Origin of the sequence: Thermoactinomyces mirandus (assembly GCF_013868055.1) — a bacterium.
Classification (GTDB): Bacteria; Bacillota; Bacilli; order Thermoactinomycetales; family Thermoactinomycetaceae; genus Thermoactinomyces; species Thermoactinomyces mirandus.
Genome location: NZ_JACEOL010000036.1, coordinates 1 through 57,671, shown reverse-complemented (window position 1 = coordinate 57,671; position 57,671 = coordinate 1). Strand labels below are relative to the sequence as shown.

The following is a 57,671-nucleotide window of genomic DNA, read 5'->3' as shown; positions in this document are numbered from 1 at the left end:
GGTTGTCTATCCCCGCTGATCCCTTGTTAGCCCGGACATTAAGCCATGCTTGCCACAGGAAATCCATACGATAAATTTTGTCATAGAGAACTCCAAACTTACGCTTCGGGTCTTCCTTAGCTGATCGGTATAACTTGCTTTGAAATACTCGAACCTTTTCTAATGGGATGTGTATAGCCTTCTTGGCAATCATCCAGTTCCTCTCCCATAGCAAGTAGGGTAGAGGTAAGGTTCCTTCCCTAGAATGAGTTTTGTTGTCTCATCCATCATAGGTACTATGAACCCCTCCGACTCCCCAGTCTTGCATTAGTTAGAATTTCGGCACTCAACCTTATATCTAACCTTACTAGGCAGGGAGTTCCTAGACAAAACGGGGTCTCCTCCGTTCCGCGTTTACCCTTCCCTACATCCCATCCCCTATATGCCGAGAGCCTTGGTTGCTTTCACGTGACCAGTTAATCCAGCAACCATGCCAGCCTTCGTCCCCGTTCTAAAGACTCGGCTCTATCCCAACTCTCCCAGTTATATCCGTTGGGTTGACCTTAACGACACTTATGGAGTTCACTTACGTTACGGGCTGTAGGTTTGCTCGCGTTCACTGACTGGGTCATGACAAGGCAAGAGCCTAGCCAACCGGAACCACGTTAGTCGGTGTTGCTTCCGTATGGTGGATTACTCCACCATACGTACACCATAGCTACCTAACCGAACTGGTCAATTGTTAGGGCGGGACTTTCGCCCGCTAGGATAAGCGCAGCTATGCGGAGCGATCAGAAAGGAAGATCATCATCAGAGATATCAATCGGTTGTCCGTCATCGGCAAAGGGGTCATCCATGGGCTTGTTGCGATTTCCGTTCCGGTTGCCGCTGCTGCCGCCATAACTACTGCCGGAAAAATTGCCCGACGATTCAGGATTACGGCTCTTCGGCTCCAGGAATCGGACATCTTCCGCTACGACATCGGTTGTGTAAACCATGCGTCCTTCCTGGTTTTCATACTTTCCAGTCTGCAAGCGGCCATCAATTCCCACCAATGATCCTTTGTGCAAATAATTGGCGCAGTTTTCGGCCAGATTCCTCCAGGTTACAATATTGATGAAATCTGCTTCACGCTCACCATGCTGGTTGGTGTAATTCCGGTTCACAGCGACATTAAATCTCGTTACGGCAATCCCGCTGGGGGTATAACGAAGTTCTGGATCGCGCGTCAAACGTCCGACCAGGATGACCCGATTTATCATGAAAAACCTCTCCCTTTATAATCCCTTTAAAATGATCAGCCTTGGATCTATCTTATTGCTTTGCATATTTTTCATCGACATTGATGATCATGTGACGCATGATGTGATCGTTGATGCCAATCACATAATCGAGTTCTTTCACAACATCCGCTTCCGCCTTGAAGTTCACAACGGTATAGATTCCTTCGCGATAACGGTCAATTTCGTACGCAAGGCGGCGTTTGCCCATATCATCCGTATCTACGATCTCGCCGTTTTTTTCGGTAATCGTTGCAGAAACTTTCTCGCGGGTAGCTGCCACGGTTTCTTCATCAACATCCGGACGAATGATAAACATCAATTCATAGTTGTGTTGCATCTCTTTACACCTCCTTCTGGACTTTCGGCCCTGCTTTCTTTGCAGAGCAAGGGGCATACACATTGATATATACATGTACGATAATTAATTCTAGCAAAGCCGCTGTCATAAATCAATCACTCGTCATGTTTCGCCACGAAATTTTTCATCTCTCCATATAATGGAAGAGATGGTTGAAAGGATAACCGCTCTGTCATAAACCCGGCAAGCCCTTTTTTTTCCGAATTTCCTGCAAAACCTGTTGCACTGTTTAGACATTGAAACGGAATGTAATGATATCTCCGTCCTGGACTATATAATCTTTTCCTTCCAGACGAAGCAATCCTTTTTCGCGGGCGCCCGCCACCGATCCAGCCGACATCAGATCGGCATAAGACATGACCTCAGCCCGGATAAACCCCCGTTCAAAATCGGTATGAATCACTCCGGCTGCCTGAGGAGCTTTTGTTCCCTCGCGAATCGTCCAGGCGCGCACTTCCTTTTCACCGGCAGTAAAATAAGTAATCAGCCCCAGCAAACGGTAGGCCGCAGCAACCAACCGGTCCAGCCCCGAAGACTTCAGCCCCAGCTCTTCGAAAAACATCTTTCGTTCTTCTCCTTCAAGTTCAACAATTTCAGCTTCCACCTGGGCGCTGATGGGGACAACTTCCGCTCCCTCTTCCGCGGCGATTTCCATCACCTGTTGCACATAAGGGTTTTCTTCAGGATGAGCTATATCCGATTCACTGACGTTGGCCGCATAAAGCATATTTTTCAGGGTGAGCAGGTTGAGGCTTTTGATGGTTTTTCTCTCGTCTGCATCCAGTTCCACTGATCTGGCCGGCTTTCCGTCTGCCAGCGCTTTTTGCAGGCGCACCAGAATGTCATACTCATGGATCGCCTCTTTATCGCCGCTTTTTCTGGTGCGGGCCACCCGGTCCAACCGCTTCTCCACCGTTTCCAGATCGGCAAGTACCAGTTCCAGGTTAATCGTTTCAATATCACCCGCCGGATTCATTTTCCCTGCCACATGGGTAATGTTCTCATCTTCGAAACACCGAACGACATGAATAATGGCGTCCACTTCACGAATATGGGACAAAAACTTGTTTCCCAGTCCTTCTCCCTGGCTTGCTCCCTTTACAAGCCCGGCAATATCCACAAAACGAAAGGAAGTAGGGGTAATCTTCTGCGGATGGACAATTTCCGCTATTTTTTCCAACCGTTCATCAGGTACATCCACGACTCCCACATTCGGGTCAATCGTACAAAATGGATAGTTTGCCGATTCGGCTCCTGCCTGGGTGATTGCATTGAATAAAGTAGATTTCCCTACATTGGGCAATCCGACAATTCCTGTTGCTAACGCCACATTGGCTCCTCCTTGCTCTTTATAAAATCATAACTGACTCAGTCACTGATTCTCATTAATCCCCGTTAATTATAACGAAAACCCTGATTTACTTCCATCCGGCATAAGAAAAACCTCTCTCATGAATGGCAAACAAGAGAGAGGTACCGTCCAACTCATTCCGGCTCGTTTGCTGAAACCAGGATCCGCTTCATTCTCTTTTCAAATCGACTTCGTGGCAATAAAACACTGTGTTCGCATCCTGTACATTTTATCCGGATATCCGCACCCATTCGAATTACTTTCCAGGCATTTGTTCCACATGGATGGGGCTTCTTCATTTCAACAATATCCCCTAAACCAAATGGTTTTTTCTGCAATAGGAATCACTCTCTTTACTATTTATTGCTTCATTATAGAAAGGAACTCATTAGAATTCAACCAGTTTTTTTAGTTGTGCCTGTTCTTTCAAGGCTAAAAGTGCCTGTTGAATCCGGCGGCTTAAGTCAGACTGATTTTCTTTGCTCTTTCCTTTTTCGGAGGGGAAAATCGGTCTGCCAATCCGGATTGAAACGGGTACCGGACGAATCCAGAAGCTGCCGGAAGGCAACGCTTTTTCGGTTCCATCGATAAAAACGGGAATAATCGGGCAACGAGCACGCACCGCCAAATAGGCAGCGCCCTGTTTCAATTCTTCAAACGAATTGTCCCCTTTGATTTTTCCTTCCGGAAAAATGCCAACCGCTTCCCCCTGTTTCAAATAGGACATTGCCGTCCGGATGGAATTCAAGTCCGTTTTTCCCCGACTCACAGGGAAAGCCTCCGCAAAGCGGAGAAACAGGCGAAAAAGCAAAGGACGAAACGCCTCTGCTTTAGCCATGAAATGAATTCTCCGTTCCAACATGGCAGAGATGTAAAACGGATCTAAATAACTGACATGGTTTCCAACCAATATGAAAGCCTTTTCTGTTGGGACCAGATCCTTTCCGGAAACCTGAATTCGATGGTACCCCTTTAAAAACATTCGCACCAACTGTTTTAACAATGTGTAAAGCACTTTGAACCTCCCCGTTCCTTCCAGTTTAGAAAAACGGCTGGCCGGGCAAACAAACGTCTTCCCCATTTCATTATAATCAAATTTTCCTGAACCGGAGCCTTTCTCACAATCTTTTAACCGATGTATATTTTCTCTTATTCAGCCGTATACTGATTAAGGAGTTTGGACGGAAGAAAGGGGTTGTCCCAATGCATGAATCGATTACTCCCCGATTGCCCAAAAAGAATTTTCAACTTTTTCGAGTGGAATACAATGATCCATATGGCATAAACCGCTTTTCAAACCAGTTGCAGAAATTGATGGATACTTTTCCTTCCTATGAAGAAGTAGTTTGCGTATCCATTGGCACGGATCGTTCAACGGGTGACGCCCTGGGTCCGTTGGTCGGCACTTTTCTGGAAAAGGACCTGCCCCCGTCCATGACGGTTTACGGAACTCTGGATGCTCCTGTCCATGCGCTAAACCTGGAACAAACCATTTCAAAGATAGCGTATACCCATCCCCGGGCGCTGATTATGGCGGTAGATGCATGCCTTGGAAAAATGAAAAGCGTCGGCTGGGTCCAGGCAGGATTGGGACCCATCCGTCCAGGAGCAGGTGTCAACAAAAAACTGCCCGAAGTGGGCCAGATTCACATTACAGGGATTGTAAATGTCGCTGGATTTATGGAATACTTTGTCCTGCAAAACACACGGCTTAACTTGGTCATAAAAATGGCCCAATTTATTTCAGCTTCCATCAGACAAGCTGTGCAGACGATCTCCCTCACAGACCGGAAAAACCGTATCCTTCCCCAATAAATCAGGGTTGCAGTGGATTATCCGCAACCCTGACAGTTCCTGTTTCCACATCACAGGAATTTTTTCTTGCGATCCGTACTTGCCGGTACAGACTATTCACCGCTTAAAGGGAGTACGCCCGGGAAATTTCCCTGATCGCACCAACAAACTGATCGATTTCATCCTCTGTATTAAAATACCCCGGACTCACCCGTACCGCTCCGGCGTCCGTTTTTAACCCGCGATGCCTTAATGCCGCGCAATGGAAGCCTGCCCGCACAGCCATCTGATAATGCTGATCCAGAATCACGGCGACTTCATTTGCATCGACACCGCGGATATTCAACGAAACAACAGGAAGTTGGGGCAGCTGATCCGTAACCAGTTGGACCTCCTCAATTTCACGTAAACCTTCCCACAGGCGTTTTGTCAATGCTTTCTCATGTTCATAGACAGAATCGATCCCGACTTTGAGCAAAAACTCGACTCCTTTCCCCAGGCCCGCAATTCCCGGAGTATTGGGAGTTCCGCTTTCAAAACCAGTCGGCCGGTTCAACGGCTGCTTTACATCTTCTGATTTTGTACCCGTCCCCCCCTGAAACAAAGGGCGAAGCGGAACATGGGGAGCAGTATACAACCCGCCCGTCCCCTGAGGCCCAAACAAACCTTTATGTCCCGGGAAAGCCAGCAGGTCAATCGGCATCCGGTCCAGTTGATAGGGATATAATCCCGCAGTCTGGGCGGCATCTACCAGATAATAGATTCCCCGTTGGCGGGCATATTCTCCAATCTCCAGCACCGGCAGGCATTCTCCCGTCACGTTGGACCCATGGATGGTCACAATTAAACGGGTATTGGAACGTACCTCTTTTTTAATTGCCGATACCCAGTCTTTTCCTGAGCCTACATCCACAATACTTACATCCACTCCGGAATTTTCCTGCAACCAGAAAGCAGGACGCGCAACGGCATTGTGCTCCCACCCCGTAATGATCAAGTGGTCTCCTTCATCCAGTAATCCTTTGATCGCCTGATTGATCGCATGAGTGGTATGAAAACAGAAAAATAAATGTTGCGCGTCCCGCACATCAAATAATTCAGCCAGCTGGCCCCTTGTCCGATCTATAATCCCTTCTGCTTTTCTGGCAAGCTGATGCCCTCCCCGCCCCGGATTGGCACCCGCATCCTCAATGGCCTGTTTTACCGCTTCAGCCACTTCGGGAGGCTTTGGCCAGCTTGAAGCAGCATTATCCAAATAAATCATGTCCATTCTCCTTTGACAGCTACTCAATTACCCGTTCCTGATTTAACATTTCGATCAAACGTTCCAATTCCCGTTCCGAATAATATTCAATTTCTATTTTACCTTTTTTCTTTCCATGTTTAATACGTACCGGTGTGCTGAAAACCTGCTGCAGCATATCTTCATAACGTTTGAAATAAGGATTTGCTTTCTCCTTCTTCTTCTCTTTCCGGGCAACCGGCTGTTGATTCAGCTTTTGCACCCATTCTTCCAGCTGCCGAACACTGGGTTTTTCCTTTTTCACCTTTTCCGCCAGTTTTTTTAACAATTCCCGATCTTTTACTCCCAGTAAGGCCCGCGCATGACCCATCGTCAATGTTCCACGTGAAACATCTTCCTGCACTTCCGGAGGCAATTGAAGCAAACGCAGGAAATTGGCAACATGAGGACGGCTTTTCCCCACGCGCGCTGCCAGTTCTTCCTGTTTGATGGACAAATGATTCATCAATTTTTGGTAGGCGTGGGCAATTTCCATCGGATTCAGGTCTTCACGCTGCAAATTTTCCACCAACGCGATTTCCATCATCTGTTCATCCGTAAATTCCCGTACCACAACAGGCACCCGCTCCAATCCGGCTTCCCTGGCAGCACGGAATCTACGTTCACCTGCAACAATCTCATACCCGCGAATGCTCTTTCGTACAATCAATGGTTGAACGACACCATGTTTTTTGATGGACTCGGCCAACTCTTTGAGCGATTCCGGATCAAACTCTTTTCGTGGCTGATAGGGATTGGTGCGTAACTCTGAAATCTCCGCTTCATTGATGTTTTCTTCCCCGCTTGTCATATTCACCTCAACCTGGCTGAACAATGCTCCCAATCCGCGACCCAGTCCTTTTTGGCTATTGCTCATTATGCATCACCACTTCTTTGGCCAGTTGTTTATAACACTCAGCTCCCCGGGAACGGGGATCATAACTGATGATGGGTTTTCCATGACTGGGCGCTTCACTGAGACGAACATTCCGGGGAATGACTGTCTCATAAACTTTCTGTTGGAAATATTTCTTCACTTCTTCCATGACCTGTACAGAAAGATTGGTGCGCCCGTCAAACATTGTCAACAAGACCCCTTCAATCTCCAGACCCTTATTCAGATGTTTTTGCACTATACGTATTGTATTAAGAAGCTGTCCCAGCCCTTCCAAAGCATAAAACTCGCATTGGATCGGAATCAGCACAGACCTGGCTGCCGTCAAGGCGTTCAAGGTAATAATTCCCAAGGATGGCGGGCAATCTACAAAAATATAGTCATAATCAAATTGTATGGTTTGCAAGGATCTTTTCAAACGCAATTCCCGGGAAATTGCCTGGGACAGTTCTATTTCTACGCCGGCCAGCTGGATCGTGGCAGGTATAATATGCAAACGATCCACTACGGTAGGCAAAACGACCTGTTCAGCCGGCACTTCATCAATCAGAACATTATAGACACACTGTTTCACATCAGCTTTATTGATTCCCAGACCACTGGTGGTGTTCCCCTGCGGATCAATATCAACCAGCAAAACCCCTTTCCCCATTGCTGCCATTGCTGCAGCCAGGTTAATGGATGTCGTGGTTTTACCTACGCCTCCTTTTTGGTTCGCAACTGCAATAATTCTACCCATCTTCCCACCTCATTTTTATCGAACTTTTTATCGTCCAAAGACCAGGCTACATCAACGAACTATGTACTCCCCGCCAAACGTAAAAGAAAAAGAGGCCAAAGTTGCCTCATGATCCAATTCTCTTCTCTTTTTATTTTAATGATAAAATAAGGAGAAAAAAAGATAAAAGAAAAACCAGGCACATCATGAAGAGAACAGATCTCATCAGACTATAGAAAGCCCCCTGGAAGAAGACGTTTTTTCGGATGCCGTTCCGGCTCCGCTCTGCAAGGAAAAATCAAACGTTTCAGCATTCGCTTTTATATGGGCTTGCCATTCACTTGCGCTCAACCAGTTTGGCCCGTTTTCCCCGAAAGTGTCCGCTTCTGCTCTGTGGCGACTGACATCCTTTCGCTTTCACAAGTCGCATCCTCAACTTGATCGACAAGCCTGGCCCTCATCACTACTTGGGAATACGAATGACGACTTCAAGGAAATCTTCATGATCCTTTTCATCCATCACAACGTCCATTCCCGTTTTTTTTACCAAATTCACTGATTGCCGAATGGTATTCATCGCAATCCGCAAATCGCGTGTTACCGACTTTCGTTTTCCCGTATTTTTTTTGGGTTTGCCTTCCAGCAATTTCTTGACCCGTTCCTCCGTCTGCTTCACATTCCAGTCCCGGGCCAGGATTTCATCCAACACTTGATTTTGTAAAGATTCCTCTTTCAATGCAAGGAGTGCCCGTGCATGACGTTCGGTGATTGTCCGTTTTTTCAATTCTGCCTGCACCTTTTCAGGCAGTTGCAAAAGCCTCAGTTTATTGGCAATGGTTGATTGTCCTTTGCCAAGACGCTGTGCCAGACTTTCCTGCGTTAACTGGTGAACCTCGATCAGCCGCTGATAGGCAAGCGCCTCTTCGATGGCGGTCAACCCCTCCCGCTGTAAATTTTCAATCAGTGAAGCAGCGGCTGCCTGGCTGTCACTCATTTTGCGTACCACCACAGGAATTTTGGACATTCCCAGTTTTTTCACAGCGCGCAGGCGGCGCTCACCAGCTATCAGTTCATAATATCGTCCCATGGGCCGCACCACTACTGGTTGAATTACTCCATGCATCCGTATGGTTTGGCACAGTTCATCAATTCTTTCATCATTAAATATGGTGCGGGGTTGATAGGGGCTGGGCTTGATTGCTTCGACCGAAATTTGCCTGACTTGATCGGTTTCCGCTTCCTGTTCCTTGTCGATCAAGCCAAACAACCTTGAAAAAGGTTCTTTCATGGATAGAGACACCACCTTACGGTCAACTCTGGTCGCTGGATCCTGTAATATACCATTTCGCTGTTTTAAAGCTTCTACCTGCCAATCCACAATATTATAGAAAAAGATTCACATGTTTCACGTGGAACATAAAACGATTCATTGTATGATATTAGAAGGAAATCATTCTCAAGGAGGAGTATAACGGATTATATTTTCTTCACAAAACTGTAAAAAAGAAAAACAAGCAGAAACCTGACCTTCGAACAAAATAGTTTTATAGATTGTCCGTTTTTCAGCCGTTTTTTTCAACCCAAAAAACGGGAGTTATTTTCCGAAAAACATGCTTTTCATATATTGATTTTAGATTTTAAAATGCAATCTTATTACACTTTGGAGATTCACTTTATTCTGTTGACCCTTTACCTTCACAATTGATAGAATCATGGGAAGAAGGGGATTTCATTCACTTGAGGAGGATATCTAAAAAATGAGCGTACCTGTGTACATAGGAAATGATCAAGGGTATTACGGAACCAAAGTTGTTACCAGAGCAAATGGAAAGTTCTATAAAATGTTTATCCGGAATATGGTTGTACCCAATCGAGTCGGGGAAATCACTTATAACAATGATCCCCACAATATTATGTATCGGGAACATGAAGGGGATCAGGAATGGTTCTGTGGAAAACTGGCAATCGAACAGGCAGCCGATGATGAACTTTTCGATTCGCATAAACGTCGCCTCTTTAGTCCCACCTGGTTTCGGGAAAAGGAATACTTAATCATGTTTCGTGTCAGCACAGGATTAATGTTACAGGGAAGTACGGAACCGATCGTTTCTGTCGCATTGCCCACGGACAGCTACATTGATTACAAAGAGGAACTGAAACGTCGCTTGAGCGGAAAGCACAGCTTTGAAGTAAAACAGGGCAATTTGCCATGGCGCAAAATCGAATTTGAAATCAAAAAGGAAAACCTGTTCGTCATCAGCCAGCCGATGGCCACCCTGTTTCACATCGCCCTGGACCGTGAAGGAAAACTGCTCAATGAAGACCTGTTTATCCAAAAAGTAAGCATTAACGATTTGGGCTTTGGCACATCAGACATTGAAACCCTTCACGGCGAAACCATCATCAAGCGGCAAAGCTTTTCATCCCGCCACGCCATGCTGAATGTATATCAGGCATTGATCAAACGTCTGCTTGAATTTACTCAGGCCAATGACCCTGAAGGAAACGGAAAGGAATACCCGCTTTGGATCCTGCCCCGGATTGTCCGCTCAGGTGAAATCAGTTTCAAGGGGAAAACGTATGACATCAGCTCCATAGTCCAGGAATCGATCAAGGAAGTGGGCGAAGCTTTGGTGGATGAAGTTTGGAACCGTCTCGATTACGGTGATGATATCACTTACATCATCCTTACCGGCGGTGCCTCCATTCCGTTTAAACCGTTCTACCGCGAACGCTTTGGCGATAAACTGATCTTTGCCGAAGATTATGGAATTGAAGCACAATTTGCCAATGGCTTTGGATTGTGCAAGTTTGCCCAGTCAAAGGCACGGACCGTTCCTTCAAAAGAAACTGTTGAAGCGGCAGCCTCCATTCACCAGGAATTCAACGTCCCGGACAAATATGGGGATAACAACAATAAAAAGCGCAAACCGATGAAAAAATAAGCATCTTGTAAAACCCCCAAGGGATTCCTTGGGGGAAAACTTTTCATGAATCATCCCATTGTGGAAATCTGTCAAATCACCGAAAATAATGGTAGCTATTGTTTCAAAAAAAAGAGATAATAGTTGAGAAAGAAGATTGAGAGGGATTCAGGTGACTGAGGTCTTAAGGAGGGGGAGTATATGTTAGAATTTGAATCCCAATTCGATTGCATTCTCATCGGAACGGGCAACTCAGGGAAAGCAACTGTGGAAGCACTCAGGGAAAAAGGAAAAAAGGCATATTATATCGAGTTAAAACCGGAAATGATTGCAACACTAATCAGTCAGCATGCCGTTCAGCAGTCCGCCGAAACTGGCGATCCCTCCTCGCAAACGGAAACGCATATCATCAGACAGGAAGACGGGGATATCATTCTCAGCAAACAGACATTACATACTGAAAACCTGGAAACAAACACATACACACTGCAAGTAAAAAAACAGGCAAAATCGGAACAAGTAACCGAACAGGATGAAATATCCTTTGATATGGGTTCCTTTTATCAAGAATCGTCTCATGAACAGCCGGGTCCAAATGAAAACGGACTGGAAATTATCGAGGCGCAACAGGTGGAATACGCCAAACCTCCATTTTCCTTCTTTGGAGAGCGCACCCCTTTTCGAAAAAAATCACTGCGTCGCAAACACAAGCTTAGTTATCAGGAGCACGCAGAACCGGATGAAGAATACCCGATTTACCAGTTGGAGCGAATCCACCTGGAAGATGAGGAAGATTCAAACTTCAACCCGGAAAACGACTGGAATTCGACTTTTTCGGGAAATAAGATTTTCCCGGATGAAGAAGAAAAGGAAACAAGCCAGGAGCCGGTCTATCGGGAAAGGGAGCGCAAATTGCGCAAAAAACTGTCTGGCAAAACAAAACGGCTGCAAGTAATCGATCCGGATCCGGATGAATCACCCGTCAACCATAAAATCAGCCATTCTTCTTCAACGGTTGATGATCCATCACAAGATGACCTGTTAAAATCATACCCGGATTTTTATCCGAATGATTTCGAGCCAAAAGCAGATTACCCCGAACCGGAAGCTGACTTACAAAATTATTCATACCATTCACTATACGAACAGACACCAGAAAACCGGCAACAGAATGAACTGGTTCCATTGGAACCCTTTTCTCCGCGTCGGCGGATCCGGTCATCAAAAAAAACCCGTTTCAAGCAAAGGCGTGAATCCCTGGTTGAAAAGGTAACCCGCCAGATCAAGGAAAAAAACCGGCAACAGTCAGGTTACTCCCTGTTCCCTGATGAACCTTCCGGTGAGAATAACCAAAATCCCTTATTTCCCAATGGGCAGCCAAGCATGCAACCATTCAGCCATGAAACAAACAACACTAAAAAAAACAATTATCCACTAAAAAAAACAGAACATGACGACCCGGAAACCGGTTTGAAACGAGATGACATTGAGTTGGAAGATGCATATGGCGGTTACAGTTCATGGGAAGAAATCATGACCCCATACTCACAAAACAACCGCAAGCGTCAGGAAATAGACAAAATCGAAAAGAGGAAAATTGCCTTGCGCGGATTGCATAACCTGATCAATAACCTGGGTTAACAAAAAAAGCCGAATCTCTCGGGACAAAGAGCTGTTCGGCTTTTTTTATATGGGAACTTTCAGGACAGCGGTTGTTTGGACGGGGTTCCCGCTTTGCGGGGATAGGCTTTGGGAGTCTGATTCCGCTTTTTCATCAGCAAGAGATTACGGCCCCCCCTGTTTTCCGGCAAAGCAAACGATGTCACTTCCAGAGTTGTTTTACCGAGAATATTCAGGGCCTGACCTGCTTCTTCCATTTCTTCGGATACATCAGTTCCTTTCATTGCGACAAAAATCCCGCCAACCTTGACAAACGGCAGGCAATATTCCGCCAGGACATTCAACCTGGCTACCGCGCGGGCCGTCGCCAGCTCAAAAGCCTGACGATACTTTGGGTGTTTCCCCAAGTCTTCCGCCCGGCCATGTATACATTCCACCTGCGTCAGTCCCAGTTCCTGAGCAACTTCCTGCAAAAAGGTTACCCGCTTTTTCAATGAATCCAGCAAGACCAGATGCAAATGGGGAAATGCTATTTTAACAGCTATTCCCGGGAATCCTGCCCCCGTTCCCACATCAATCCATGATTTTACGGCATGGAGGTCAACAACCCGGGCAAGTGTCAGGGAATCAAAAAAATGTTTTATGTAGACCTCTTTTTCTTCCGTAATCGCTGTCAGGTTCATTACTTTGTTTTTTTCCACCAGGAGCTCGTAATACCTGGCAAACCGGGCGAGTTGTTCCTCTGCCAGTTGAACCCCCAACCCGGCTGCTTCCCTTTGCAACCAACTCCCCCACATTTTCTTTTTCCTCCTTGAATAGGTTTGTTTATTTATTCTCATTATCCCTGGCAATCCTGTAAACTTTGCCGCCTTGTTCAATGTGAACCATCAGAATGGATATATCGGCAGGATTGACTCCGGAAATCCGTGATGCTTGCCCCAATGATATGGGTTGCACTTTTTTCAGTTTTTCCCGGGCTTCGGAAGAAATGCCCGCAATTTTATCATAATCGACCCATTCCGGAATGCGTTTCTTTTCCATCCGTTTCATTTTGTCAACCTGTTGCAGGGCTTTTTTGATATATCCTTCATATTTTAACTGGATCTCTACCTGTTCGGTCACTTCAGGAGGAAGCGGTTCCGGCGGGGGAGACATGACAGCGATCTCATCATATCCCAGTTCCGGCCGCTTGATCAGGTTAGCCAGCTCCACGACATTGTTGATCTCCGATGTTCCCATTTTTCTTAAAATCGCCTGAACTTCCGGTTTTGGCCTGATTTTTGTCTCATGCAGGCGCCTGATTTCCTTTTCAATCAAGCCCTTTTTCCGGGCAAACCGTTCATAACGCTCTTCCGAAATCAGACCGATCTTGTAGCCGGTCTCAGTTAAACGCAAATCAGCATTATCATGCCTGAGCAACAACCGGTACTCCGCACGCGAGGTGAGCAACCGATACGGTTCATTTGTCCCTTTGGTTACCAAATCGTCAATCAGCACACCGATATATGCTTCGGAACGGTCCAGAATGACCGGCTCTTTTCCCTGCACTCTCCGTGCCGCGTTAATTCCGGCCATGATCCCCTGGGCAGCCGCTTCCTCATAACCGGAAGTTCCATTCAGCTGCCCTGCGGTAAACAGGTTTTTTACCAGCTTCGTTTCAAGCGAAGGCCACAGTTGCGTCGGGACAATGGCGTCATATTCGATCGCATAGCCGGTCCGCAGCATCTCCGACTTTTCCAGCCCTTCAATCGTTTGCAGCATTTGCAACTGGACATCTTCCGGCAAACTGGTCGACAGTCCCTGGACATACATTTCCATCGTGTCCCGCCCTTCCGGCTCAATAAAAATCTGATGCCGTCCTTTATTCTCAAAGCGGACAACTTTATCTTCAATCGACGGACAATAACGCGGGCCCGTTCCCTCGATCACACCAGAATACAGAGGAGCACGATGCAAATTCTCGCGAATGTAACGGTGTGTCCTGGCATTGGTGTAAGTCAGCCAGCAAGGCAACTGATCCGTTTTATACGCGGTTGTTTCATACGAAAAAGCCCTGGGTTCGTCATCTCCCGGCTGAATGGTCATCTTATCCGTATCAATCGACTTTTTGTTGATGCGCGGAGGGGTTCCTGTCTTAAACCGAACCATTTCAAATCCCAGTTCCATCAAATGATGAGACAGTTCTACCGAGGGCTGCTGGTTATTGGGACCGCTCTCGTAAGTCAAATCCCCAATGATGATTTTGCCACGCAAATATGTCCCTGTCGTCACAACCACCGTTTTTGAATAGTACCTGGCTCCGGTCCGGGTAATGACTCCCTTGCAGACACCATCTTCCACAATCAGTTTTTTGACCATTGCCTGTTGCAAAGTCAGATTTGGAGTGGTTTCCAGGGTTTTTTTCATTTCCTGTTGGTAAGCAACCTTATCTGCTTGCGCCCTTAACGCATAGACGGCAGGTCCTTTCCCGGTATTCAGCATTCTCATCTGGATATGGGTTTTGTCGATATTTTTCCCCATTTCCCCGCCCAGGGCATCAATTTCACGAACCACATGCCCTTTGGCGGGTCCCCCAATGGAAGGATTGCAAGGCATGTAGGCAATGGTATCCAGACTCAAGGTCAAAAGCAATGTGGAACATCCCATCCGTGCTGCCGCCAAAGCAGCTTCACAGCCGGCATGTCCTGCTCCAATGACAATCACATCCACTTGTGCGGCGTTATATTCCATCCATTTCACCTCTTGTTATTTTCCCAGACAAAATTGTGAGAAAATCTGATCGATCAAATCTTCCGAAACAGCTTCACCGATCACTTCACCCAAGGATTCCCATGCATTCTTCAGGTCGATCTCCACCATATCCAGCGGCACGCCGGCATCGATTCCCCGGATTACTTCCCTGACACTCTCAAGGGCTTTTCTGATCAAATGAATATGGCGAACATTGCTGACATAGGTTTCATCCGCCAGCTCCACTTTTCCAAGTTGAAACAGGCTGACAAGGGTATCTTCCAGCTCGTCTATCCCTTGTTCTTTTTTTAAGGAAGTCATTATCATGGGAATCTCACCGATCAGCCGGCGCACTTCTTCCAGATTGATCCGGCGGGGCAAATCGGTCTTGTTGACAATGACAATCGATGTATATTTCCTTACCAGTGACAGCAGATCCCGGTCTGCATCGATGAGTGGTTCGGCATAATTAAGCAATAACAGCACCAGGTCTGCCTGGGCCAACGCCTGATGGGAGCGCTCTACACCAATCCTCTCAATAATGTCTTCCGTTTCGCGAATACCGGCCGTATCCAAAAGATGCAGCGGGATTCCCCGTACATTCACATATTCCTCAATGACATCCCGTGTCGTTCCCGGGATCTCTGTGACGATCGCCTTGTTTTCATGCGTCAGGGCATTCATCAGTGATGATTTGCCGACATTGGGCCGACCGACAATAACGGTTTTGATCCCTTCCCGATAAATTTTGCCCTGGCGGGCCGTCTCCAGCAACCGTTCAAGTTCACGGGCAATATGCCCGGAGCGTTCACGCAACAGTTGCGCCGTCATCTGTTCAGCATCATATTCCGGATAATCGACGTTAACGGCAAGATGAGCAAGGATCTCCAGAATCTCATTCCGCAACCTGTGAATTAAACGGGACAGTCTCCCTTCGTGTTGGGAAAGGGCTACCTTCGCCGCACTGTCCGTTTTTGCCCGAATCAGATCCATGACTGCTTCGGCCTGGGACAGGTCGATCCGTCCATTCAGGAAAGCCCGCTTCGTAAATTCTCCTGGTTCTGCCAACCGTGCTCCATGGTCGAGAAGAAGTTCCAATGTTTTCTGGACGGGAACAATGCCTCCATGACAACTGATTTCCACAACATCCTCCCGGGTGAAGGTGCGCGGTTTCCGCATCACGGTCACCAATACTTCATCAACCGGTTCATTGAAAGCCGGATCGACGATATGTCCGTAATGAACCGTGTGAGTGGGAACATCTTTTAACGATTTTTTTCCACGGTAAATCCGGTCTGCAACAGGAACCGCCTCCGGTCCGCTTATCCGGATCACCGAAATACCGCCTTCTCCAACCGGTGTTGAAATCGCTGCAATCGTATCAGTCTCCATTTCTTTACACCCCAAACGTTTCCTGATAATTAATCTTAGCATAGTCAAATATACCCATCAAAATTTATAAATAAAAAACCCCCGCCCGGGAGTTTATCCAAATCAGTCGTATTTATTGTTTGTTTTTTGGAGCGATGACTACACATCGTTTCGGTTCTTTTCCGACACTGTAGGTCGTAAGGTCCTCCTCCTGCTGAACGAACTGGTGGACGATTTTCCGTTCACTGGCCGGCATGGGCGCCAGGGTTATTTCCCGCTTCGTCTTGCGAACCTTGTCTCCCATCCTTTTTGCCAGTTCCCTGATGACTTTTTCCCGGCGCTTGCGATAGCCGTCTGCATCAACCGTTACCCTTGCCGCATATCCGTGTTTTTGAAAAACTACTGCCTGTACCAATGTCTGCAGAGCATCCAAAGTTCTCCCCTGTTTCCCGATCAGGGGAGCGAGTTCCTCCCCTTTCAGATTGAAACGGATTTCTGAGGTTCCCGAGTCTGTCTCGATCTGGCACGGGATTTTCATCCGTTCCAATACCCCCTCCAAAAAGGATTGCGCCAAGTGGGCAGGGCTTTCCTTTTCCATGACAGAAACCTCAATAATCGCATCCCGCTTCCCGAACAGCCCAAGAATTCCCTTCCTGGGCTGCTGGATCACCTGATACTGAATCTCTTCGGGGGAAACCTCCAAAGCCATACATGCTTTCTGAACAGCTAATTCAATTGATTGGGCCCGTTCTAATAGCTTGCTCAACGAGTCGCACCCTCTATCACTTTGTTTTTATCTTGCCTTGAAAAAAAAAACGATTGGCCGATTGAAAAGATGTTTCCAAATACCCAGTACAGGGACAGGGCTGACGGGAACTGGTATGCCAGGAAAAAGATCATGGCCGGCATGACCCATAACATCACTTTCATTTGCGGATTGCTTTGCGCACCGGTTACGATTAATTGAATATACGTGGTAACCGCGGCCAGAACCGGCAAAATAAAGTATGGATCAGGACTTCCCAGCTGCATGTACAGAAAACTGGATTGGGCAATATGTTCATTTCCCATGATTGCCTGATAAAATGCAAACAGGATTGGTATTTGAATCAAAAGCGGCAGGCATCCTGCCATCGGATTAATATTATGCTTCTGAAACAGCTTCATCGTTTCTTCCTGCATCTTTTCCGGATTCTTCTCGTATTTTTTACGAATTTTCATCATTTCAGGCTGAATCTCCTGCATCCGTCTGGTGCTTTTTTGCTGTTTCAGGTTGAGCGGGAAAATGATCAGCCGAATAATAAAGGTCAGTACCAAAATCGACCAGCCGTAATTTCCCAAAAAGTCTTTAAACCAGTCAAGCAAATTAACCATTGGAATGACCAGAATCTGTTGAAACAGACTGGGATTATTATAATCAATCTTGTACTGGTTTGGATTGGGGGCACATCCTGAAAGCATAGAAACAGCCATAATTACTAAAAAAAATAGTGCAATCCGGCGTTGCCGTTTTCGCAAGGGGAACTCCTCCTCATCTTGTCTTGAGTCTCTTTTTGCATCTATTTTGAGGTTTCTTTTTTTCCGGGACATAGTCGAAACCGCCAGGATGAAACGGATGGCACTTCAGCAGCCTGACCAGCGTATACCATCCTCCCAGCAGAAAGCCATGCCTGCGAAAAGCAGTCAGGGCATACTCGGAACAGGTAGGAACAAAGCGGCAGGTTGGCGGTTTGAGGGGCGATATGACATGTCGATAAAATTGAATGAGTCCAATAGCAATCCACTTCATCTGATCCCCTCCCCATTTCGGCATCAAAGTGAAGGCTTGGACACAAAGAACTTGCCTTTGTGGAACACATGAAACAGACTTGACTTTACCTGTTTGTAATTCATTTCTACAACCGAATTGCGGGCAATGATCACATAATCAGTCCCCGGCTTCAGGCAGGAAATCCAATGCCGGGTAATTTCCTTGACCAGCCGTTTGTATCGATTGCGCACGACAGCATTCCCTACTCTCTTACTCACTGATATGCCGATCCGAGGCGGCCCGGATGAAGAACGACCATAGGCTATAACCACAAACTGCCGATTCGCAAATGATTGTCCGGCCTGAAAAACCCTCCGGAAATCATTCCGCCTCTTCAGACGGTATTCCCGTTGCAAAGAAAGACTCCTTCCTTACCAAAATACACATTTTTATTTTACATTATTGGGCAAAAAGCACAAGGCTAAACCAGCCTGGATGCTGCCTTGAACAGGAAAAAAAGGCCACATTGTGTGGCCGACAATTAAGCAGATAATACTTTTCTTCCTTTTTTTCTACGTCTTGCAATTACCTTACGGCCATTTTTGGTGCTCATTCGTGCACGAAAACCATGGACATTTTTGCGTCTACGGTTGCTTGGTTGAAATGTGCGTTTCATTTAAAGCCACCCGGTCAACCTGGCTCCCATGTTGACAACCGGTCCGCTCATGATCCCAACAGTTGCCAGACAGACGGGAACCATGCCAGGAACCCTCCCTTCTTCAATCAAGTCCAATAATGAAACCGATGGACAATCTCTATCATTATATCGGCGATTTACATTACATGTCAAGAAAAGGAACCGCCGCGGACTGTTTATCCACATGTGGATAAATTTTTCCTTATCCACTTCTTATCCAAAACTTATCCACGGATTATCCACAACATCCACACTTGTGGAAAACAATCTGTCTTTTGCGTTACAAATTGTGGATAACTCATTATTTTTCATTGTAAACACAAGTATATTTTGATATTCTATTCTTGTTTTCTTGTGGATAAATACATGGATATTTATGCGTATATCCACAAGTGTGGATAACTGCGGATTGATTCACCCACAAGCTGTGGACAGTGTTTTCCACAGCTTGTGGATACTGTTGATAAATAAGGCCAATCTTGCTGGTTACAGAGTTTTACTTGTGGATAAGTTTGTTGATAACCTTGTCAGGAAGGGGGTCCTATGGGTGATTCACATCCAAGAATTATGGTCCAAAACCTTGAAAGCTATTCAGAACAAAATCAGCAAGCCCAGTTATGAAACGTGGCTAAAGGCAACCGAAGCCATTGATCTGGAAAGCGATATCCTGGTCGTCTGCGCTCCCAATGATTTTGCCCGTGACTGGTTGGAATCACGCTACGCCGATCTGGTTCGCGATACCCTGAAAGAAGTAACCGGAGGGTCCAGGCTGGGAGTCAAATTTGTCAGCCACACCGAAAAAAGTGCAGCCAAATCCGGAGCAGAACCGGAAAAAAAAGCAGATACCGCCCGGGAAATGGAAAAAGATCCGGGTTCCCAGCTAAATCCCCGCTATACTTTTGACACTTTTGTAATTGGTTCCGGCAACCGGTTTGCCCATGCTGCTTCGCTCGCGGTGGCTGAAGCGCCCGCCAAAGCATACAATCCCCTGTTCATTTATGGGGGTGTCGGATTGGGGAAAACCCATTTGATGCATGCAATCGGGCATTATGTCCTGAATCATTCCGCTGAAAGCAAGGTCGTTTACATTTCTTCCGAAAAATTTACCAATGATTTTATCAATTCCATCCGTGACAACAAAACGATCCAGTTCCGGAACAAATACCGGTCTGTGGATATTCTGTTAATTGACGATATCCAGTTTCTGGCGGGAAAAGAACAGACACAGGAAGAGTTTTTCCACACCTTTAATGCCTTACATGAAGCAAACAAACAAATTATCATTTCCAGTGACCGGCCTCCCAAGGAAATCCCCACTCTGGAGGACCGGCTTCGCTCCCGGTTCGAATGGGGCCTGATTACCGATGTACAGCCCCCGGATCTGGAAACGAGAATCGCAATCTTGCGCAAGAAAGCAATAGCTGATAATTTGGAAGTTCCAAATGAAGTGCTTGTCTTTATCGCCAACCGTGTCGACACCAACATTCGCGAACTGGAAGGAGCGTTGATCCGGGTTGTTGCCTATTCAGCCCTTCTCAAGCAACCGGTCACCACGGAATTGGCACTGGAAGCACTGAAAGACATCATGCCGGATTCAAAACCGAAAATGATCAGTATTCAGGACATACAGCAGACGGTATGCAACTATTACCAGCTCCGCATAGAGGATTTTAAAAGCAAAAAGCGAACCAAGTCGGTAGCTTTCCCGAGACAGGTTGCCATGTATTTGTGCCGGGAATTGACGGAGTTTTCTTTGCCCAAAATCGGGGAAGACTTTGGCGGGCGTGACCATACGACTGTAATTCACGCTCATGAAAAAATCAGCCGGCTGCTCAAAGAGGATCATCAATTGGAGGAAGTTGTCAATCAGTTAAAGAAACGGATCCAGTACGGATCCTGATGCCACTGTGAATATTGTGGATAAACGGTACAGGCATATGCACATGTTTTCCACAGGTGCCAACTGGCGCCATTTCATGCCCAAACATACTTATCCACATTATCCACAGGCCCTACTATTACTATTACTGCATTTATTAAAATATATATATGAATCACGGCTCCGATTTATTCATCCCTGTATCCAATTTCCCGAAAGAGGAGTTCCTATTACACAAGGAGGATCATTATGAAGTTTCGCGTAACGAAATCAGCTCTGGTAGATGCAGTGTCACAGGTTTCAAAAGCTGTTTCTTCCAAGACTACCATTCCGATACTGACCGGAATCAAAATTTCCGTGGATGAAGAAGGATTAACCCTTACCGGAAGCAATTCGGATATCTCCATCCAAGTACATGTTCCCGCCAAAAAAGACGACTTGGAACAGGTATTTATGGAAAAAATAGGTAGTGTCGTGCTTCCCGGACGAATTTTCGGAGATCTGGTTCGGAAGTTGCCTGGAAATGAAGTAAAATGGGAAGTAAGTGACAAGTTCCAGACAACGATTCGTTCAGAAACGGCCGAATTCCAGCTGAATGGGCTGGACCCTATCGAATTTCCCCGTTTGCCTCATTTATCCACAGATAAAATGTTCAGCATGTCGGCAGATACATTGAAATCACTTATCCGGCAAACGGGATTCGCAGTGGCGACCAATGAGGCACGTGGAGTCTTGACCGGTGTTCTGATGCAATTGGAAGCGGGCGAACTCGTATGTGTGGCTACAGACAGCCATCGTCTCTCCAGACAGCAGGCCCAGGTGGAAAGTTCGGAAGAAATTACGCTCAAAAACGTGATTATTCCGGGAAAAAGCTTGTCGGAACTGGCCAAGACATTGAGTGACTACTCCGGATATGTGGACATCCTGGTTGCAGAAAATCAAATTCTTATCAAAACGGAAGAACTGTCATTTTATTCACGCTTGTTACAAGGAACTTATCCGGATACAAACCGGGTTATTCCCAAACACGGCGATACGGAGCTTGTTTCTTCCACCAGGGAATTATTACAATCCGTTGATCGAGCATCCCTGATTAGCCGGGATGGTCGGGATAATGTGATAAAATGGACTTTAAGAGACGGAAAACTGGAGGTAAACTCCACAGCCCAGGATATCGGGAGTGTATCTGAAGAAGTTAATGCAAAGGTGAACGGTCCCGAACTGAGCATTTCCTTTAATGCCCGCTACATGATGGAAGCCCTTCGCTCCATCGAAAGTGACGAAATACGCATTCAATTTACCGGAGCGATGACCCCGTTCCTGATCCAGCCGACCGATCGGGAAGATTCACTCCATCTGATTGTTCCGATTCGCACCCGCTAGAAGGAACCCGGTATCAAGGAGAATTTATTGTTGGAATTGATTAAAATTGATACGCCCTACATTACATTGGGTCAGTTCCTGAAGCGCCTGAATGTAATTTCAAGCGGGGGCCAGGCCAAATTCTTTCTGCAGGAGGAAATCGTCAGGATCAATGGCGAAGTGGAAACAAGAAGAGGAAGAAAAGTCTATCCCCAGGATCAGGTGGAGATTTCCGGACTCGGGATTGTGATGGTGGTCAGCGAGTAAGGGAGGATCTCATTTTGCGAGTGCAAACGCTGGAATTGAAGCATTATCGGAATATCGGCGAGCTTCATCTGCAATGCCCGGAAGAGCTTCATTTTTTTGTTGGCCCCAACGGCCAGGGGAAAACGAACATTCTCGAGTCCCTTTATGTCCTTGCACTCGGTAAATCACACCGTACGCGTTCTCATAAAGAACTGATCCGTTTTGGCCAGACAAGATCATTGATTAAGGCAAGAGTAAAAAAAGGAGATGAGATCCAGCGTCTGGAAATTATTTTATCGGAAAAAGGAAAAAAAGTGAGCCGAAACGGAATTGAAAAAAAGAAGTTAAGTCAGTACATCGGCTCACTGCCTGCTGTCCTCTTTGCGCCGGAGGACCTTGCTCTGGTTAAAGGGAGCCCGCAGGTCCGACGGCGTTTTTTGGATATGGAGATCGGCCAGGTAAGTCCCCAATATGTGCATCATCTGTCGCAATTTAACAAGTTGTTGATCCAGAGAAACAGCTTATTAAAACAGCTTGCACAGACAAAACTGGGGGATTTTCCTTTTTTAGACGTACTGGATGAACAGTTTGTGGCATTATCCATCTCTTTGCTTAAAAAGAGATACCAATTCCTGAACTCCCTGACAAAATGGGCACAGGAAATTCATCAGGCGATTACGCAACAGCAGGAAAAGCTGGTCATTAAATATCTTCCTTCCTTTCCTTTGCCGGAAGGAGCCGGGCCTGATCAGTGGGCGGCCATCCTGCAGTCGGAACTGAAAAAAAACCGGCAAAAGGAAATCATGCGCGGCAATACGACCGTCGGGCCCCAACGTGATGATCTCCGGTTATTTGCCGGGGAAATTGATTTGCATCTTTACGGTTCCCAGGGACAGCAGCGTACCGCCGCCCTGTCGTTGAAACTTGCTGAAATCGAATTGATTTACCAAGAGATTGGCTATTATCCCATTTTATTATTGGACGATGTGTTGTCCGAATTGGATGACGCGCGCAAGACACACTTGCTGAAGGCGATTCGGGGACGTGTGCAAACTTTCATAACGACAACAGGTTTGGACGGAGTTGATTCCGATATTTTATCGCGGGCGAAGATTTACCAGGTAAGGCAAGGACATATTGTAGAATCGGGGTGATCGAGTGTTTATCCATCTGGGTGGCAGTCAAATGATTCGCATTCGGGAAGTAATAGCGATTTTGGATGCCGATGTGACAAAAAATCCTGCCAATTCATTGAGTAATCTGCAAAAATGGAAAGATGAATCAGAAAACATATCTGAACACCAAATCAAATCTTATGTTGTTACCCCAAATCGCGTTTATGCTTCGCCCATTTCTTCAACAACGCTGAAAAAACGGGCGGACCAAAGTCAAAAAATGTGGAAGTAGAGTTCATCAGTTTTGGTAGAAGGAAGCAGGTGACTGAAGAGTGTCGATACAAGAAACAAATTATGATGAATCACAAATTCAGGTGTTGGAAGGACTGGAAGCCGTTCGCAGACGGCCCGGGATGTATATTGGTTCCACTTCCAGCCGTGGACTTCACCATCTGGTGTGGGAAGTTGTGGATAACAGTATCGATGAAGCGATGTCCGGGAACTGTGATACGATTCAGGTCATTGTGAATGAGGATAACAGTGTGACGGTCACTGACAATGGACGGGGAATCCCGGTTGGCATCCATCCCAAGATCGGACGCCCGGCGGTGGAAGTTGTCATGACCATTCTCCACGCTGGCGGAAAATTTGGCGGAAACGGTTATAAATTTTCAGGCGGATTGCACGGCGTGGGTGTATCGGTCGTCAATGCATTGTCGGAATGGCTTGTGGTAGAAGTAAAACGCGATGGAAAAATCTATCACCAGCGTTACCGGAAAGGCGTTCCGGAGGCTGACCTGGCAGTGGTTGGTGAGGCCAGGGATACAGGAACCAAAACCACTTTCAAGCCGGACCCGGAAATTTTTACGGAAACGACAGAATTTGATTTTGACATCTTGCAGAACCGTTTGCGGGAACTTGCCTTTTTAAACGGCGGCGTCAAAATTATTTTAAAAGATTTGCGTGGCGAAAAGGAAAAAGAGGTTGTTTTCCAGTATCATGGCGGAATTCAGTCATTCGTCGAGCATTTGAACCGAAACCGGGAAGTGTTGCACAAGCCGCCGATCTACATCCAGGGAGAGCGTGATTCGATTCCCGTGGAGATTGCCCTGCAATACAACGATTCCTATACATCGAACATTTATTCCTATGCAAACAATATTCATACTCACGAAGGTGGAACCCATGAGGCCGGATTCAAATCCGCCTTGACCCGTGTCATTAACGATTACGCCCGCCGCAATAATCTGTTGAAAGAAAATGACAGCAATTTGACCGGTGATGATGTGAGGGAGGGATTGACGGCCATTGTCAGCGTGAAAATTGCCGATCCCCAGTTTGAAGGGCAGACCAAAACGAAATTGGGAAACAGTGAGGCCCGTTCGGCAACGGAACAGCTTTTTGCCGATCAATTCTCAGCTTATCTGGATGAAAATCCAAGCGTGGCCAAAAGTGTGATCAACAAGGCGGTCATGGCCTGCCGCGCCCGTGATGCCGCCCGGAAAGCCCGGGAATTGACCCGCCGCAAAAGCGCACTGGAAGTAAGCTCATTGCCCGGGAAATTGGCCGACTGTACTTCAAAAAGTGCTCCGGACAGTGAACTGTTCATTGTGGAGGGGGATTCCGCAGGCGGTACGGCCAAACAGGGGCGGGACCGCATGTTTCAGGCCATATTGCCACTTAAAGGAAAAATTCTCAACGTGGAAAAAGCGCGTTTGGACAAAGCGTTGTCCAATGATGAAATCCGGACGATCATTACCGCACTTGGAACGGGAATCGGCGATGATTTCAATATTGAAAAGGCACGTTACCACAAGATTATCATCATGACCGACGCGGATGTTGACGGAGCCCATATCCGCACTTTGCTGCTCACTTTCTTTTACCGCTACATGCGTCCATTGATTGAAAACGGCTATGTATATATTGCCCAGCCGCCGTTGTACAAAATCACCCAGGGGAAAACGATCCGTTATGCCTACAACGACCGGATGAAAGAGAAGATCGTGTCCGAATTAACGGGAAAAGGCAAAATTGAAATCCAGCGCTACAAAGGTTTGGGAGAAATGAACGCGGTCCAGTTATGGGAAACGACCATGGACCCGGAAAGCCGTACCATGCTCCAGGTTTCACTGCAGGATGCAATTGACGCGGATGAGGTTTTTGAAATGCTGATGGGAGACCGGGTAGAACCGCGCCGGGAATTTATCCAGGAGTATGCCAGACAGGCCAACCTGGATATCTAGGCGAAAAAGCGGTCAGGCAAGTGTAGAACGGGAGATGAAACAATGGCAGATACAGAGCGTATTCAGGAAGTAAATATCAGTAAGGAAATGAAGTCCTCTTTTTTGGACTATGCGATGAGCGTCATTGTCAGCCGGGCATTGCCGGACGTCCGTGATGGCTTAAAACCGGTTCATCGCCGTATTTTATATACCTTGTATGAGTTGGGGATGACTCCGGACAAACCTTATAAAAAGTCGTCGCGTTTAGTCGGTAACGTTTGTGCCAATTACCATCCTCACGGGGATGTGGCTGTTTACGAAGCGATGGTCCGGATGGCACAGGATTTCTCTTATCGTTATCCATTGGTGGATGGCCATGGAAACTTTGGGTCCGTTGACGGAGACCCCCCAGCCGCCATGCGTTATACGGAAGCAAGAATGGCACCGATCAATCTGGAATTGCTGCGGGATATCCAAAAAGATACAATCGATTATATTCCTAACTACGATGAGCAGCAGGAAGAACCGGTTGTCCTTCCTTCCCGCTTCCCCAATCTTCTTGTCAACGGAGCCTCTGGAATCGCGGTGGGGATGGCGACAAACATTCCGCCTCATAATTTGCGGGAAGTGATTGATGGTATCCTCTTGATGCTGGACAATCCGGATGTGACAATTGAAGAACTGATGAAGATAGTGAAAGGGCCAGACTTCCCGACCGGCGGCATTATTCTGGGGGTTGAAGGGATACGCAAAGCGTATCGAACAGGGCGTGGAAGCATTCACATCAGAGCCAAAACGCGAATTGAAGAGGCCAGCAACGGGAAGATGCGCATTGTTGTTGAAGAACTCCCATATCAGGTCAACAAATCGAAATTGGTGGAAAAGATTGCCCACCTGGTACGTGACAAAAAAGTTGACGGGATTACCGATCTGCGCGATGAATCAGACCGGAGAGGAATGCGTGTGGTTATAGAGCTTCGCAGAGACGTCAATCCGCGCATTGTCTTGAATAATCTGTACAAACATACAAACATGCAAACCAGTTTTGGCATGAACATGCTGGCTCTGGTTAATGATCAACCCCGTATCCTGAACCTGCAACAGGCGATTTATTATTATATTGAACATCAGATGGAGGTAATCCGGCGCCGCACGCAATTTGATCTGAACAAGGCCGAGGAACGTGTGCACATTTTGGAAGGTCTCCGGATTGCACTGGACTATATCGATGAAGTAATCAGCCTGATTCGGGCTTCAAAAACAGCCCAGGAAGCACGAACCGGATTAATGGAGCGGTTCAACCTTTCCGAAAGGCAGGCGCAGGCAATTCTCGACATGCGGCTGCATCGCTTAACCGGTTTGGAACGCGAAAAAATCGAGGCTGAGTATGATGAGTTGCAAAAATTGATCGCCAAATTGCGGGACATCCTTGCCGATGAAGCGAAAATCCGCGGTATTTTGCGTGAAGAAATCATGGAGATCAGGGAAAAATATGGCGATGACCGGCGCACCATGATCAAGATTGAAGCGGACAGCATTGAAGCCGAAGATCTGATCCCGGATGAAGAAGTATCCATCATGCTCACACAAAGAGGCTATATCAAGCGGATGCCCCTGTCCACTTACCGTGCGCAGAAAAGAGGCGGAAAAGGGATTACGGGCATGGGAACCCGCGAAGATGATTTGGTACAGCACATGTTTGTCACCAATTCGCACAGCCGGCTTCTGATCTTCTCAAACAAAGGGAAAGTCTACCGCCTGAAAGCATATGAAGTTCCGGAACTGGGAAGGACAGCCAAGGGAACACCCATCATCAACCTGATTCAAATAGATCAGGATGAACGGATTGAAGCAGTCATTCCGGTAAAAGAGTTCCGTCCGGATCAATATCTTTTTTTTGCAACAGCCGACGGTGTCGTGAAAAAGACTGCTTTGAGCGAGTTTGAAAATATCCGCCGCAATGGCCTGTTTGCGATTAACCTGCGGGATGGCGACGATTTGGTCGGTGTCCGTCTGACTGATGGGAATCAGGAAGTGATCATGGGTACACAGCACGGAATGTCGATTCGTTTCCATGAGATGGACGTAAGGGAGATGGGACGTTCGGCAACCGGGGTAAAAGGAATTACCCTGGGCGACGGGGATCGTGTCATTGACATGGATATTGTTGTCCCCGGAAACCATGTGATGATTGTGACCAAAAACGGTTACGGCAAACGGACCCCGATTGAAGAGTACCGTGTACAGTCACGCGGCGGCAAGGGAATTAAAACCCTCAGTTTAACCGAGAAAAAAGGTGAAGTTGTCGCCCACAAGGTCGTTTCTGAACAGGAAGATCTCATGCTGGTAACCCAGGCGGGCGTCGTGATCCGGCTGAATGTGGCAGACATCTCTGTAATGGGCCGGTATGCACAGGGAGTTCGCCTGATCCGTGTTGATGACGATGAGGTCTCGACAGTCGCCATTGTTCATATCGACGATGAAGAAACCGAAACGGAAAAGAAAATATAATCCCGATCGCTAACTTTCTCCGGAAGAAAGAAACAGCGAGGCCATGGAATCCGGAAACCCGCGGGCAATCAGGTTAATCAGTTGCTCCAGCATTAATTGCTCCTGATGGACAGGCTGTAACATGATTTCCTCCCATAAGGGAGGATCATAGCGGCAAAGCATGCTCATGGAAAAACAGAGCATGAAGAGGCACATGACTTCCGGAACCGGCTCCGGGCGGTTATTACCTGCATAAAGGTAATAATCGCCTTTTTTGTTGACAAGCAGCCATGGATGTCTTACCAGTTCCGGGGCGGGCAGGGAACAGGCCAGATAAAGTTTTCCCTTCCTGATGGAGGGGGTTGCCAATGAAAAAAGAGTTTGCTTAACCTGTTGGTTTAATTTTTCCACAAATGCGGAAGAGGTAAGATAGCATTCATCGAGGATTTTTTCACTGACAATCAGGCATGGGGACGACGGAGTGGAAAGATTCCAGCGGACAGGAAATAAAGTGCATTGATCAAATATCAACTGGTAAACCGGCTGCAAGTCAGGCAGCAAACCCAATAATTCTCTGACAGACAATGTATCCCCCGCCTGGACCGGAACGCCCATCTGCGCAGCCAAAAGAGGAAACAGTCCTTCTTTCTGGATGCGTATTTCATCCTCACTGAAGCGAAACTGTCCCTTTTTTCGTTTGCGTGTGGAAAGACCGTGGCGCAAAACCGTTGTACTTTCCGGATAGCAGGGTTTTTTTGTCAGGATCCAGGCCTTGATAAAGTTCATCATGCCATAGTAGAGCAACAGGGGTTGACTCCACCTCTCACCAAGAAGGGCCGTATGAAACAGGGACAGAGCCTGCCGGATATAGGCTGTAAACGATTGGACATTTTTGTAGGAAAGCCGCTCCGGTTCCTGAAAGTTGGCCTGCTTGTATTTCCGCAACAGAAACTTGCGGGCCAATTCCTCGTTTTTAAGGCAGACAAAAAGTGAAGGTGGATTCGGAAAACGGGTTTGCAGGTTTGCATCGAAATGGATCTCCACACTTGTCACCTCAATTGTCTCCAAATTCCTTCTTATTGTTTGACAAAATCAATTTGCCTATTACAGGAGAGATCGTGGAAAGAGGCAGGGAGAGATGAATAGGAGACTGATATTTCTATTTTTGCTGCTGGTATTGGTTTACGGGACGCTGCCAACCCCGGATTCCAGTTCAGTCCATCCCCAGAAAAAGTATGATCTGGTGTTGATTCATGGATTTAACAACCGGCATCAGTGGGGATACGAATTTTTGTACCGTCTGGCCGAGCATTGGGGATCGGGAAACGTATATGTCATCTACGCCAATCCTTCCAAAAAAGTATGGACCATGTACCTTCACCGAAATCAGGTTGTTCTCATTGGGGATAATGATCATCAGGCGGGAAATGATTCTATTGATAAACAGGCAAGACTGGTTTCAGAAAAAATTTCCATTCTGCAAAAATACCATGGATTAAGCAATCCCTTTCATATCGCAGCACACAGCATGGGCGGGCTCGTCGCACGTGAAGTGGCCTACCTGCGCCCCGGACAGGTAGCCAATATAGTGACACTGGCCACACCGCACCACGGCACGCAGCTGGCAAACGAATACAATTGGCTGGGAATGTTTGTACACGGCGAAGAAGCATTAAAAGATATCACGCCGCAGGCGGTTTCACGGTTTAACCGGAGGTTCCCCGTGGAATCCAGTCCTTTTTACGGGGATGGCAAATTGTATACCATTGCCGGAGATGCTGACGGCTGGGGAGACCGGGGCTGGAACGGGGAACTGGCGGCAGGCTGGACACTGATTGCCCTCAAGTATCACAAGGATAGCGACGGGGTTGTGGAGGAAGGAAAAGCAACCCTTCCCGGAGCCAAACATGTAAAAACCTTTATGGAGCTGAATCATCTGGAGCTGGTTGAAAGTCCCCATGTTGCCGATCTGGTATCCAGGCTGTTGCCCTGATTTATACTTATCCACAGGTTTTACGGAGTTATTCACAGAATTCTGTGGATAACTTGTGGGTCGCTGTGGACAGATGACGGGATGGAAAATCAAATCTTGACAGTGATGCAAGAGATTGTTAAACTGCTTTAAAATCAGGGTCAAAGGGGAAAACAACATGTGGGAACAGAAGTTTGCCAAAGAAGGACTAACATTTGACGATGTCTTGTTGCTGCCGGCAAAGTCGGAAGTGTTGCCCCGGGATGTGAATGTGGGCACAAGGCTTGCCGAAGGGATTCAGTTGAATATTCCATTGATCAGTGCGGGAATGGATACCGTTACGGAATCCGCACTGGCGATTGCGATTGCGAGACAAGGTGGAATCGGGGTTATCCACAAGAACATGAAAGTGGAAGAACAGGCAGAAGAGGTGGACCGTGTCAAACGTTCAGAAAGTGGCGTTATTACCAACCCGTTTTATCTGACCCCTGACCATAAAGTACATGATGCGGAAGAACTGATGGCCAAATATCGCATTTCCGGCGTTCCGATTGTTGATGAACACCGCAAGCTGGTCGGCATTCTTACCAATCGCGATCTCCGGTTTGTGAGAGATTACTCAATCCCTATCCATGAAGTGATGACCAAGGAACATTTGATCACTGCTCCAGTAGGCACCACTCTCCAGGAAGCTGAGGATATTCTGCAGAAACACAAGATTGAGAAGTTGCCGCTGGTTGATGAGAATGGAATTCTTAAAGGGTTGATTACCATCAAGGATATAGAAAAAGCCACCCAATTTCCTGACGCTGCCAAGGATGCCCAGGGACGTCTGCTGGCTGGTGCGGCGGTGGGGGTATCCAAGGATACCAAGCGCCGTGTTCAGGCTTTGATTGAAGCCGAAGTGGACATGATTGTCGTCGATACGGCACATGGTCACTCCAGGGGAGTACTGGAAGCAGTCCGTGAAATTCGCAAAAACTATCCGGATCTGGTCATCGTGGCAGGAAACGTGGCTACGGGCAAAGCAACCTGTGACCTGATCGAAGCCGGTGCCAGTGTGGTAAAAGTAGGAATTGGGCCAGGGTCCATTTGTACCACCCGGATCATTGCCGGAATCGGCGTGCCGCAAATCACAGCCATTTACGACTGTGCCACGGTAGCCCGCCAATATGGTGTGCCCATCATTGCCGACGGAGGAATCCGCTATTCCGGGGATATTGTAAAAGCTTTGGCTGCCGGGGCCGATGCCGTCATGCTGGGAAGCCTGTTTGCCGGCACAGAAGAGGCACCTGGGGAATCGGAAATATTCCAGGGGCGTCGCTTTAAGGTATATCGCGGAATGGGTTCGATCGGTGCCATGCAGCAAGGCAGCAGCGACCGCTATTTTCAGGAGAATGTGCAAAAACTGGTTCCGGAAGGAATCGAAGGTCGTGTTCCCTATAAAGGACCTTTGGCCGACACCGTCTATCAACTGATAGGCGGATTGCGATCAGGTATGGGATATTGCGGTGCCGGCAATTTGCGCGAGCTGAAAGAAAACAGTCGCTTTATACGCATCACCAGTGCATCATTGCGCGAAAGCCATCCCCATGACGTACAGATTACCAAAGAAGCACCCAATTATAACTTGTAACAAGCATAAAACACCGATTTCTTCAAATGAACAAGGAAGAATTTTCTTCGCTTGTTCATTTCTTTTTTTTATCTCTTTATGTAAAATGATTTTGTTCTTCCCTTCATTACGAATAATCATATATCGGCAATTTTTTGATAAGGAATGAAACGTATGATGAACCATTTCAGCTTTCGAAAAGTAATGCTTGCAGTCGTTTGTGTGTGTCTGTCTGTTTCACTGCTTATGCCTTTATCTGCATCGGCCGAAAAAAACAGATTGCCGGATGTTGAGGCGCGATCCTATTTTTTGATGGATTTACAGTCGGGAGTGGTATTGGCAAAGAAAAATGCAGACCAGTCTTTTCCTCCTGCCAGTATGACCAAAATGATGTCTGCTTTAGTTGTTTTAGATCACATACATAATGGAAAATTGAACTGGAATGATAACGTTACCGTCAGTGAACGGGCCCAGCGTGTGGACGAGGCGCAAATTTTCCTGGTTGCCGGAGAAAAGATAACCGTCAGGGAGTTATTTAGGGCGATGCTGGTTTACTCGGCCAATGACGCCACCGTGGCATTGGCTGAACATGTCGCCGGAACGGAAGAAAATTTTGTACAGCTGATGAATGAAAAGGCAAGGGAACTGGGACTTGAAAATACCCATTACCGCACAGCGACAGGGCTGGATCTTCACCTGTATGCTGATCCGCCTGCAGTCCCGGGTAAACATGTGATGTCAGCGCATGACACGGCTGTCCTGACGTCTCACTTGATCCAAACCTATCCGGAAGTGCTGGAAACAACCTCTATCCCCAAATATACCTTCCGGCAGGGAACCGCGCGGGAACAACAGGTAAATAACTGGAACCGGATGCTGCCAGGCTTTAACCATGAATACCCGGGGATAGACGGAATGAAAACGGGACATACCAACTCTGCGGGATACTGTTTTACCGGTACTGCCAACCGCCAGGGATTCCGCTTGGTCTCCGTCGTGATGGGAACAAAAAACGATGACAAACGGTTTTCGGAAACAAAAAAACTGCTGGATTACGGGTACGGGGAATTTGTACCGTTTACGCTGACGGCAAAAGGTGGAAAGATCCCGGGGCAGGAAAATTTGCCGCTTCCCAACGGCGTTGAGCGAAGTGTTCCGGTTGTTGCAAGCAAACCGGTAATTGTTCCCATTCCCCGGGGTGAACAGAGTAAATATGCTGTCAAAGTGGAATTTGACTCCAATTTGCGGGCCCCTCTCTCAAAAGGAACAGTTGTCGGAAAAGCGTTCCTGTTTTATGATGGAGTGAAAGTGGAAGGATTCCAACCGGTAAAAGTGGTAACAGCTCAATCAATCGAGGAAGGAAGTTGGGTTCGACTCTTTTTCCGATCTGTGGGTGATGAGATAAGCAGTTGGTTTGATTAATTTTATTTTTTAGACACATTTAATTATAATATTGGGGGGAGGATTTTACGGAATTAACAATCTCCAATATGAAACACCTTCCATCTTCACAATCATTAAATAACATCCAATTCATCGAGGGGGAAGCAGGATGAGTGAAGCACGTAAAACAGGAACGGATCGTGTAAAACGCGGGATGGCCGAAATGCAAAAAGGCGGCGTCATCATGGATGTAGTGAATGCCGAACAGGCAAAAATTGCGGAACAGGCCGGTGCAGTGGCGGTTATGGCACTGGAGCGGGTTCCGTCTGATATTCGTGCGGCTGGTGGCGTTGCCCGCATGGCAGATCCTCGTGTGATTGAAGAAGTAATGAATGCTGTATCGATTCCGGTAATGGCAAAAGCACGGATTGGTCACTTTGTAGAAGCACGTTTGCTGGAATCAATGGGTGTGGATTATATTGACGAGAGCGAGGTCTTGACCCCGGCAGATGATATGTTCCACATCGACAAATCCCGGTTTACCGTTCCTTTCGTCTGCGGGGCACGGGATTTGGGAGAAGCCTTGCGTCGCATTGGTGAGGGAGCATCCATGATTCGGACCAAAGGGGAACCCGGCACCGGAAACATTGTCGAAGCGGTTCGCCATATGCGGAAGATGCAAGCCCAAATCAATCAGGTAAAAAGCATGTCCCGTGATGAATTGATGGCAGAAGCCAAAAAACTTGGCGCTCCGTATGAGTTGTTGCTTCAAGTGCATGAAACGGGTAAATTGCCTGTGGTAAATTTTGCCGCTGGCGGAGTGGCGACTCCGGCCGATGCTGCATTGATGATGCATTTGGGTTCTGATGGGGTATTTGTTGGTTCCGGAATCTTCAAATCGGAAAACCCGGAAAAATTTGCACGTGCCATTGTACAAGCCACCATACACTATGAAGACTTTGCCTTAATTGCGGAAGTATCGAAAAATCTGGGGACGGCAATGCCCGGAATTGAAATTTCCAAACTTCGTGCCGAAGACCGGATGCAGGAACGCGGCTGGTAGGATTGGGAGGAACGAAGGCGATGAAGATTGGTGTTTTGGCTTTACAGGGAGCGGTCCGTGAGCACGTTCGCCAGTTGGAAGCGGCAGGGGCGACGGCAGTGACCGTGAAACACGCAAAAGAATTCGCGGACCTTGATGGTCTGGTGATCCCGGGTGGAGAATCAACAACCATCAGCAAACTGATGCGGGAGTATCAGTTAACGGAACCTGTCCTTGAAATGCATCGGGCGGGAAAACCCGTTTTCGGCACTTGTGCAGGATTGATTATGATTGCCAAACAGATCGATGGACAGGAAGACGCCCATTTGGGATTGATGGATGTTTCTGTGAAAAGAAACGCTTTTGGACGGCAGCGGGAAAGCTTTGAAGTGGAAATTCCGGTGAAAAAGGTAGCTGACGATTTCCAGGCAGTCTTTATCCGTGCTCCTTACATTGAGAAAGCAGGCGAGGGAGTAGATGTTCTTGCAGAAGTAGACGGGAAAATCGTCGCTGCCCAGCAAGGTACTTTACTGGGAGTTGCCTTCCATCCGGAGTTGACAGAGGATATCCGCTTCCATGCCTATTTTGTTGAACTGGTTCGTCAATCGCTTGCTGTCAGTGTGAGGTAAAAATCAAATCAATTCTTTGACAATTCCATTTGATGGTTACAAAAGCCGAACAATCGGATATAATAAGTAATAAATTTGAAATGGCAAACGCGAGGAAAAGGCAAGTAGCTGGTAATTTTGTTGCAGAGAGGCGATGGCTGGTGTGAATCGCCCGAAATTATCAGTGAATCCCCCTTGGAGCGGAACACGAAGGCGAAATGATCCGCATAAGTGTCCTTTCGGTAAACGAGCCGTTATCTCGTCAGAGTGGATCTGTGGACTTGTCTACGGGTCAACAAGGGTGGCAACGCGGAACCTTCCGTCCCTTTAGTGGGAGGAAGGTTTTATTTTTTTCAGGAGGTGTGATTGCATTGTTAGATATCAAAAAACTTCGTACACAAATGGATGAAGTCAGGCAGAGATTGTCGACACGGCACGATGCCCTGGATGGACTCAGCGTTTTTGACGACCTGGACCAGCGCCGCCGTACATTGATTCAGGAGACGGAGCATTTGAAGAACAGGCGTAACATGGTATCCAGGGAAATCGCACAAATGATAAAGAATAAGGAAGATGCGGAAGAAAAGATTCTGGAAATGAGGAAAGTCGGAGAGGAAATCAAGCGGCTGGATGAAGAATTGCGCCAGTGTGACGAAGAAATGAAACAGACTTTGCTAACTTTTCCCAATATCCCTCATGAAAGCGTACCCATTGGATCTTCTGAAGAGGAAAATGTGGTGGTCAGGAAATGGGGAGAAGTCCCGCAGCCTTCTTTTGAAATAAAACCGCACTGGGAACTGGCCGAGGAACTCGATTTGCTTGACTTTGACCGTGCTGCTAAAGTGACAGGTTCCCGGTTTGTCTTTTACAAAGGATTGGGTGCGCGTCTGGAACGGGCCCTGATCAGCTTTATGCTGGATCTGCATGTAAATGAACATGGATATACAGAAATGATCCCGCCTTATATCGTCAACCGGCAATCGATGACAGGGACAGGCCAGTTGCCGAAATTTGAGGAAGATGCTTTCAAACTGGCGGATAACCTGGACTATTTCCTGATTCCTACTTCCGAGGTGCCTGTGACCAATTATCATGCCGGAGAGATTCTGTCGGCCGATGATCTTCCTAAATACTACACGGCGTACAGCAGCTGTTTCCGTTCGGAAGCCGGATCGGCCGGACGGGATACCCGCGGCCTGATTCGTCTGCATCAGTTTAACAAGGTGGAAATGCTGAAAATCGTCCATCCGGAAACTTCTTACGAAGAACTGGAAAAAATGGTCATAAACGCCGAAAAGGTATTGCAGCTGTTGGAACTTCCCTATCAGGTCGTTGCCCTTTGCACAGGGGATCTTGGTTTTTCTGCAGCCAAAACGTATGACCTGGAAGTATGGATGCCCAGCAACCAGACTTACCGGGAGATTTCCTCCTGCAGCAATTGCGAAGACTTCCAGGCGCGCCGTGCACAAATTCGTTTCCGTCCAACTCCTGACAGCAAACCGGAGTTTGTGCATACGCTTAATGGATCAGGGCTTGCCGTCGGACGCACCGTTGCGGCGATCCTGGAAAACCATCAGCGGGATGATGGAACGGTTCGGATTCCCAAAGTGTTGCAACCCTATATGGGAGGAATCGATACCATCAAATAATAGGAATCCCTGCTTTTTGCAGGGTATTCTTTTGTTTGAAAGGTTGACATTGGCCAGAAAATCTGTATAATGTAGTTTTGTAACTTGCATATTAATCATGGAGAGGTGGTCGAGTGGTTTAAGGCAGCGGTCTTGAAAACCGCCGTAGTCGTGAGGCTACCGTGGGTTCGAATCCCACCCTCTCCGCCAATAAAATCAAGGGTTTTCGGAGTTTTTGCACCCGGCAAAAGTGATATCAAAAACCCCGAACTTCTATTGGGCATACTAACTTCCAAATAAGAAGACGTCGAGTTTATCGGCGGCTTTTTTTGCATATTTGGCATTACATGAGAATAAATGTCCATCGCAATAGCGATGGTCGAATGACACCCAGACGTTCAAAATTACAATACAACTTTAGGGTGCTCCCCTTGTTGTAAGAGTGATGTTACGTAATTGTACTGGAGATCCTTAAAACAAAACGTGAGATCTTAATCCTTTAAATAGATGTGAAACTCCTTGTTTGATAATCCATTTGGGTTAATAGGTTCCCACTAGAGGTTACAAATACTAAATCATAGTCTTGATAAAGTGAACCAGCAAGGAGCTTATTTTTAGCTTGGTGGGTTTTAATTGTTTTAAACATATCAAGATTATATATCGACAATTACCGTCGTTTTCGTTGTGTCGAAATTCTAAACCCTTGCCCTTGATGCGCTGCAATGTCTGGTGAATACTGATAGTTCGTTATTGAAAGTCGATATCTTGCCATCTCAGTCCTAATATTTCTCCCCTGCGCATGCCTATATTTTGATACCGAGGAAGATCGGGTGATAATACCTTTGCCGCTCGAAACAGTATATGAATTTGTTCTCTTTTAACAGGATTATGCAAGATCATTTGCCATTTAACAGCGTGTTCAAGTGTTTCATGTAAGAGGCGATGATGGTGATGGACAGATCGGGCCAACAACCCGCCTCCCCCCTTTGTAATTTGAGTTTTATCCATGCTAGACTGAGCTGCAGTCAAATGGCATAACCATCCACCTGCTGGAGAGACGTGTATGGAAAGAACATCATGAGATTGAGCTGACTACTGCTGAGTATCGTCTTTTATGCCTGTTTATGCGAAATCCCAATGTGGTGTTGAAAAGAGAAGTGATATTGGATAAGCTTTGGGACGGCAGTGGCAACTTCATTAATGACAATACCCTGTCTGTATATGTGCGCCGCTTAAGAAGCATATTGGAAGACGATGCTGAAAATCCGGAGTTTTTGCTGACTTGTACGGAGATTGGGTTATAAATGGAATGTGGTGAAGTGAGGGACTGCCAATGAATATTCTTGCCATAGAGAAATGAAATGACTATTTATGATGATTGCAGCAGTTCTTGTTATATTTATGATGGTCGGGCAAATTTTTGTAAAATTGATTGCCGATGACTATAAACAAAACATGATCGAACACGATTACGCGGTTGCGGGATATTTAGATCGTAACGGCGTCGATTCCTTTCAGATAACACGTGCTTTTATTCATGAAAAGATCCTTGCTGATCGAAAGGCCGGGCAAGAGTTGCTGCAAGTCGCAGCATACCACGTTGGCACCCAAAATAACCTAATCCCTGAAGTTGATCGTTTTCATCAAAAATATGCGTTATTATTTGTGATGCTGTCAGGTCTTTTTTCTATAGCCATTCTGGGCGGATTATGGTTGTTTGCTGTCCGGCAGAACAAACGGCTTCAAAAAGTGAATATGGATATTTCAAGTTTTATGGACGGGCATATTTATATGCGTTTGGAAGATGTTGGAGAAGGAAGTTTATCGAAGCTGTTTGCTTCCGTGAATAAGATGGCAACCTCATTAACTTCTCATATCATAAAAGAAAAGCGGAGCAAAGAGTTTTTAAAAGATACGATTTCAGATATATCCCACCAATTGAAAACACCCCTTGCCGCATTGCAGATGTACAATGAGATTATGCAGGATGAAAAAACGGGAAATGAGGTGGTTGATGACTTTATCTTAAAAAGTGAACGTGAACTGAAGCGGATTGAAAACTTGATACAAAACTTACTAAAGCTGGCAAGACTGGATGCCGGGGCGATTGAACTGGAGAAAAACACTCACATTTTAAAGAAGTTCCTCGAAGAAGTCATTGGAAGATTTAGTACTTGCGCTGAACTGGAAGGCAAAATGATTACTTTGGATTGTGATGATCGCCTTGTTTTAGCTTTTGATGAAGAATGGCTATTGGAAGCAGTTAGCAATATTATCAAAAATGCTTTGGATCATACGAATTCGGGAGATCGTATTGATCTACAATGTGAGGCAACTCCTGTTACCACGGAAATCACGATTAAAGACACTGGAACGGGAATCCATCCTGAGGATATCCATCATATTTTTAAGAGGTTTTACAGAAGCCGTTATTCAAAGGATAAACATGGAATCGGGATTGGGCTTACTCTCTCCAAAGCCATCGTTGAAAAACATGGTGGGTTGATCATCGTTGAGAGTAAATTAGGAGAGGGAACAGCCTTTCATCTGTTTTTTCCAAAGCTTTCAAATCTGTAAGCTTCCATTCACCTGAGAGTAAGGTGGGCGTGGTATCATCTCTTTCAAATAAGAGAGAAAAGAGAGGGCGTTACTGTGGATATATTAACCACGAAAAACCTGTGCAAAACTTATGGAAAAGGTGAAATCAAGGTAGAAGCTGTAAAGAATGTGTCTTTTTCTGTTGCAAAAGGCCAATTTGTGGCGATCGTGGGACCGTCAGGATCCGGAAAAAGCACGCTCCTCCATTTGTTGGGCGCATTGGATACACCGACATCAGGAAAGGTTTTTTTAGACGGCAAGGATATTTTCATAATGAAGGAAAAGGAATTGTCAGTCTTTCGCAGACGTAATATCGGTTTTATCTTCCAGGCATAAGGAAAACGCAAGGCGGGAAGTGATGCTGTTTTGTTCCGCCACGAATCATGCCAGTTAGAGGAGAGGCTCCTCATTCCTTCCCGATGATTGGTCTTATCCCTGTCAAGTTAGCTTCCCATTCCCTTTTCAAAATAAAGACGAACAGCTTTTTCTTTAATTTCTTTGGAATAGGTCGTACGCAGTTTTCCCATAGAAAAAACCCCTCCAAGTTAACAGTAAGGGACTTGCTTTTTTCTGTCTACTTAAAGGGAATAATATCATGATTACAAGGGACCTTTAAATTAAGGACGGTCGCGTGACGGAAAAGACAAGGATCGACAGAATGAGAAAAAGCACTGAGCCAATAATTTCAATAATTCCCACCTTGATCGGAGATAGCGGTTTGCCTCCCCATACGAAGGTTCTTACCGCTGAAAAGGCGTAGGGAAGCACGAAAAGCGGCTCCCGGAAGGCAAGAATAACCACGAGCAGGATGTGATAGCCTTTGGAAGCCTTCTGCCAGTTTGCGTTTTTTCGTTCCCGGAACACCGATTTCACAAAAAAGACGCTTCCCGTAAAGTATAAGACACATGAGACCGCGACCCACAAAGCAGCATCATCCAATTGACCTTTCCCCACCAAACAGGAGGCTGCACCGCCAACCGAAAAGGCGAGAATGGCAACAATATCGTTGATGAAGGATCGTTCGTCACGCCGGTAGGCATACCATCCGTTGACAGCCAGCAGCCCGGCCAGTACAGGACCGGCCCACAGGAGCGATGGCCGGACAATGAGCGGAGGCAGCAGAAAAACAATTCCCAGCCCACAGTAGGACAGTGACCAGCGCACATAGTTCCGGCGCCCTTTCCGCCGCATCAATGCCAGCCGGAAAAGATAGGCCGCCAGATAAAACAGCATCCAGCTGATGAACAGCGGAAGATGCAGCCATGTTGGACCTTCCACGGCCATGCCGAGAAAAAAGGGAACAGACACCATTGCCCAGCCGCCATGTTCCCGCGGGAGAATCGGTTTCATCGTAACATCCCCATTCTCCAATCAACCTCCATTTTCCCTGATGAGGGATCTTTTCTCATCGTAACCCAAGCTCCCCCCTGCAAGTGTGACAAATATCACAGTTTGCAAAACCTTCACCAGATTTGAATTGGAACTTTCTGGATGGGAACTTTGTGATCCATCCTTGGTAGTAAGGGACAGGTCTGCTTTTTTTGCGATCAGTCGAAATGTATTATTATTTTTAAGCACAATAATTATATAATTATGGATAATGTACAAATTTTCAAGAAAAATTTTCAATGATCACAATAGAAAAAATGGGGTTGATTACAGCCAATTTTTCTTTAGGGGGAAAAACAGTGAATAAAGCATCGCAAATATATTGGGATGAATTTTGGAAGTCCCAAGGTCAAGAGAAGCCAAAATCGGTAAGTTCGTGGCAATTTGGAGATCATCCGGACTATTTGGCCAAGTTGGTAATAGATGGCATTAAAACAGCTACTTGTTCCGGATTGGTTTTTTATGAAATTGAAAATGAGCCATTACCTTCTGCTGGAAATTACAGCATTATCTTAAACAGCAGAGACGAACCTGTGGCCATTATTAAAACAGTAGATGTTAAAATAATGCCCATGAATGAGGTTACAGAGGATTTTGCTATTGCTGAAGGTGAAGGGGACAGAACTTATCAATATTGGAAAGAAACTCATAAAAAATTCTTTACAAAAGAATTGAGTAGGGTAGGACTTGAATTTTCGGAAGATATGTTGTTGGTATGTGAGCGGTTCAAATTAGTTGATGTAAGAAACAAATGAAAAAAACGCCTGGAAATTTTCCAAGCGTTTTTTGTGCTGGAATATTTTTGTGATCCAGCTTAATTCATATAGTATATGGGTTTGATGTTTTTTGATAATTTTTTTGCTTCTGGACTTGGGAACTAATCCCAGAAATCCACATGTGCTGTTTCGCCAACATTTTTGGCTACATAAAATTCAGCTTTCTTGTTTTTGCCATCGACATATTTGCCAATATTGCGGAAAACTCCGCATTGACCAGCCTTCAGGTACACATATCCAACATATTCATCCGCATTGTCCGGGTCGTATTCATACAGGTAATAATAGGTGGAAGGACCGGGATTCAGACAAAACATAAAGTCTCCGCCTCCCGACCTGGCATAGGCACTTGAAGAGACAAAGGTGGAAGAACCAACATAATCCCATTCTCCAGGCCCCATGGGCAATATGCCGGTTGGAGCGAAAACTACTGTTTCAGCCATTCCTTCATTACTGGCAAGTCCGGTTGAGAAAGGAAGCATCAACACACATATCCACACAAGAATGGCAATGCTGAGTTTCTTCAGTTTCACAAGAGATTCCCCTTGATCAGTGGTGTTATTATTTGCATTCGTAATAAACAAAATAATGAATGGTATTGCATTAGATAAAATATTAAGTATATTAATAAAACATTTTTGATTAAAGGAATAAATATTGCAAAAAGTAAAAAAATAATTTTAAAATTTTAATTTTATGTTAATACTTTGAAGAGGAAAAGCAGAACCAATCGGGAAATGTGGACTTGGAGCAGATAGTGGGGAAAATCCCCCTGTTACTTTGCTTTGCGACGGTTGCGGTATTGTACCCAGGCAAGCACGATGAAAGAAATGGAGGTGAGGGCAATCAACCCGATCCGGACAGGGATACTCAACGCCGATTCCTCCTTTCTCATCAAAACTGGAGTTATTGTTTGTGGATTGCAACCGGTTCATTCATCAAATAAAAACAGCCTGTTTTTCGGTGTGATGTTGTGGATAATGTGAATAAAATTGTGGATATCTTGATAAATTTTATGTTGATTCCGACAGGAATAAAAAAGGGGAGTCGCATCAATTGAGGCGACTCCTTTTACGTGAAAGCTTTCCCGATATTTCAATCCCATTGCACTAACCTTCCCGTTAATCCCTTTTCAAAAGTAAGGAATAACAAAACAGTTAGTGTCATAATTATCATAACGAATCATCGGTTAATTCGAAATATTAAACCTGAAAAGGTCACAAAAAAGTCAAATGAAAAGCAGTTCGTATTTATTATTTGTATAAAAATTATTCTTTTTAGATTGATTTGATTTAATCGGATAATCATGGGGGATTCTGCGGTTTTTCAAGGATATCGTTTTTTTGTCCTCGTTTTGTGAGGAAAAAAAGGGAACAAACTTTTATGATGCATGATGAATAATTTTATATAATTGTTAACCACAAGATATTGTGGATAATGTGGATAAGATTGTGGATATGTTGATATGTGAAAAAGGGGAAATGGAGAAAACCATGAATTTACCTGGATTTTTATCGTTTGTTTATTCAGCGCTTCAATCTGTTTACAAGTAATTATTCCAGGTTAAAACTGTCTGATTTCAATCTGCATCTCCAGGGATTGTTTTTCAGAGTGTTTTCCGGACAATCCCTGGAAAGTTTTTTAACACGGACTTGACTGTCCATTTGCGGGGAAGTCGATGGTAAACAGGACACCGTTTTTTTCATTGGTCAGTTGATAAGGGAATGAATGGATTTCCAAAATTTTTTTTACAATAAAAAGTCCCAGTCCGCTTCCGCCTGTACTTCGGTTTCTCGATTTTTCCAGGCGATAAAAAGGATCGAAGATCTTGTCCAGTTCGGACTCAGGAATGAAAGTGCCGGTGTTAAAGACGCTGAGTTGTACATGGGTCAAACGCTTCAGTTTGACTTCAACCAGTGCCTGCGGAGGTGAATAGTTCATTGCGTTATGAATGACATTGCTGATTGCTTTTTGCAAAAGATCCGGATCAGCATGAATAATTATTTCCGGTTCCAATTGTACTTTTAACTGCAATTGCTTGTCCTGACAAAAAAAGTCCAGCCTCTTTACGACAGCCTCGATCATGGAAGTTAAATGAACCGGTTTTTTTGAGGGGATAAATGTACAGGATTCCAATTTGGAAACTTCCAGAATCTCTTTTACCAGTTGCTGCATGTTTTGCATCACCATATAGGATCTGTACAAGTATTTGTCCCGGTCTTTGTAAACGCCAATTTGGTGGATCATGCCTTCCAGCTGGCCCATTACGGCTGTGATGGGCGATTTCAGTTCGTGGGAAATGGTGGCCATAAATTCCCTGCGTCTTGTTTCCTGTTCCCGTTCACGCTGAATATCGTCTTTTAATCTATTGTTGGCCTGTTTCAGTTCAGTCATGGTTCGTTTCAGATTTTGCGACAGTTCATTCAGGCTTTGGGACAGTTCCCCGATTTCGTCATCGGAATGGGCCGGGCAAGTCTGGCTGAAATCCAGTTTGGCCATACGTTTGGCTACCTCGTTGATTTTCAGCAGTGGCTGGGCGATCAATTTTGCATAAAGGAACGCGCCACCCACAGAAATGAGCAGGACAAATATCGCCATATAGGGCATGAACATCAAAATGGCGCTGGATGCTTCATCAATTGGTTGCATGGTTGCGATAAAGGTGGCGGTAAATCGGCCACTTTGGAAAACAATCGGTTTTTCCAGGACCTGGATGGGTGGGGTATTTTTATCTGTCCCGGATGATAATCCGCTTTTTGATGCAGACGGAATTTTGTAAAGTTGTGAATCAACCGCCGGAATGATCATCATGTTTCCCTGCTGGTCACGGATTGCCAAATCAACGTTGTAATCATGGGTGAATTTATAAAGAATATCCTGTGACTGTGAAATGGTCAGCGGTCGGACCGTATTTAATAATTGCTGGATGCCATGGTTCAGGTTATTAATTTTATATTGATAATAAAATGAAGGCAGTAAAAAATAAAAAGAGGCAAATATAACCGTTGTCGACAGTGCCAGTAAAGCACTGGTAATCAGAAAGATTTTACGGGTGATGCCTTGTCTTTGCGGTATCAAGTTTATAACCAACTCCCTTTACGGTGTGGATATAGGGAACTCCCAGTTTCTTGCGCAAATTTTTTATATGGGTGTCCACCACACGGGGATCCCCATAAAAATCCATGCCCCAGACCTTGTTTAATAACAGATCCCTTGAACATACCCTTCCCTGATTTTCCACAAGTGTTTTCAAAATGTCAAACTCTTTGTTCGTCAAACTCTTTTTCTGCTGATTGACGTAAACGGAATAACCGTCCAAATCAACTGTAATTTCATGATACGTTAACTTGCGATTCGTTTCGGCCGGATATGCTCTTCGCAAAACGGCTTCTACGCGTTTGTTCAGAATGTGAAATGAAAAAGGCTTGGTTATATAATCATCTACGCCCAGTTCAAATCCCTTGATCTGGTCGGCTTCCTCATCCAGGGCCGTCAACATGATGACGGGAACAGAAGAGATTTTTCGAATCGTTCTTAATACCTGGTAGCCGTCCATTTGTGGCAACATGATATCCAAAATCAATAAATCCGGTCTGTTTTCCATAAATTTGCGGATACCTTCGTCTCCGTCATTGGCTGTATCGACATCATAATGTTGAACTATTAAAAATTCCCGGATCAATTCCTGGATGTCGGTATCGTCTTCAATGACAAGAATCTTGTGAGACATAGTGAACCTCCTTTTTTATTGATTCTGATGTCATGATAGCAAGATCCTAAAAAAAGGAAAAACACTGTTTAAGAATAAATTTTGTACTTATAATGATATTTTATGATTGAAAAAGAAAAGAAGGTTGGATTCAAAAGGAAAGTTTTAAAAAATGGCATAAACAGACGGGGGAAGCAGCGAAATAAGCGGATGAACAAAACAAAAAGGGCGATGTTGACCGCAAATGGTGCATCACCCTGACCTTTACCCAGGTTTTCGGCTTAAGACATCTTTTAATTTTTTTGTGGGATCTGATAAAGTTTCTCTCCCATTGATATAAATACGGCTGGATTCATCAGGATTCCACGCAAAAGTTGTATAGAACGACTGGTTTGCTCGCACCATTTCCAGATCCATGATAATTTTAACTTTCGACAGATGAAAAACGAGATTTAGCTGATCAATAAACCCATGATAGCGTCCTGTCGGGCGAAATTGGAAAACTTGCTGGAAAGGGTGTGCCTTGGAGCCGGAATCATACTGATTGTAGATTTGATATAAAATAAACTCGGACTCCTCGACCTGCTTGAGACATTTTTGGACGACGGGATGGGGATGCACTTCAATCATGTCCTGATCACTGGGATCAATGGCCATTTTGATATCCAATCCGGTTTTTAAATAGACCGGGTAGCTTCCCGTTGACATGGGCGTCACGAGAGGTAATTCAATTTGAAAAGGGATTTCTTTCGTTTCATTCTTATGAATGGTAAAGGCCCTGGACAGTTGATAATTATGAAGAATGAAAGAGGTTTTTTTATGGTTTTTCAGATAATGAACAACCAGATACAGATAAATATCGTCAATCTGTTGGTCCGCTTGTCCGCCGCGAATGAAAACGACTCCCTCAACCGGTGAACCCGCATAATAAGGTTTCTGGTTTAAGCGTGTATCGACAGATGCCGCCCCAATCCCCAGACTGGTCAAAGATTTGTATAACAAATGCCTTCCCTCCTTCACTGGAAAACGATTATAAAGAAGGGAATTCTATCATACCATAAAATGTTGAGAATTCCTAATTCGGTATTTTCGGATTATATTGAATTTATTCGAAAAATTGTTTAAATAGGCACTTATTGTTTGTTTTTTTCATAAGATGTAAAGGAATTGCTGATTTAGACAATGGAAAAAAGTCCAGGAAAGGATGGGGATAGTCTGTGTGCGGAATTACGGGATGGATTGATTTTACGAAAGATTTGACCCGGGAGAGGGGAATCCTCCAACAGATGAATCGTACCCTTGTAAGCCGGGGCCCCGATGCAGGAGGCACCTGGTTTTCGCCACATGCGGCTTTTGGGCATCGGCGCCTGATCGTGATTGACCCGGAAGGCGGCATACAACCGATGGTCAGGACAGTGGAGGGCCGCAAATTTGTCATTACCTATAACGGTGAAATCTACAACATGGGTGAACTTCGGCTAAAACTGCTGTCACTTGGCCATTCCCTTTCCACCCGCTCAGATACGGAACTGATTCTTACCGCATATATCGAATGGGGAGAAGATTGCCTAAAATACCTTAACGGGATTTTCGCCTTTGCCATCTGGGATGAATGCAGGCAAACCTGTTTTATGGCAAGAGACCGGATCGGTGTAAAGCCTTTATTTTATACAAAGATCGGGGATTCATTCCTGTTTGGGTCTGAACTGAAATCATTATTGGCCCATCCTTTCGTGGAACCGGTAATTGATGACGAGGGCCTGGCTGAACTTTTGGTCATGGGGCCGGCCAGAACACCGGGATGTGGTGTGTTCAAGGATATTTACGAACTGCGTCCGGGCCAATTCCTGCGTTATGGCCGTGACGGGATCAAAACAGGCACCTACTGGGAATTGACCAGCCGTCATCATGAAGATAATCTGGAGACAACAGCCCACAAGATACGGGAACTTTTTCAGGATGCGATAAAAAGGCAACTGGTGTCTGATGTTCCGATTGGAACGATGCTTTCTGGCGGGCTTGATTCCAGCGCAATTTCTGCTTGTGCAGCCAAAGTGTTTCAAGAGGAAAAGCGGGGGATTTTGCATACTTTTTCAGTCGATTATATCGACAACGACAAATATTTTCATGTGAATGAATTTCAGCCCAATTCTGATGCTCCTTGGGCGGAATTGATGGCAGACCGGATCGGTTCTGAACACCATACCGTTTTACTGGACAACTTCGAATTGTTTGACAGCCTGATTCAGGCGATGGAAGCCCGTGACCTGCCGGGAATGGCTGATGTAGATGCGTCGCTGTTCCTCTTTTCGAGGGAAATCAGGAAAGAGATGACGGTGGTTTTGTCCGGAGAGTGTGCGGACGAGGTCTTTGGGGGATACCCCTGGTTTCACCGGGAAGAAATGGTGAATGCCGATACCTTCCCCTGGGCCCACTTGGTTACCAAACGGATTCCTTTTATTTCCCCGGAAATAAAAGCGCGAATCCGCCCTATGGAGTATGCAGAAGCACGTTATCAGGAGGCATTGTCGGAAGTTCCCCGTTTATCCGAGGACAATGCCGGGGAAGCACGTATGCGGGAGATGTTCTACCTCAATCTGACGCGCTGGATGCCGACACTTCTTGACCGGAAAGACCGGATGAGCATGGCCTTCGGGCTTGAAGTGCGCGTTCCGTTTTGTGATCATCATCTGGTGGAATATGTTTGGAATATCCCCTGGGCACTCAAAAAATACGGGAATCGGGAGAAAGGTCTGCTGCGTTATGCCTTCAGGGATTTGCTGCCAAAGGAGATTGTTGAACGCAAAAAAAGCCCTTATCCAAAAACACACCATCCCGATTATTTACGGCTGATGAAAAAACAGATTCGACAATTGCTGGATACTCCTTCGGCTCCACTGTTTCAAGTGTTGGACCGCAAGGAAGTGGAGAATTTTATGAACCAGGATTTAACCCAGCTGCATCTGCCCTGGTTTGGCCAGTTGATGAATGTTCCCGCTTTGCTGGCCTACTGGTGGCAACTGAATGAGTGGATGAAAAAATATAAAGTTGTAATTAAGTAGAAAACCCTGACACGGGTTTTTCTTTTACATAAAATAACATTATTCTTTTTTTAATTAATAATTTACTTAATTAAAGCATTAGAGTTATAATGTGAAAGGTATTTATTCGTGGAAAATAGAATGGTGGTAAAAATGCTGAATCAAGAACAAAACTTAAAGAGGGATTTGGGCTTTTGGCCGGCTATTTCACTGGTAGTTGGCGTTGTCATTGGTTCCGGTGTATTTGTCAAGCCGGGGACGGTTCTCGATTATGTCGGAGGCAATACGTCGATGGCTTTATTGGCCTGGTTATTGACAGGATTGCTGACGTTAGCGGCAGGGCTCACCATTGCAGAGCTTTGCGCTCGCATTCCCAAAACAGGCGGATTGTACATCTATTTGGAAGAAGTGTATGGCAGGTTCTCCGGCTTTATCAGCGGCTGGGTGCAAAATGTGATCTATCAGCCGGCATTAATCGGCGCGATGGGGCTTTACTTTGGCATACTGGTTGCCAGCTATTTCAAATTGGGGGGTTCCTGGCATTTGTATATTGGAATGGGCACCGTCATCTTTCTGGCTGTCGTGAACAGTTTGGGTGTAAAATACGGGGGAATGATCCAGGTTGTTACCACGGCTGCCAAATTGATCCCTATTGTCCTGATTGCTGTTTTTGGTCTGATGTATGGTTCGGGTGACATTTTTTCCGCCTCCACCGCGGGAGGAAGCAAAGAAGGACTGGGAGCGGCTATGCTTGCCGCCATGTTCGCTTATGATGGCTGGATTGCCTCTGCTTCGGCAGCGGGTGAGATGCGGAATCCGGCAAAAATTCTTCCCAAAGCAATCAGTATTGGCCTGCTGGTGATCATTGTCTCCTATCTGGCCGTGAACATGGCACTGATTCATATCATGCCTGCCAGCCAGATTCAGGCATTGGGAGAAAATGCAGCGGGGACGGCAGCCGGAATTTTATTTGGCGAAGCCGGCCACCAGCTTATCGATATCGGGATAATTATTTCGATCTTTGGCGGTTTGAATGGAAAAATATTAAGCTATCCCCGGATTTCATTTGCCATGGCCAATGACCGTCTGCTGCCGGGAGCCCGCTTTTTGTCCTGCGTTCACGCGAAGTTCGGCACTCCCGTCTGGGCGATCGCGTTTCAGATTGTGCTGGCCATTTTGTTTATGGTATTGAGTAATCCTGATCGTTTGTCGGAAATCGCGATTTTTGCCATTTTTATCTTTTATATCCAGGCATTTGTTGCGATTTTCCTTCTACGCAAACGGAAACCGGAGTGGATCAAACAGAAAGAAAACTATCGTGTTCCTTTTTATCCGGTTACTCCAATTCTGGCTATTATCGGTTCTGTATTTGTTGTCCTGAGCATGCTGACACATGACCTTGAAGGGGCTGTCATTACCATTATCATTACCCTTGCCGGCTTGCCCATCTATTGGTGGATGAATCGCAAACAAGAAGTTTCTGCTTGATATTTTCTCTTTGATAAGCTCATGAACCGCTGTTCTCTCGTGGTATAGGGAAGCAGCGGTATTTTCATGGAATGAGCCAAGTACCTCCCAGGAGTGTTCCGGTGGAAACGAATGAATTATGATGAAGATATGTCCCTATAAAGAGAAAAAAGTACTGGTTTCCAATATGTAGTCGCAATAATCAAAAAATAAAAAACAGGTGGATTAGATTTGGAGCCACTTTAAGTAAACCATCAAGACTTGATAAAACAAATCCCATAAAAAGGAGAGATCAATTGTGGCAAGAAGATTTATTGATCTGAGTGTGCCAATCAGCCCCGGGCTAAAGGAGCCAATCCCGGCATCAATCAGGTATTTCAGCCATGCCGAGGGAGCAAAGCAGGCCTCCCGAATGCTGGATATACCCGCTTCCGCCTTTCCTGACAGCAAGGCATGGGCAACCGAAGAGGTAGCCCTGAATACCCATACGGGCACCCATGTGGATGCACCATGGCATTATGGCGAATGGACAGATGGAAAACCGGCCCGGACCATTGATGAGATGCCGCTGGAATGGTTTTATGGGGATGGTGTGCTGTTTGATTTTACAGACAAGCCGCCAGGTTATGAATTTACTGTTGGAGATTTGACAGAGAAGTTGCAGGAAATGAACTATACCTTCAAACCGTATGATATTGTCCTGATTCGCTGTGATGCAGACAAGAAAATATATAAAAAAAAATTATGCCTTCATCCACGTCGGGGCATCTGCCGAGGCAACCAGATGGTTGATTGAACAGGGAATCAAAGTGGTCGGCACGGATGGATGGAATCCTCCTCTTGATGCGCAGGTCCAAGCATATGGTTCCGACGGTAAACCCATTTGAGCAGCACATTTCGTAGTCAAAAAAAAAGGAATATTGTCAATTAGAAAAATTGGCAAACTTGGAGCAAATCCCTGTTCCTTTCGGCTTTAAAGTCGTCTGCTATCCGGTAAAAATTGAAAAAGCCAGCGCCGGTTGGGCTCGTCCGGTTGCCATTATTGAGGAAGATTAGCTGGTGATATGGTCTCGGCAGTGAAAATATTTCCTGAAAAATACTGGACTGTGCCTCTGGATCCATTATGATTTTATATTGAGATTTTAAGTCGGGCAACTGTTTACCTGTTGGAACAATCATAAAAAACCGACTAATTCGTTTTTATATTGCAAATTGTGCTATAATCAAATTCAAAGATTCAGCAATTATTCTAAAAGGGGATAAATCCATGAAACACCAGGAAATGTCCGAGCGAACTATTCAGAAACTGGTTGATTCTGGAATCACTCTGTTTGCGAAATATGGTTACAGCAATACAAGCGTTGACCAGATTGTAAAAGAAGCGGGAATGTCAAAAGGCGCTTTCTATTGAATGACTTTGTCAAGTATTCCACACATATGGTGGCCAACACATATGAAAAGGGTTTTTCCGCCGTCCTTCTTCATTCTTGCATGAGATGCCAATATCTGCCCCGGATACAAACAGCTGGTCAGTCGGATGGAAGAATGGAGACAGGACCTGACACGTCTGTTTGAAGTCATGAAAAAGGAAGGAATTATTGGCAGCCCGTTGGATGCAAGAACATTGGCAACAGCAGCCATGGCCCTGTTTAACGGGTATAACATGCAGCATTATATTGATAAAGGGATAGGTCTGATGGGAATGATCGGAGTGTTCTATGAGTTGTTGCAGGTCAAGCAGCCTGAATGAAAGCAATAGTTAAATTGGGGTTTGCCGTAAAGATAGAACATGATTGGGGTTACTCTTTCAATTGAATTTTGTATAAAACGAAAATCATTAAATTAAATTATACAATTATAAATTATGATATAAGGACTGGTTCATGGGCAACCAGTCCTTTTTAAAATCGGTGGTTTCGGAGGTGAATCATACGGAGAACGAATGAAAAAAACTGTTTTTCGTATCAGTTACTCCAAAGGTGCAGGCCGAAGAAAGCCGAATCAGGGATAAAAGGAAGCGTTAAGCCTCCTGTTTTCGTTTAAGCTTTTTAATTCCGGAGCAATTCCGATTCTGAAAATTGAATGTTCCCGTTTTCACATACATGGTACTTTTCAAGTTCTTTTAGTGCCGCTTCAGATACAACAGTGCCACAGCCTTCACACTCGTATAAATCAACATATTCGTCACTCTTTTTTATCCATTCCGCACAATCAGAACAAACAAAGGACCTTATTTCTTCCTTGCCAACAATACGCTTTTCCATTTTGCACACCCCCTTTAATTGTTTTCCTGCATTCTTCAGCAGTAAAACGCCTTTTGCCAGGTATGCCGTCACCTTTTCGTTTTTGTTCAACTTTTCCCGGATGGATTGGACCAATAGTTTATAGTCTTGCGGTTTTATCGGTATGTCTCACGACTTCTGATTATTGCAACGTTTTTCCATTCTGGTCAATGGATTTTCAGCCATAAAAATAACCGCCTTTCCCTGTCGTATGTCACACGGTTCAGGTGGCGGTTATGATGCGGTCTGACGGTTTCGCGGTTAAAATACCGGATAAAGATAAAAATCGGTAAAACCCTTGCGTTTATTACGTTGGTGCGCCCGAGAGGATTCGAACCTCCGACACACGGTTTAGGAAACCGTTGCTCTATCCTGCTGAGCTACGGGCGCATAATCATAGCCAAACATCATTATAACTTTTTTACGGGAAAATGTCCATATGCTGAAGCAGACTCCCCACGAAACGAAAGAGTGCAGGGACAAAGAGGGTAGCGAGATTGGCAACAGTGGTATTCCCTTCTTTTGCCGATTGTCTGGTTTTTTTGAATCGGATTATGCTTGCATTAAAATATTATCAGATATTGCTATTTTTAATAAAAAATTCAAGAATTTATAGATTGATTCCTTAAAAAACTTATTTTTAGTGTTAAAATAAATATTGGTTGTTGGAAGTTTGTTCCTCTTTTATAAGAAACCATGTATGAGCGAAATGGTTTTGGGAAAAATAGGGACAACAAACCGCACAGAAAAGAGGGAGATTTATGTCGTTGGACTTGAACACAGTACTAAATCGGCAATTGGCTAACTGGAGTGTCCTCTATTTTAAGATGCATCATTTTCATTGGTTTGTAAAGGGAGACCGGTTTTTTGAACTCCATCAGAAATTCGAGGAATTTTACAATGAAGCCGCTTCAAACCTTGACCAGATCGCGGAACTTCTGCTGGCTAAAGGGGGTAGCCCGATCAGCACCATGAGGGAGTTTGTGGATCAGGCAACCGTCAAGGAAGCAACAGGCAATGAAACGACAGAGCAGATGGTACAACAGGTGATCCAGGATTTCAAAACCATCCTGAAGGAATCCGAAGCAGCAATCAAGGAAGCTGAAAATGCGGGCGATGCTGTTACGGCGGATTTGTTTACCGACCTTGCGGCAAATCTGGAAAAGCATATCTGGATGTTAACGGCATATTTGGCAAAATAGATTCAGAGTAAATCGGGCACCTTTTCCTTACAGGGAAAGGTGCCTTTTTTCGATACAGATCGATTATAATGAGAAGACGGAATTGACATTACAGAATATGGGGGATGCAGATGGAACCGGAAAAGTCTAAGAAACAAGCCCCTTCCTTGTCAAGGATGAATGTCCGACCTCTCCTGAAATTTGTCCAGGAAGCGGAATTGCCAAAAAAAATCATTGTGCTGGTGCTGTTTTTCAGCATCGTGGAAGCGGTGGCCGGGTTAATGGTTCCCTGGTTTACCAAAGGGACCGTCGACATGTTGACTTTGGGGAATTTGAGTGCTTCCGTCTTGATCCTGCTGTTTGCAGCCTTTGTCCTGCAAGCGGTCACCGGTGGTATCTCTACCTATTTTCTGGGTTTTTTGGGAGAAAAAGTAGTAGTCAGTCTGCGGAAAAAATTGTGGAACAAAGCGCTCCGGTTGCCTATTTCTTACTTCGACGAAAACGATACGGGGGATTTGGTCAGCCGCATCAATAACGATACGGTTATTTTAAAGACGCTCGTTTCCCAACAGATGGTGCAGTTATTTACCGGAATCATTAATGTGATTGGTGCCCTTTTTCTTCTTTTTTATCTGGACTGGTCGATGACCCTGCTCATGTTTGTCGCATTTCCGCTGATGTTTGCGATCATGCGGCCAATGGGAAAACGGATGTACCGGATCTCCAAAAATCTCCAAAAACAGATTGCCGACTTTACCAGCTTGCTGACACAGGCGATCAGTGAAATTCGGCTGGTCAAATCCTATACGGCGGAACCGGTCGAAAAGAAACAAGGGGAACAAACGATTGACCACATGTTCCGGTACGGCTTGAAAGAGGCGAAAGTTTATGCCTACCTGCAGCCGCTCGTTTCTTTTGTCATGATGCTGATGCTGGTGGTCGTGATCGGTTACGGGGGATACCGCGTGGCGACAGGAGCGCTCACTGCCGGAGAACTGGTTGCCTTCCTGCTTTATCTTTTTCAGGCGGTGATGCCGCTGGTGCAAATGTCCCAATTTTTTACCAGCCTGCAAAAAGCGTTGGGGGCAACTGAACGGCTGCAGCAAATTTTGCTGGATGTGGAAGAAGACGATCCCGGGTCAGAGACGGAGATTGACTGCAGGCAGCCAATTGTGGTGGATGGAGTTTCGTTTCATTATGTAACGGGAGACATGGTTTTACAAGATGTGAGTTTTACTGTGGAACCGGGTAAAGTGACGGCCATTGTCGGGCCGAGCGGGAGCGGGAAAACCACGTTATTTTCCTTATTGGAACGTTTTTATCAGCCAACGTCCGGAGAAATCCGGTTGGGGGAAACCCCGATTTCATGCTTTTCCCTGCGGAAATGGCGGCAGCAGTTCGGGTATGTTTCCCAGGAAAGCCCACTGATCAATGGAACAATTCGGGAAAATATCTGTTACGGGCTGGAGCGGACGGTAACGGATGAGGAAATGATAAATGCCGCCAAATCGGCCAATGCCTGCACATTTATTCAGGAATTGCCGCAAGGGTTTGAAACCCATGTGGGTGAACGGGGAACGAAACTGTCGGGAGGACAGCGTCAGCGAATCGCCATTGCCCGTGCCCTTTTGCGTGATCCCAGAATTCTTATGCTGGATGAGGCGACTTCCAGTCTGGATTCGACGTCAGAACGGGTGGTGCAGGAGGCATTAAACCTTCTGATGAGAGACCGGACAACCCTGGTGATTGCTCACCGCCTGTCAACCGTAGTAGAAGCGGACAAAATTATTGTTCTGGAACAAGGGCGCATCACCGGCCAGGGAACCCATCAGGAACTGTTTGAAACTCATCCGCTTTACCGAACATTGGTCAAACAACAATTCCGATGGGACAAATCCATTCACCAGTAACAGATCGATGATAAAAGCGTTCCTCTTGCGGGAGCGCTTTTGATTTGAAAGCCGACGGATTTCGATAAACACTGATCTGAAAATATTCCAATCCATCCCTGTAAGTATGACAAAAATCACTTTCATCGTATAGTTACTTGGCGTATACTGATTTTAAATAAGTTTGTATCGGAATGAATAACATCGGAGGGCAAAGAATAATGCGTCATGAAAAGGTGGATGTGATCTTTCAGGCAGCGATCAAAGTGTTTGCGGATAGCGGTTTTGACCAGGCCAGGATGGATGAGATTGCAAAGGAAGCCGGCGTTGCAAAAGGAACGATTTACTATCATTTCAAGAGCAAGGAAGATTTGTTTGTTGGATTGATGAATGAAGGCGTACAGAAACTGATCGATTTTGCCAAACGGAGTATCAAGCGGTATGATTCCCCAACCGAGCAGATGCAGGCATTGGTGAAAAGCCATGTTCTTTTTTATGTGGAAAATGGCATGCTGGCCAAATTGCTATTGAGTGAAGCATTCGGGACAAAATCCCGGCAGCACCAGTTTCGGATGAAAATCCATGAATATTTGCGGTTAATCGAAACAATTTTGCGAAGAGGAGCAGAAACCGGCGAATTTAAAGTGAAGCATGTGCCGGAAGCAGCCAGTGCCTTTTTTGGAGCAGCCAGCGTCGTTGTTCTGCAAAAGCTGTACAGCCTGGAAGAAAGTGAACTCCGGCAAATTGATGAAGCGGTTCCGCAGATGATTGAGAGTTTACAGCACATTGTAATGTGCAGCATTAAGAATTCCCCGTATTTATAATACTCTTTCCTTGAATTTGTACAAAAAAAGAGTATAATATGTTTTGTGCTGACCAGTCAGTACAAACCGGGTTGGATGGGAACACCTTCATTTTAAGGAGGGGGGAAAGATTTTGAAACAGAAACGCTGGAACCCTGTCTTCCTGTCCGGCTTGGGAGATCTTCAGCGATTATGGGCAAACAAGCCGATGCGATTGGGAATGATCGGGCTTTTATTGATTCCTCTTATGTACAGTGCTATTTACCTGTCTGCTTTTTATGACCCTTATGAGAACCTCCAGTATTTGCCTGTTGCCCTTGTGAATGAAGATTTGGGCGCCGTACAGAATGGAGAGCGGATTAACGCCGGGAATGAACTGGTCAAGGAACTTCAGGAGGATTCCCAGGTGAAATGGGAATTTGTTTCCCGGGCGCAGATGAATGAAGGATTGAATCACGGCATTTATTATATAGGGATCGTTGTTCCTGAAAATTTCTCCAAAGCAATCGTATCGGTTGATGAATCAAATCCTTCCAAAGGAAAAATAGAATATCATGTTGATGAAAGTAATAACTATTTATCGGGCACAATTGGCAAATCGATCAGAAGAGAATTGGAAATAAAACTGGATCAAAAGCTGACCAGAATCTATGTTGAAAAAATTTTTGTCGGAATATCAAAGTCGGCGGATGATTTGCAAAAGGCAGCAGATGGCGCCGGTCTCCTGACTGAAAAGATCGGGGAAGCTGCCGGCGGATCGAAAACGGTTCATGAAAGTATACGTAAGCTGGAAACCGGAGCGGGAACGATCGAACAGAATCTCGTCCTGTTAAATCAGAAATTGGCACAGGCCAGAGCAGAGATAGACAAGATTCCGTTTGCGGAGATTGAAAAAGCACAGAAAATCATCCACCAGGCAAATGATGAGATTCAAAGGATTGCCAATATCCCGTTGCCAGATACGCCTCCCGATTTAGGCAGCTTTTTGCGGGACAGCCAAAATTCATTGGAAGAAGCCGGCAAACAAATTCATGGAACGGAAACGGATTTAAACCGGCTGGTCAAAGAACATCCCGAATTGGCAAACGATGCAGCAGTGCTCTCCATGAAAAATTCCTTAAACAAGGCACAGAAAATCCACCGGTCGGAAACTGCCCGATTTAACCAGATTCGCTCCAAATTGCCGGATTGGGAACGGGCCTGGAAGGTTTTTATCAATACCCGGGCCAAAATTGCCGCAGATGCAAACCGGTTGACCGGGCGTATGGATCAGTTGACGGTAAAAGCCAATGAATTAAAGGGGGCGGCGAATCAACTGGTTGAGGCTACTTCCCGTTTGGCGGACGGGCAGCATCAGTTGGCAAGCGGACTGGGCCAATTGGAAACAGGAACCGGCAAGTTGCATCAGGGGCTGGATAAAATCCGGGCAGGAGAAGCAGAGTTACAGCAAGGGTTAAGCGAAGGAGTGCAAAAAGCCAAGGAACAGCTTCAGGGAACTGCCGAAAAGGAAAAAGCTATTGCCGATCCGGTAGACATAAATGAAAATATCCACCATGCAGTTCCCAATTACGCCACCGGTTTTGCGCCATACTTTATTTCCCTGTCCCTCTGGGTTGGCGCAATGCTGCTGTTTACGGTTGTTGATTTGTACCAGGTGCTTGATGATCGTAAACAACCGTTATCCATGGCCGCCAGTGGATTGATTGGCATCGGACAGGCAGTGCTTCTGGTTTCCACGATCGTGTTTATCCTTAAAATAGAGCCCATCCTGCCGGTATGGCTTTACCTGTTCAGTTTCTTGATGGCACTTACCTTTATCGCACTGAACCAGACACTGATCGTTTATCTGGGCAATGTTGGACGTTTTCTATCCATCGCCATATTGATGCTGCAATTGGCATCAAGCGCAGGGACGTATCCGAAGGAACTGTTGCCGCCGTTTTTCCAGGCAATTGGTGATTATTTGCCAATGACCTATACCGTACAGGGGCTTCGTGCGGTTCTTTCCAATGGAAATATGAACACCATTACCCATTGTATGTATATTTTGCTCGGTTTTATGACGATTTCCCTCTTGCTGACCCGATTGCATCTCCAGCTGGGGAAACCGTTGGTAAAAAGAACTGTGAAGGTCCTCAAAACAAAATTGAATCATGCCTGAAAAGAAGTGTCCGGCATCAGCCGGACGGAGGCTGTTGACAAAAGAAGGTCAACAGCCT

At 45.8% G+C, this 57,671-nt stretch carries 56 protein-coding genes, 2 tRNA genes, 1 pseudogene and 1 other annotated feature (1 of these 60 running past the window's edge); of the genes and pseudogenes, 31 read left to right on the top strand and 28 right to left on the bottom strand.

The window, feature by feature from the left end; all coding sequences use genetic code 11:
* From H2C83_RS17400 to H2C83_RS11490, 6 genes are all read right to left on the bottom strand, one after another.
* A protein-coding gene (locus tag H2C83_RS17400) for a reverse transcriptase domain-containing protein (RefSeq protein ID WP_220184125.1) crosses the window boundary here: on the bottom strand, positions 1-193 show its 5' portion. 437 nt of this gene lie to the left of the window's left edge; 193 of the gene's 630 nt are visible here — the first part of the coding sequence; the start codon lies at positions 191-193; its stop codon lies off the left edge, out of view.
* Between the two features lie 577 nt (positions 194-770).
* Entirely contained in the window at positions 771-1,241 is a 471-nt protein-coding gene (gene ssb, locus H2C83_RS11510; protein ID WP_181740864.1) for a single-stranded DNA-binding protein, read from the bottom strand.
* Positions 1,242-1,293: 52 nt separating this feature from the next.
* On the bottom strand, positions 1,294-1,599 hold the full coding sequence (rpsF, locus tag H2C83_RS11505) for a 30S ribosomal protein S6 (RefSeq protein WP_181740862.1): 306 nt from the start codon (positions 1,597-1,599) through the stop codon (positions 1,294-1,296).
* Between the two features lie 250 nt (positions 1,600-1,849).
* Positions 1,850-2,950 carry a redox-regulated ATPase YchF gene (gene ychF, locus H2C83_RS11500; RefSeq protein ID WP_181740860.1) on the bottom strand — a complete coding sequence of 367 codons (1,101 nt, stop codon included), beginning with the start codon at positions 2,948-2,950 and terminating at the stop codon, positions 1,850-1,852.
* Between the two features lie 155 nt (positions 2,951-3,105).
* Positions 3,106-3,309: a DUF951 domain-containing protein gene (locus H2C83_RS11495; RefSeq protein ID WP_181740858.1), complete on the bottom strand. Its 204-nt coding sequence runs from the start codon at positions 3,307-3,309 to the stop codon at positions 3,106-3,108.
* Positions 3,310-3,359: 50 nt separating this feature from the next.
* A complete protein-coding gene (locus H2C83_RS11490; RefSeq protein WP_220184124.1) occupies positions 3,360-3,986 on the bottom strand; it encodes a lysophospholipid acyltransferase family protein in 627 nt (208 codons plus the stop codon).
* A 188-nt stretch (positions 3,987-4,174) separates the two neighbouring features.
* On the opposite strand from H2C83_RS11490, the gene yyaC reads away from it, so the two are divergent.
* Positions 4,175-4,786 (top strand): spore protease YyaC, encoded by a 612-nt coding sequence (gene yyaC / locus H2C83_RS11485; protein ID WP_181740854.1) that lies wholly within the window; start codon positions 4,175-4,177, stop codon positions 4,784-4,786.
* 103 nt (positions 4,787-4,889) lie between these two features.
* Here yyaC and H2C83_RS11480 read toward each other — a convergent pair whose 3' ends face one another.
* From H2C83_RS11480 to noc, 5 genes are all read right to left on the bottom strand, one after another.
* The gene (locus H2C83_RS11480; RefSeq protein WP_246333874.1) at positions 4,890-6,029 is read right to left on the bottom strand and encodes an aminotransferase class V-fold PLP-dependent enzyme; all 1,140 of its coding nucleotides are present in this window, start codon (positions 6,027-6,029) and stop codon (positions 4,890-4,892) included.
* Between the two features lie 19 nt (positions 6,030-6,048).
* Positions 6,049-6,924 carry a ParB/RepB/Spo0J family partition protein gene (locus H2C83_RS11475; RefSeq protein WP_181740850.1) on the bottom strand — a complete coding sequence of 292 codons (876 nt, stop codon included), beginning with the start codon at positions 6,922-6,924 and terminating at the stop codon, positions 6,049-6,051.
* Positions 6,914-7,681: a ParA family protein gene (locus tag H2C83_RS11470; protein ID WP_181740848.1), complete on the bottom strand. Its 768-nt coding sequence runs from the start codon at positions 7,679-7,681 to the stop codon at positions 6,914-6,916. Before H2C83_RS11470 ends, H2C83_RS11475 begins: the two co-directional genes overlap by 11 nt.
* Before the next feature lie 204 nt (positions 7,682-7,885).
* Positions 7,886-8,011 carry a hypothetical protein gene (locus H2C83_RS18155; protein WP_281364146.1) on the bottom strand — a complete coding sequence of 42 codons (126 nt, stop codon included), beginning with the start codon at positions 8,009-8,011 and terminating at the stop codon, positions 7,886-7,888.
* 112 nt (positions 8,012-8,123) lie between these two features.
* Complete coding sequence (noc, locus tag H2C83_RS11465) at positions 8,124-8,948, bottom strand: nucleoid occlusion protein (RefSeq protein WP_181740846.1); 825 nt, start codon at positions 8,946-8,948, stop codon at positions 8,124-8,126.
* A gap of 469 nt (positions 8,949-9,417) precedes the next feature.
* Here noc and H2C83_RS11460 point away from each other — a divergent pair, with 469 nt between their 5' ends.
* Together H2C83_RS11460 and H2C83_RS11455 are read left to right on the top strand one after the other, a co-directional pair.
* Positions 9,418-10,605 carry a ParM/StbA family protein gene (locus H2C83_RS11460; RefSeq protein WP_181740844.1) on the top strand — a complete coding sequence of 396 codons (1,188 nt, stop codon included), beginning with the start codon at positions 9,418-9,420 and terminating at the stop codon, positions 10,603-10,605.
* A 180-nt stretch (positions 10,606-10,785) separates the two neighbouring features.
* Positions 10,786-12,225, top strand: a complete 1,440-nt coding sequence (locus H2C83_RS11455; RefSeq protein WP_181740842.1) for a hypothetical protein — start codon at positions 10,786-10,788, stop codon at positions 12,223-12,225.
* Between the two features lie 59 nt (positions 12,226-12,284).
* On the opposite strand, the gene rsmG is transcribed toward H2C83_RS11455, so the two are convergent.
* The 9 genes from rsmG to H2C83_RS17395 all read right to left on the bottom strand — a co-directional run bounded on the left by rsmG (position 12,285) and on the right by H2C83_RS17395 (position 18,905).
* On the bottom strand, positions 12,285-13,001 hold the full coding sequence (gene rsmG, locus H2C83_RS11450) for a 16S rRNA (guanine(527)-N(7))-methyltransferase RsmG (RefSeq protein ID WP_181740840.1): 717 nt from the start codon (positions 12,999-13,001) through the stop codon (positions 12,285-12,287).
* Between the two features lie 28 nt (positions 13,002-13,029).
* Positions 13,030-14,934 carry a tRNA uridine-5-carboxymethylaminomethyl(34) synthesis enzyme MnmG gene (mnmG, locus tag H2C83_RS11445; RefSeq protein ID WP_181740838.1) on the bottom strand — a complete coding sequence of 635 codons (1,905 nt, stop codon included), beginning with the start codon at positions 14,932-14,934 and terminating at the stop codon, positions 13,030-13,032.
* Between the two features lie 15 nt (positions 14,935-14,949).
* Entirely contained in the window at positions 14,950-16,326 is a 1,377-nt protein-coding gene (gene mnmE, locus H2C83_RS11440; protein WP_181740836.1) for a tRNA uridine-5-carboxymethylaminomethyl(34) synthesis GTPase MnmE, read from the bottom strand.
* Between the two features lie 112 nt (positions 16,327-16,438).
* The gene (gene jag / locus H2C83_RS11435; protein WP_181740834.1) at positions 16,439-17,071 is read right to left on the bottom strand and encodes an RNA-binding cell elongation regulator Jag/EloR; all 633 of its coding nucleotides are present in this window, start codon (positions 17,069-17,071) and stop codon (positions 16,439-16,441) included.
* The gene (locus H2C83_RS11430; protein ID WP_246333873.1) at positions 17,068-17,823 is read right to left on the bottom strand and encodes a YidC/Oxa1 family membrane protein insertase; all 756 of its coding nucleotides are present in this window, start codon (positions 17,821-17,823) and stop codon (positions 17,068-17,070) included. The genes jag and H2C83_RS11430 overlap by 4 nt, the downstream gene beginning before the upstream one ends.
* Before the next feature lie 13 nt (positions 17,824-17,836).
* Complete coding sequence (yidD, locus tag H2C83_RS11425) at positions 17,837-18,094, bottom strand: membrane protein insertion efficiency factor YidD (protein WP_220184123.1); 258 nt, start codon at positions 18,092-18,094, stop codon at positions 17,837-17,839.
* 23 nt (positions 18,095-18,117) lie between these two features.
* Positions 18,118-18,471: a ribonuclease P protein component gene (rnpA, locus tag H2C83_RS11420; RefSeq protein WP_181740830.1), complete on the bottom strand. Its 354-nt coding sequence runs from the start codon at positions 18,469-18,471 to the stop codon at positions 18,118-18,120.
* 125 nt (positions 18,472-18,596) lie between these two features.
* The gene (rpmH, locus tag H2C83_RS11415; RefSeq protein WP_181740828.1) at positions 18,597-18,731 is read right to left on the bottom strand and encodes a 50S ribosomal protein L34; all 135 of its coding nucleotides are present in this window, start codon (positions 18,729-18,731) and stop codon (positions 18,597-18,599) included.
* Entirely contained in the window at positions 18,732-18,905 is a 174-nt protein-coding gene (locus tag H2C83_RS17395) for a hypothetical protein (protein WP_220184122.1), read from the bottom strand.
* A gap of 394 nt (positions 18,906-19,299) precedes the next feature.
* On the opposite strand from H2C83_RS17395, the gene dnaA reads away from it, so the two are divergent.
* The 7 genes from dnaA to gyrA all read left to right on the top strand — a co-directional run bounded on the left by dnaA (position 19,300) and on the right by gyrA (position 28,090).
* Complete coding sequence (gene dnaA, locus H2C83_RS11410; RefSeq protein WP_181740826.1) at positions 19,300-20,652, top strand: chromosomal replication initiator protein DnaA; 1,353 nt, start codon at positions 19,300-19,302, stop codon at positions 20,650-20,652.
* 228 nt (positions 20,653-20,880) lie between these two features.
* Positions 20,881-22,014 carry a DNA polymerase III subunit beta gene (gene dnaN, locus H2C83_RS11405; protein ID WP_181740824.1) on the top strand — a complete coding sequence of 378 codons (1,134 nt, stop codon included), beginning with the start codon at positions 20,881-20,883 and terminating at the stop codon, positions 22,012-22,014.
* A gap of 30 nt (positions 22,015-22,044) precedes the next feature.
* A complete protein-coding gene (gene yaaA / locus H2C83_RS11400; RefSeq protein ID WP_281364145.1) occupies positions 22,045-22,260 on the top strand; it encodes a S4 domain-containing protein YaaA in 216 nt (71 codons plus the stop codon).
* Between the two features lie 20 nt (positions 22,261-22,280).
* The gene (gene recF, locus H2C83_RS11395; RefSeq protein WP_312853911.1) at positions 22,281-23,393 is read left to right on the top strand and encodes a DNA replication/repair protein RecF; all 1,113 of its coding nucleotides are present in this window, start codon (positions 22,281-22,283) and stop codon (positions 23,391-23,393) included.
* Between the two features lie 4 nt (positions 23,394-23,397).
* Positions 23,398-23,646 carry an extracellular matrix regulator RemB gene (remB, locus tag H2C83_RS11390; RefSeq protein WP_181740818.1) on the top strand — a complete coding sequence of 83 codons (249 nt, stop codon included), beginning with the start codon at positions 23,398-23,400 and terminating at the stop codon, positions 23,644-23,646.
* A gap of 40 nt (positions 23,647-23,686) precedes the next feature.
* Positions 23,687-25,600: a DNA topoisomerase (ATP-hydrolyzing) subunit B gene (gene gyrB / locus H2C83_RS11385; protein WP_181740816.1), complete on the top strand. Its 1,914-nt coding sequence runs from the start codon at positions 23,687-23,689 to the stop codon at positions 25,598-25,600.
* A gap of 42 nt (positions 25,601-25,642) precedes the next feature.
* Positions 25,643-28,090: a DNA gyrase subunit A gene (gene gyrA / locus H2C83_RS11380; protein WP_181740814.1), complete on the top strand. Its 2,448-nt coding sequence runs from the start codon at positions 25,643-25,645 to the stop codon at positions 28,088-28,090.
* Positions 28,091-28,099: 9 nt separating this feature from the next.
* Here the strand turns inward: gyrA and H2C83_RS11375 are convergent, their stop codons facing one another.
* Positions 28,100-29,137: a YaaC family protein gene (locus tag H2C83_RS11375; RefSeq protein ID WP_181740812.1), complete on the bottom strand. Its 1,038-nt coding sequence runs from the start codon at positions 29,135-29,137 to the stop codon at positions 28,100-28,102.
* Between the two features lie 70 nt (positions 29,138-29,207).
* On the opposite strand from H2C83_RS11375, the gene H2C83_RS11370 reads away from it, so the two are divergent.
* The 10 genes and pseudogenes from H2C83_RS11370 to H2C83_RS11325 all read left to right on the top strand — a co-directional run.
* A complete protein-coding gene (locus tag H2C83_RS11370) occupies positions 29,208-30,062 on the top strand; it encodes a PGAP1-like alpha/beta domain-containing protein (protein ID WP_181740810.1) in 855 nt (284 codons plus the stop codon).
* A gap of 157 nt (positions 30,063-30,219) precedes the next feature.
* Positions 30,220-31,677 carry an IMP dehydrogenase gene (gene guaB / locus H2C83_RS11365; RefSeq protein ID WP_181740808.1) on the top strand — a complete coding sequence of 486 codons (1,458 nt, stop codon included), beginning with the start codon at positions 30,220-30,222 and terminating at the stop codon, positions 31,675-31,677.
* 153 nt (positions 31,678-31,830) lie between these two features.
* Positions 31,831-33,078 (top strand): D-alanyl-D-alanine carboxypeptidase family protein, encoded by a 1,248-nt coding sequence (locus tag H2C83_RS11360; protein WP_181740806.1) that lies wholly within the window; start codon positions 31,831-31,833, stop codon positions 33,076-33,078.
* A gap of 130 nt (positions 33,079-33,208) precedes the next feature.
* Complete coding sequence (pdxS, locus tag H2C83_RS11355; protein ID WP_181740804.1) at positions 33,209-34,102, top strand: pyridoxal 5'-phosphate synthase lyase subunit PdxS; 894 nt, start codon at positions 33,209-33,211, stop codon at positions 34,100-34,102.
* Between the two features lie 20 nt (positions 34,103-34,122).
* Entirely contained in the window at positions 34,123-34,710 is a 588-nt protein-coding gene (gene pdxT, locus H2C83_RS11350) for a pyridoxal 5'-phosphate synthase glutaminase subunit PdxT (protein WP_181740802.1), read from the top strand.
* A gap of 83 nt (positions 34,711-34,793) precedes the next feature.
* Positions 34,794-35,019 (top strand) — a binding site (T-box leader).
* A 41-nt stretch (positions 35,020-35,060) separates the two neighbouring features.
* Positions 35,061-36,338 (top strand): serine--tRNA ligase, encoded by a 1,278-nt coding sequence (gene serS / locus H2C83_RS11345; RefSeq protein ID WP_181740800.1) that lies wholly within the window; start codon positions 35,061-35,063, stop codon positions 36,336-36,338.
* Positions 36,339-36,437: 99 nt separating this feature from the next.
* Positions 36,438-36,527: transfer RNA gene (locus H2C83_RS11340), tRNA-Ser, on the top strand.
* A gap of 914 nt (positions 36,528-37,441) precedes the next feature.
* Entirely contained in the window at positions 37,442-37,621 is a 180-nt protein-coding gene (locus H2C83_RS17800; protein WP_246333872.1) for a winged helix-turn-helix domain-containing protein, read from the top strand.
* 67 nt (positions 37,622-37,688) lie between these two features.
* Positions 37,689-38,894: a sensor histidine kinase gene (locus H2C83_RS11330; RefSeq protein ID WP_181740798.1), complete on the top strand. Its 1,206-nt coding sequence runs from the start codon at positions 37,689-37,691 to the stop codon at positions 38,892-38,894.
* Between the two features lie 75 nt (positions 38,895-38,969).
* A pseudogene (locus tag H2C83_RS11325) lies at positions 38,970-39,245 on the top strand (ABC transporter ATP-binding protein); the annotation flags it as partial.
* Positions 39,246-39,527: 282 nt separating this feature from the next.
* On the opposite strand, the gene H2C83_RS11320 reads toward H2C83_RS11325, so the two are convergent.
* A complete protein-coding gene (locus H2C83_RS11320; RefSeq protein ID WP_181740795.1) occupies positions 39,528-40,265 on the bottom strand; it encodes a YwiC-like family protein in 738 nt (245 codons plus the stop codon).
* Between the two features lie 296 nt (positions 40,266-40,561).
* Here H2C83_RS11320 and H2C83_RS11315 point away from each other — a divergent pair, with 296 nt between their 5' ends.
* The gene (locus H2C83_RS11315; RefSeq protein ID WP_220184136.1) at positions 40,562-41,059 is read left to right on the top strand and encodes an ASCH domain-containing protein; all 498 of its coding nucleotides are present in this window, start codon (positions 40,562-40,564) and stop codon (positions 41,057-41,059) included.
* A gap of 122 nt (positions 41,060-41,181) precedes the next feature.
* Here H2C83_RS11315 and H2C83_RS11310 read toward each other — a convergent pair whose 3' ends face one another.
* The 4 genes from H2C83_RS11310 to H2C83_RS11295 all read right to left on the bottom strand — a co-directional run bounded on the left by H2C83_RS11310 (position 41,182) and on the right by H2C83_RS11295 (position 45,791).
* Positions 41,182-41,613, bottom strand: coding sequence for a YndA family protein (locus H2C83_RS11310; protein ID WP_181740793.1), 432 nt, complete (start codon positions 41,611-41,613; stop codon positions 41,182-41,184).
* Between the two features lie 1,108 nt (positions 41,614-42,721).
* Positions 42,722-44,158 (bottom strand): sensor histidine kinase, encoded by a 1,437-nt coding sequence (locus H2C83_RS11305; protein WP_181740791.1) that lies wholly within the window; start codon positions 44,156-44,158, stop codon positions 42,722-42,724.
* On the bottom strand, positions 44,127-44,810 hold the full coding sequence (locus H2C83_RS11300) for a response regulator transcription factor (protein ID WP_181740789.1): 684 nt from the start codon (positions 44,808-44,810) through the stop codon (positions 44,127-44,129). The genes H2C83_RS11305 and H2C83_RS11300 overlap by 32 nt, the downstream gene beginning before the upstream one ends.
* A 243-nt stretch (positions 44,811-45,053) precedes the next feature.
* Positions 45,054-45,791 carry a sporulation protein gene (locus tag H2C83_RS11295; protein ID WP_181740787.1) on the bottom strand — a complete coding sequence of 246 codons (738 nt, stop codon included), beginning with the start codon at positions 45,789-45,791 and terminating at the stop codon, positions 45,054-45,056.
* Positions 45,792-46,006: 215 nt separating this feature from the next.
* Between H2C83_RS11295 and asnB the strand changes: the two genes are divergently transcribed.
* The 6 genes from asnB to H2C83_RS17790 all read left to right on the top strand — a co-directional run bounded on the left by asnB (position 46,007) and on the right by H2C83_RS17790 (position 51,047).
* Positions 46,007-47,851, top strand: coding sequence for an asparagine synthase (glutamine-hydrolyzing) (gene asnB / locus H2C83_RS11290; RefSeq protein ID WP_181740785.1), 1,845 nt, complete (start codon positions 46,007-46,009; stop codon positions 47,849-47,851).
* 132 nt (positions 47,852-47,983) lie between these two features.
* Positions 47,984-49,318, top strand: coding sequence for an APC family permease (locus tag H2C83_RS11285; protein ID WP_181740783.1), 1,335 nt, complete (start codon positions 47,984-47,986; stop codon positions 49,316-49,318).
* Between the two features lie 277 nt (positions 49,319-49,595).
* Complete coding sequence (locus H2C83_RS11280; protein WP_512700740.1) at positions 49,596-50,093, top strand: cyclase family protein; 498 nt, start codon at positions 49,596-49,598, stop codon at positions 50,091-50,093.
* Positions 50,011-50,184 carry a cyclase family protein gene (locus tag H2C83_RS18735; protein ID WP_512700738.1) on the top strand — a complete coding sequence of 58 codons (174 nt, stop codon included), beginning with the start codon at positions 50,011-50,013 and terminating at the stop codon, positions 50,182-50,184. Before H2C83_RS11280 ends, H2C83_RS18735 begins: the two co-directional genes overlap by 83 nt.
* 380 nt (positions 50,185-50,564) lie before the next feature.
* Positions 50,565-50,708: a TetR/AcrR family transcriptional regulator gene (locus H2C83_RS17795; RefSeq protein WP_246333870.1), complete on the top strand. Its 144-nt coding sequence runs from the start codon at positions 50,565-50,567 to the stop codon at positions 50,706-50,708.
* A gap of 126 nt (positions 50,709-50,834) precedes the next feature.
* The gene (locus H2C83_RS17790) at positions 50,835-51,047 is read left to right on the top strand and encodes a hypothetical protein (RefSeq protein ID WP_246333869.1); all 213 of its coding nucleotides are present in this window, start codon (positions 50,835-50,837) and stop codon (positions 51,045-51,047) included.
* A gap of 298 nt (positions 51,048-51,345) precedes the next feature.
* On the opposite strand, the gene H2C83_RS11270 is transcribed toward H2C83_RS17790, so the two are convergent.
* Positions 51,346-51,561, bottom strand: coding sequence for a hypothetical protein (locus H2C83_RS11270; protein WP_220184119.1), 216 nt, complete (start codon positions 51,559-51,561; stop codon positions 51,346-51,348).
* A gap of 331 nt (positions 51,562-51,892) precedes the next feature.
* Positions 51,893-51,969: transfer RNA gene (locus tag H2C83_RS11265), tRNA-Arg, on the bottom strand.
* A 383-nt stretch (positions 51,970-52,352) separates the two neighbouring features.
* Here H2C83_RS11265 and H2C83_RS11260 point away from each other — a divergent pair.
* The 4 genes from H2C83_RS11260 to H2C83_RS11245 all read left to right on the top strand — a co-directional run bounded on the left by H2C83_RS11260 (position 52,353) and on the right by H2C83_RS11245 (position 57,613).
* The gene (locus H2C83_RS11260) at positions 52,353-52,781 is read left to right on the top strand and encodes a Dps family protein (RefSeq protein WP_312853909.1); all 429 of its coding nucleotides are present in this window, start codon (positions 52,353-52,355) and stop codon (positions 52,779-52,781) included.
* Between the two features lie 110 nt (positions 52,782-52,891).
* Positions 52,892-54,670, top strand: a complete 1,779-nt coding sequence (locus H2C83_RS11255; protein ID WP_181740778.1) for an ABC transporter ATP-binding protein — start codon at positions 52,892-52,894, stop codon at positions 54,668-54,670.
* A gap of 200 nt (positions 54,671-54,870) precedes the next feature.
* Complete coding sequence (locus H2C83_RS11250) at positions 54,871-55,473, top strand: TetR/AcrR family transcriptional regulator (RefSeq protein ID WP_181740775.1); 603 nt, start codon at positions 54,871-54,873, stop codon at positions 55,471-55,473.
* Positions 55,474-55,585: 112 nt separating this feature from the next.
* Positions 55,586-57,613, top strand: a complete 2,028-nt coding sequence (locus tag H2C83_RS11245) for a YhgE/Pip domain-containing protein (protein WP_181740773.1) — start codon at positions 55,586-55,588, stop codon at positions 57,611-57,613.
* The last annotated feature ends 58 nt before the right edge of the window (positions 57,614-57,671 follow it).

Excerpts from the sequence above, each read along its gene's own strand:
- ssb (WP_181740864.1), bottom strand. The coding sequence starts at position 1,241 with ATGATAAATCGGGTCATCCTGGTCGGACGTTTGACGCGCGATCCAGAA.
- rpsF (WP_181740862.1), bottom strand. The coding sequence starts at position 1,599 with ATGCAACACAACTATGAATTGATGTTTATCATTCGTCCGGATGTTGAT.
- yyaC (WP_181740854.1), top strand. The coding sequence starts at position 4,175 with ATGCATGAATCGATTACTCCCCGATTGCCCAAAAAGAATTTTCAACTT.
- H2C83_RS11480 (WP_246333874.1), bottom strand. The coding sequence starts at position 6,029 with ATGATTTATTTGGATAATGCTGCTTCAAGCTGGCCAAAGCCTCCCGAA.
- H2C83_RS11475 (WP_181740850.1), bottom strand. The coding sequence starts at position 6,924 with ATGAGCAATAGCCAAAAAGGACTGGGTCGCGGATTGGGAGCATTGTTC.
- H2C83_RS11470 (WP_181740848.1), bottom strand. The coding sequence starts at position 7,681 with ATGGGTAGAATTATTGCAGTTGCGAACCAAAAAGGAGGCGTAGGTAAA.
- noc (WP_181740846.1), bottom strand. The coding sequence starts at position 8,948 with ATGAAAGAACCTTTTTCAAGGTTGTTTGGCTTGATCGACAAGGAACAG.
- H2C83_RS11460 (WP_181740844.1), top strand. The coding sequence starts at position 9,418 with ATGAGCGTACCTGTGTACATAGGAAATGATCAAGGGTATTACGGAACC.
- H2C83_RS11455 (WP_181740842.1), top strand. The coding sequence starts at position 10,786 with ATGTTAGAATTTGAATCCCAATTCGATTGCATTCTCATCGGAACGGGC.
- rsmG (WP_181740840.1), bottom strand. The coding sequence starts at position 13,001 with ATGTGGGGGAGTTGGTTGCAAAGGGAAGCAGCCGGGTTGGGGGTTCAA.
- mnmG (WP_181740838.1), bottom strand. The coding sequence starts at position 14,934 with ATGGAATATAACGCCGCACAAGTGGATGTGATTGTCATTGGAGCAGGA.
- mnmE (WP_181740836.1), bottom strand. The coding sequence starts at position 16,326 with ATGGAGACTGATACGATTGCAGCGATTTCAACACCGGTTGGAGAAGGC.
- yidD (WP_220184123.1), bottom strand. The coding sequence starts at position 18,094 with ATGAAGTGGATTGCTATTGGACTCATTCAATTTTATCGACATGTCATA.
- rpmH (WP_181740828.1), bottom strand. The coding sequence starts at position 18,731 with ATGAAACGCACATTTCAACCAAGCAACCGTAGACGCAAAAATGTCCAT.
- dnaN (WP_181740824.1), top strand. The coding sequence starts at position 20,881 with ATGAAGTTTCGCGTAACGAAATCAGCTCTGGTAGATGCAGTGTCACAG.
- gyrA (WP_181740814.1), top strand. The coding sequence starts at position 25,643 with ATGGCAGATACAGAGCGTATTCAGGAAGTAAATATCAGTAAGGAAATG.
- H2C83_RS11370 (WP_181740810.1), top strand. The coding sequence starts at position 29,208 with ATGAATAGGAGACTGATATTTCTATTTTTGCTGCTGGTATTGGTTTAC.
- guaB (WP_181740808.1), top strand. The coding sequence starts at position 30,220 with ATGTGGGAACAGAAGTTTGCCAAAGAAGGACTAACATTTGACGATGTC.
- H2C83_RS11360 (WP_181740806.1), top strand. The coding sequence starts at position 31,831 with ATGATGAACCATTTCAGCTTTCGAAAAGTAATGCTTGCAGTCGTTTGT.
- pdxS (WP_181740804.1), top strand. The coding sequence starts at position 33,209 with ATGAGTGAAGCACGTAAAACAGGAACGGATCGTGTAAAACGCGGGATG.
- pdxT (WP_181740802.1), top strand. The coding sequence starts at position 34,123 with ATGAAGATTGGTGTTTTGGCTTTACAGGGAGCGGTCCGTGAGCACGTT.
- H2C83_RS17800 (WP_246333872.1), top strand. The coding sequence starts at position 37,442 with ATGCGAAATCCCAATGTGGTGTTGAAAAGAGAAGTGATATTGGATAAG.
- H2C83_RS11330 (WP_181740798.1), top strand. The coding sequence starts at position 37,689 with ATGATGATTGCAGCAGTTCTTGTTATATTTATGATGGTCGGGCAAATT.
- H2C83_RS11320 (WP_181740795.1), bottom strand. The coding sequence starts at position 40,265 with ATGAAACCGATTCTCCCGCGGGAACATGGCGGCTGGGCAATGGTGTCT.
- H2C83_RS11315 (WP_220184136.1), top strand. The coding sequence starts at position 40,562 with ATGGGGTTGATTACAGCCAATTTTTCTTTAGGGGGAAAAACAGTGAAT.
- H2C83_RS11300 (WP_181740789.1), bottom strand. The coding sequence starts at position 44,810 with ATGTCTCACAAGATTCTTGTCATTGAAGACGATACCGACATCCAGGAA.
- H2C83_RS11285 (WP_181740783.1), top strand. The coding sequence starts at position 47,984 with ATGCTGAATCAAGAACAAAACTTAAAGAGGGATTTGGGCTTTTGGCCG.
- H2C83_RS18735 (WP_512700738.1), top strand. The coding sequence starts at position 50,011 with ATGCAGACAAGAAAATATATAAAAAAAAATTATGCCTTCATCCACGTC.
- H2C83_RS17795 (WP_246333870.1), top strand. The coding sequence starts at position 50,565 with ATGAAACACCAGGAAATGTCCGAGCGAACTATTCAGAAACTGGTTGAT.
- H2C83_RS17790 (WP_246333869.1), top strand. The coding sequence starts at position 50,835 with ATGGAAGAATGGAGACAGGACCTGACACGTCTGTTTGAAGTCATGAAA.
- H2C83_RS11270 (WP_220184119.1), bottom strand. The coding sequence starts at position 51,561 with ATGGAAAAGCGTATTGTTGGCAAGGAAGAAATAAGGTCCTTTGTTTGT.
- H2C83_RS11255 (WP_181740778.1), top strand. The coding sequence starts at position 52,892 with ATGGAACCGGAAAAGTCTAAGAAACAAGCCCCTTCCTTGTCAAGGATG.
- H2C83_RS11250 (WP_181740775.1), top strand. The coding sequence starts at position 54,871 with ATGCGTCATGAAAAGGTGGATGTGATCTTTCAGGCAGCGATCAAAGTG.